The organism is Flavobacterium sp. ZB4P23 (assembly GCF_003970375.1).
GTDB lineage: Bacteria > Bacteroidota > Bacteroidia > Flavobacteriales > Flavobacteriaceae > Flavobacterium.
Map to the genome: position 1 here is coordinate 399,782 of NZ_RYDK01000002.1, position 57,671 is coordinate 457,452.

General features: G+C 35.6%; 57 protein-coding genes (2 of these 57 running past the window's edge). 28 read left to right on the plus strand and 29 right to left on the minus strand.

Features of this window, described 5'->3' with window-relative positions; genetic code table 11:
* Positions 1 to 98, minus strand: partial view of an ABC-F family ATP-binding cassette domain-containing protein gene (locus EKL99_RS04940; RefSeq protein ID WP_126461939.1) — the 5' portion only. 1,810 nt of this gene lie to the left of the window's left edge; the window shows 98 of its 1,908 coding nt (coding positions 1–98); it begins with the start codon at positions 96 to 98; its stop codon lies off the left edge, out of view.
* A 73-nt stretch (positions 99 to 171) separates the two neighbouring features.
* Here EKL99_RS04940 and EKL99_RS04945 point away from each other — a divergent pair, with 73 nt between their 5' ends.
* Positions 172 to 555 (plus strand): DUF983 domain-containing protein, encoded by a 384-nt coding sequence (locus tag EKL99_RS04945; protein WP_126576505.1) that lies wholly within the window; start codon positions 172 to 174, stop codon positions 553 to 555.
* 2 nt (positions 556 to 557) lie between these two features.
* On the opposite strand, the gene EKL99_RS04950 is transcribed toward EKL99_RS04945, so the two are convergent.
* From EKL99_RS04950 to EKL99_RS04985, 8 genes are all read right to left on the minus strand, one after another.
* Complete coding sequence (locus tag EKL99_RS04950; protein WP_126576506.1) at positions 558 to 1,610, minus strand: FAD-binding oxidoreductase; 1,053 nt, start codon at positions 1,608 to 1,610, stop codon at positions 558 to 560.
* Positions 1,611 to 1,712: 102 nt separating this feature from the next.
* Complete coding sequence (gene gldN / locus EKL99_RS04955; RefSeq protein WP_126462161.1) at positions 1,713 to 2,603, minus strand: gliding motility protein GldN; 891 nt, start codon at positions 2,601 to 2,603, stop codon at positions 1,713 to 1,715.
* Positions 2,604 to 2,653: 50 nt separating this feature from the next.
* Positions 2,654 to 4,198, minus strand: a complete 1,545-nt coding sequence (gene gldM, locus EKL99_RS04960; RefSeq protein WP_126568868.1) for a gliding motility protein GldM — start codon at positions 4,196 to 4,198, stop codon at positions 2,654 to 2,656.
* A gap of 46 nt (positions 4,199 to 4,244) precedes the next feature.
* Positions 4,245 to 4,892: a gliding motility protein GldL gene (gene gldL / locus EKL99_RS04965; protein ID WP_126461927.1), complete on the minus strand. Its 648-nt coding sequence runs from the start codon at positions 4,890 to 4,892 to the stop codon at positions 4,245 to 4,247.
* Positions 4,893 to 4,933: 41 nt separating this feature from the next.
* Positions 4,934 to 6,337 carry a gliding motility lipoprotein GldK gene (gene gldK / locus EKL99_RS04970; protein ID WP_126576507.1) on the minus strand — a complete coding sequence of 468 codons (1,404 nt, stop codon included), beginning with the start codon at positions 6,335 to 6,337 and terminating at the stop codon, positions 4,934 to 4,936.
* 127 nt (positions 6,338 to 6,464) lie between these two features.
* Positions 6,465 to 7,616, minus strand: a complete 1,152-nt coding sequence (locus EKL99_RS04975) for a formimidoylglutamase (RefSeq protein WP_126461921.1) — start codon at positions 7,614 to 7,616, stop codon at positions 6,465 to 6,467.
* 66 nt (positions 7,617 to 7,682) lie between these two features.
* The gene (gene topA / locus EKL99_RS04980; RefSeq protein ID WP_126554738.1) at positions 7,683 to 10,211 is read right to left on the minus strand and encodes a type I DNA topoisomerase; all 2,529 of its coding nucleotides are present in this window, start codon (positions 10,209 to 10,211) and stop codon (positions 7,683 to 7,685) included.
* Between the two features lie 341 nt (positions 10,212 to 10,552).
* Positions 10,553 to 11,317 (minus strand): DeoR/GlpR family DNA-binding transcription regulator, encoded by a 765-nt coding sequence (locus tag EKL99_RS04985; protein WP_126461915.1) that lies wholly within the window; start codon positions 11,315 to 11,317, stop codon positions 10,553 to 10,555.
* Between the two features lie 146 nt (positions 11,318 to 11,463).
* Between EKL99_RS04985 and EKL99_RS04990 the strand changes: the two genes are divergently transcribed.
* The 11 genes from EKL99_RS04990 (at position 11,464) to groL (ending at position 23,092) form a co-directional block, all read left to right on the plus strand.
* Positions 11,464 to 13,047 carry a glycerol-3-phosphate dehydrogenase/oxidase gene (locus EKL99_RS04990; protein WP_126563819.1) on the plus strand — a complete coding sequence of 528 codons (1,584 nt, stop codon included), beginning with the start codon at positions 11,464 to 11,466 and terminating at the stop codon, positions 13,045 to 13,047.
* 32 nt (positions 13,048 to 13,079) lie between these two features.
* Positions 13,080 to 14,576 carry a glycerol kinase GlpK gene (gene glpK, locus EKL99_RS04995; protein ID WP_126554734.1) on the plus strand — a complete coding sequence of 499 codons (1,497 nt, stop codon included), beginning with the start codon at positions 13,080 to 13,082 and terminating at the stop codon, positions 14,574 to 14,576.
* 18 nt (positions 14,577 to 14,594) lie between these two features.
* A complete protein-coding gene (locus tag EKL99_RS05000) occupies positions 14,595 to 15,326 on the plus strand; it encodes an MIP/aquaporin family protein (protein WP_126563818.1) in 732 nt (243 codons plus the stop codon).
* A gap of 23 nt (positions 15,327 to 15,349) precedes the next feature.
* Positions 15,350 to 16,135 carry a hypothetical protein gene (locus tag EKL99_RS05005; RefSeq protein ID WP_126576508.1) on the plus strand — a complete coding sequence of 262 codons (786 nt, stop codon included), beginning with the start codon at positions 15,350 to 15,352 and terminating at the stop codon, positions 16,133 to 16,135.
* 161 nt (positions 16,136 to 16,296) lie between these two features.
* A complete protein-coding gene (gene miaB / locus EKL99_RS05010; RefSeq protein WP_126576509.1) occupies positions 16,297 to 17,742 on the plus strand; it encodes a tRNA (N6-isopentenyl adenosine(37)-C2)-methylthiotransferase MiaB in 1,446 nt (481 codons plus the stop codon).
* Between the two features lie 88 nt (positions 17,743 to 17,830).
* A complete protein-coding gene (locus EKL99_RS05015) occupies positions 17,831 to 19,087 on the plus strand; it encodes a sigma-54-dependent Fis family transcriptional regulator (protein ID WP_126576510.1) in 1,257 nt (418 codons plus the stop codon).
* Between the two features lie 91 nt (positions 19,088 to 19,178).
* The gene (locus EKL99_RS05020; RefSeq protein WP_126461894.1) at positions 19,179 to 19,682 is read left to right on the plus strand and encodes an LptE family protein; all 504 of its coding nucleotides are present in this window, start codon (positions 19,179 to 19,181) and stop codon (positions 19,680 to 19,682) included.
* 103 nt (positions 19,683 to 19,785) lie between these two features.
* Positions 19,786 to 20,637 carry a tetratricopeptide repeat protein gene (locus EKL99_RS05025; protein WP_126563816.1) on the plus strand — a complete coding sequence of 284 codons (852 nt, stop codon included), beginning with the start codon at positions 19,786 to 19,788 and terminating at the stop codon, positions 20,635 to 20,637.
* A gap of 3 nt (positions 20,638 to 20,640) precedes the next feature.
* Positions 20,641 to 20,988, plus strand: coding sequence for a preprotein translocase subunit SecG (gene secG, locus EKL99_RS05030; protein ID WP_126554726.1), 348 nt, complete (start codon positions 20,641 to 20,643; stop codon positions 20,986 to 20,988).
* A 140-nt stretch (positions 20,989 to 21,128) separates the two neighbouring features.
* Entirely contained in the window at positions 21,129 to 21,404 is a 276-nt protein-coding gene (gene groES / locus EKL99_RS05035) for a co-chaperone GroES (protein WP_126452815.1), read from the plus strand.
* Positions 21,405 to 21,463: 59 nt separating this feature from the next.
* Positions 21,464 to 23,092, plus strand: coding sequence for a chaperonin GroEL (groL, locus tag EKL99_RS05040; protein WP_126452813.1), 1,629 nt, complete (start codon positions 21,464 to 21,466; stop codon positions 23,090 to 23,092).
* Positions 23,093 to 23,164: 72 nt separating this feature from the next.
* On the opposite strand, the gene EKL99_RS05045 is transcribed toward groL, so the two are convergent.
* The 7 genes from EKL99_RS05045 to xrtF form a co-directional block, all read right to left on the minus strand.
* Positions 23,165 to 23,845, minus strand: coding sequence for a DedA family protein (locus EKL99_RS05045; RefSeq protein ID WP_126461885.1), 681 nt, complete (start codon positions 23,843 to 23,845; stop codon positions 23,165 to 23,167).
* 272 nt (positions 23,846 to 24,117) lie between these two features.
* Complete coding sequence (locus tag EKL99_RS05050; protein ID WP_317125142.1) at positions 24,118 to 24,462, minus strand: metal transporter; 345 nt, start codon at positions 24,460 to 24,462, stop codon at positions 24,118 to 24,120.
* A gap of 15 nt (positions 24,463 to 24,477) precedes the next feature.
* Positions 24,478 to 26,490, minus strand: a complete 2,013-nt coding sequence (locus tag EKL99_RS05055) for a TonB-dependent siderophore receptor (protein WP_126554722.1) — start codon at positions 26,488 to 26,490, stop codon at positions 24,478 to 24,480.
* Between the two features lie 71 nt (positions 26,491 to 26,561).
* The gene (locus EKL99_RS05060) at positions 26,562 to 26,966 is read right to left on the minus strand and encodes a hypothetical protein (RefSeq protein WP_126461880.1); all 405 of its coding nucleotides are present in this window, start codon (positions 26,964 to 26,966) and stop codon (positions 26,562 to 26,564) included.
* Between the two features lie 321 nt (positions 26,967 to 27,287).
* Positions 27,288 to 27,449: a hypothetical protein gene (locus EKL99_RS14415; RefSeq protein ID WP_156063257.1), complete on the minus strand. Its 162-nt coding sequence runs from the start codon at positions 27,447 to 27,449 to the stop codon at positions 27,288 to 27,290.
* A 522-nt stretch (positions 27,450 to 27,971) separates the two neighbouring features.
* On the minus strand, positions 27,972 to 28,415 hold the full coding sequence (locus EKL99_RS05065; protein ID WP_126461877.1) for an exosortase F system-associated protein: 444 nt from the start codon (positions 28,413 to 28,415) through the stop codon (positions 27,972 to 27,974).
* Complete coding sequence (gene xrtF / locus EKL99_RS05070) at positions 28,396 to 28,941, minus strand: exosortase family protein XrtF (RefSeq protein WP_126461866.1); 546 nt, start codon at positions 28,939 to 28,941, stop codon at positions 28,396 to 28,398. The genes EKL99_RS05065 and xrtF overlap by 20 nt, the downstream gene beginning before the upstream one ends.
* 77 nt (positions 28,942 to 29,018) lie before the next feature.
* On the opposite strand from xrtF, the gene EKL99_RS05075 reads away from it, so the two are divergent.
* From EKL99_RS05075 to rpe, 5 genes are all read left to right on the plus strand, one after another.
* Positions 29,019 to 29,474 (plus strand): GAF domain-containing protein, encoded by a 456-nt coding sequence (locus EKL99_RS05075; protein ID WP_126461863.1) that lies wholly within the window; start codon positions 29,019 to 29,021, stop codon positions 29,472 to 29,474.
* 112 nt (positions 29,475 to 29,586) lie between these two features.
* Complete coding sequence (gene rpsO, locus EKL99_RS05080; protein WP_066079886.1) at positions 29,587 to 29,853, plus strand: 30S ribosomal protein S15; 267 nt, start codon at positions 29,587 to 29,589, stop codon at positions 29,851 to 29,853.
* Between the two features lie 233 nt (positions 29,854 to 30,086).
* Positions 30,087 to 32,228 (plus strand): polyribonucleotide nucleotidyltransferase, encoded by a 2,142-nt coding sequence (locus EKL99_RS05085; protein ID WP_126576511.1) that lies wholly within the window; start codon positions 30,087 to 30,089, stop codon positions 32,226 to 32,228.
* A gap of 162 nt (positions 32,229 to 32,390) precedes the next feature.
* Positions 32,391 to 33,254, plus strand: a complete 864-nt coding sequence (locus tag EKL99_RS05090) for an RNA polymerase sigma factor RpoD/SigA (RefSeq protein ID WP_007137700.1) — start codon at positions 32,391 to 32,393, stop codon at positions 33,252 to 33,254.
* 474 nt (positions 33,255 to 33,728) lie between these two features.
* Positions 33,729 to 34,391, plus strand: coding sequence for a ribulose-phosphate 3-epimerase (rpe, locus tag EKL99_RS05095; RefSeq protein ID WP_126568989.1), 663 nt, complete (start codon positions 33,729 to 33,731; stop codon positions 34,389 to 34,391).
* A 251-nt stretch (positions 34,392 to 34,642) separates the two neighbouring features.
* Here the strand turns inward: rpe and EKL99_RS05100 are convergent, their stop codons facing one another.
* Entirely contained in the window at positions 34,643 to 35,146 is a 504-nt protein-coding gene (locus tag EKL99_RS05100; protein WP_126554714.1) for a CvpA family protein, read from the minus strand.
* Positions 35,147 to 35,292: 146 nt separating this feature from the next.
* Between EKL99_RS05100 and EKL99_RS05105 the strand changes: the two genes are divergently transcribed.
* From EKL99_RS05105 to EKL99_RS05115, 3 genes are all read left to right on the plus strand, one after another.
* A complete protein-coding gene (locus EKL99_RS05105) occupies positions 35,293 to 35,649 on the plus strand; it encodes a hypothetical protein (protein WP_126576512.1) in 357 nt (118 codons plus the stop codon).
* Between the two features lie 83 nt (positions 35,650 to 35,732).
* Positions 35,733 to 36,752: a phenylalanine--tRNA ligase subunit alpha gene (gene pheS / locus EKL99_RS05110; RefSeq protein WP_126554712.1), complete on the plus strand. Its 1,020-nt coding sequence runs from the start codon at positions 35,733 to 35,735 to the stop codon at positions 36,750 to 36,752.
* A 78-nt stretch (positions 36,753 to 36,830) separates the two neighbouring features.
* Complete coding sequence (locus EKL99_RS05115) at positions 36,831 to 37,238, plus strand: hypothetical protein (protein WP_126461849.1); 408 nt, start codon at positions 36,831 to 36,833, stop codon at positions 37,236 to 37,238.
* Here EKL99_RS05115 and EKL99_RS05120 read toward each other — a convergent pair.
* The 5 genes from EKL99_RS05120 to EKL99_RS05140 all read right to left on the minus strand — a co-directional run bounded on the left by EKL99_RS05120 (position 37,209) and on the right by EKL99_RS05140 (position 40,959).
* The gene (locus EKL99_RS05120; RefSeq protein ID WP_126461846.1) at positions 37,209 to 37,457 is read right to left on the minus strand and encodes a hypothetical protein; all 249 of its coding nucleotides are present in this window, start codon (positions 37,455 to 37,457) and stop codon (positions 37,209 to 37,211) included. The genes EKL99_RS05115 and EKL99_RS05120 overlap by 30 nt on opposite strands.
* Before the next feature lie 9 nt (positions 37,458 to 37,466).
* Positions 37,467 to 37,682 (minus strand): hypothetical protein, encoded by a 216-nt coding sequence (locus tag EKL99_RS05125; RefSeq protein ID WP_126461843.1) that lies wholly within the window; start codon positions 37,680 to 37,682, stop codon positions 37,467 to 37,469.
* Positions 37,683 to 37,720: 38 nt separating this feature from the next.
* Positions 37,721 to 38,716: an NAD(P)H-dependent glycerol-3-phosphate dehydrogenase gene (locus EKL99_RS05130; protein WP_126461840.1), complete on the minus strand. Its 996-nt coding sequence runs from the start codon at positions 38,714 to 38,716 to the stop codon at positions 37,721 to 37,723.
* Positions 38,717 to 39,026: 310 nt separating this feature from the next.
* Entirely contained in the window at positions 39,027 to 40,190 is a 1,164-nt protein-coding gene (locus EKL99_RS05135; protein ID WP_126554709.1) for an iron-containing alcohol dehydrogenase, read from the minus strand.
* Between the two features lie 4 nt (positions 40,191 to 40,194).
* Positions 40,195 to 40,959, minus strand: a complete 765-nt coding sequence (locus tag EKL99_RS05140; protein WP_197037211.1) for a type 1 glutamine amidotransferase domain-containing protein — start codon at positions 40,957 to 40,959, stop codon at positions 40,195 to 40,197.
* Positions 40,960 to 41,045: 86 nt separating this feature from the next.
* Between EKL99_RS05140 and EKL99_RS05145 the strand changes: the two genes are divergently transcribed.
* Positions 41,046 to 41,942, plus strand: coding sequence for a LysR family transcriptional regulator (locus EKL99_RS05145; RefSeq protein WP_126568990.1), 897 nt, complete (start codon positions 41,046 to 41,048; stop codon positions 41,940 to 41,942).
* Here EKL99_RS05145 and nadD read toward each other — a convergent pair whose 3' ends face one another.
* The 5 genes from nadD to EKL99_RS05170 all read right to left on the minus strand — a co-directional run bounded on the left by nadD (position 41,943) and on the right by EKL99_RS05170 (position 45,529).
* Positions 41,943 to 42,554 carry a nicotinate (nicotinamide) nucleotide adenylyltransferase gene (gene nadD, locus EKL99_RS05150; protein WP_126576513.1) on the minus strand — a complete coding sequence of 204 codons (612 nt, stop codon included), beginning with the start codon at positions 42,552 to 42,554 and terminating at the stop codon, positions 41,943 to 41,945.
* A gap of 87 nt (positions 42,555 to 42,641) precedes the next feature.
* Entirely contained in the window at positions 42,642 to 43,217 is a 576-nt protein-coding gene (gene gmk, locus EKL99_RS05155) for a guanylate kinase (protein ID WP_126461828.1), read from the minus strand.
* Between the two features lie 29 nt (positions 43,218 to 43,246).
* Positions 43,247 to 44,107 carry a YicC/YloC family endoribonuclease gene (locus EKL99_RS05160; protein ID WP_126554698.1) on the minus strand — a complete coding sequence of 287 codons (861 nt, stop codon included), beginning with the start codon at positions 44,105 to 44,107 and terminating at the stop codon, positions 43,247 to 43,249.
* A gap of 184 nt (positions 44,108 to 44,291) precedes the next feature.
* Entirely contained in the window at positions 44,292 to 45,179 is an 888-nt protein-coding gene (locus EKL99_RS05165; protein WP_126554696.1) for a DMT family transporter, read from the minus strand.
* Positions 45,179 to 45,529 (minus strand): arsenate reductase family protein, encoded by a 351-nt coding sequence (locus EKL99_RS05170; protein ID WP_126452753.1) that lies wholly within the window; start codon positions 45,527 to 45,529, stop codon positions 45,179 to 45,181. Before EKL99_RS05170 ends, EKL99_RS05165 begins: the two co-directional genes overlap by 1 nt.
* 75 nt (positions 45,530 to 45,604) lie before the next feature.
* Here EKL99_RS05170 and EKL99_RS05175 point away from each other — a divergent pair, with 75 nt between their 5' ends.
* From EKL99_RS05175 to EKL99_RS05205, 7 genes are all read left to right on the plus strand, one after another.
* On the plus strand, positions 45,605 to 46,060 hold the full coding sequence (locus EKL99_RS05175; RefSeq protein ID WP_126554694.1) for a DinB family protein: 456 nt from the start codon (positions 45,605 to 45,607) through the stop codon (positions 46,058 to 46,060).
* Between the two features lie 173 nt (positions 46,061 to 46,233).
* Complete coding sequence (locus tag EKL99_RS05180; protein ID WP_126576514.1) at positions 46,234 to 49,824, plus strand: exodeoxyribonuclease V subunit beta; 3,591 nt, start codon at positions 46,234 to 46,236, stop codon at positions 49,822 to 49,824.
* 47 nt (positions 49,825 to 49,871) lie between these two features.
* Positions 49,872 to 51,065 (plus strand): glycine C-acetyltransferase, encoded by a 1,194-nt coding sequence (kbl, locus tag EKL99_RS05185; RefSeq protein WP_126562665.1) that lies wholly within the window; start codon positions 49,872 to 49,874, stop codon positions 51,063 to 51,065.
* Positions 51,066 to 51,177: 112 nt separating this feature from the next.
* Entirely contained in the window at positions 51,178 to 52,530 is a 1,353-nt protein-coding gene (locus EKL99_RS05190) for an OmpA family protein (protein ID WP_126576515.1), read from the plus strand.
* A gap of 63 nt (positions 52,531 to 52,593) precedes the next feature.
* Entirely contained in the window at positions 52,594 to 55,371 is a 2,778-nt protein-coding gene (locus EKL99_RS05195; protein ID WP_126576516.1) for a PD-(D/E)XK nuclease family protein, read from the plus strand.
* Between the two features lie 66 nt (positions 55,372 to 55,437).
* Positions 55,438 to 55,677 (plus strand): hypothetical protein, encoded by a 240-nt coding sequence (locus EKL99_RS05200; RefSeq protein WP_126576517.1) that lies wholly within the window; start codon positions 55,438 to 55,440, stop codon positions 55,675 to 55,677.
* Entirely contained in the window at positions 55,674 to 56,345 is a 672-nt protein-coding gene (locus tag EKL99_RS05205; RefSeq protein WP_126576518.1) for an ATP-binding cassette domain-containing protein, read from the plus strand. Before EKL99_RS05200 ends, EKL99_RS05205 begins: the two co-directional genes overlap by 4 nt.
* On the opposite strand, the gene EKL99_RS05210 is transcribed toward EKL99_RS05205, so the two are convergent.
* Entirely contained in the window at positions 56,342 to 57,124 is a 783-nt protein-coding gene (locus EKL99_RS05210; protein WP_126461802.1) for an alpha/beta fold hydrolase, read from the minus strand. The genes EKL99_RS05205 and EKL99_RS05210 overlap by 4 nt on opposite strands.
* A gap of 348 nt (positions 57,125 to 57,472) precedes the next feature.
* Positions 57,473 to 57,671 carry the 3' portion of a pyruvate kinase gene (pyk, locus tag EKL99_RS05215; RefSeq protein ID WP_126562657.1) on the minus strand. The gene runs 1,232 nt beyond the window's last position, so 199 of the gene's 1,431 nt are visible here — the last part of the coding sequence; the start codon falls outside the window, past its right edge; the stop codon is at positions 57,473 to 57,475.

The window sequence follows — 57,671 nt, forward strand, 5'->3', positions numbered from 1 at the left end:
ACAAGACCCACGCGGTCTCCGGCACCCAATCGAAAGGTAACTTCTTCAAACAAATAGGAACCACCAAATGAAACGGATAAATTGTGTATATTAAGCATGTATTGTGATTTTATTCCTTTTTGAATGCGTAAATTTGTAACTCCAAAAAAGGAAAAATTAAATTTTTTGCAAATGTTAAAAAAAGGATCCAAATTATATAGCATTTTAACAGGAACTTGTCCTAAATGTCAGAATGAGAGTATGTATTTAGATAAAAATCCGTTACATCTAAACAAAATATTGAAAATGCACGAAAATTGCAGTCATTGTGGTTTAAGATATCAAATTGAACCTTCTTTTTTTTATGGCGCTATGTACGTTAGTTACGGATTAAATGTAGCAATAGGAATTGCTGCTTTTGTTATCTCTTTTGTTCTCTTCGAATCCAGTCTAAAAGTTGCATTCCTTGCAATAATAGTATCACTGGTTATTTTATTCCCTTTTGTTTTGCGATGGGCAAGGAATATTTACATCAACATGTTTGTTTCGTATGATCACAAATTAAATGAAAAATAACACTATTTTTTTCCTTTAGATACAAATCGATTGATGTCAATTGCAGTGTCTAAAGGAATTTTATTTTCAATAGTGTCAAATAAAGCTTTTGCCATTGCAGGACCTAACATAACCCCTCGTGTGCCCAAACCATTCAAAATATGTACTGAATTATAATTTTGATGTGTTCCTACGAGTGGTCTTCTATCTTTTACCGTGGGGCGAACTCCAGCAAAATGAGCCACAATTTCAAAATCACAAGTAATAATCTCTTTTATTCTTTCCACTAATTCCGTTTTTCCTTCTGGAGTAGGTAAATCTGTTTTATCTTTCCAATTGTAAGTGGCTCCTACCTTGAACAAATCATTTCCAAGAGGCAAAATAAAGACACTTGTATTGACGATCACATCTAAACGCAAATTAGGTGCTCTAATGACAAAAAGCTCCCCTTTTGTACCGTCTAATGGCAAATGTTTAAAATAAGGATTTCCATGCATTCCAAAGCCTTCGGCAAAAACAATATGTTTCGCTTGAATGTCTTTGTACCGAATACCATTTGAGTCAACCTGAAGCACCTCATAATCAAAAGACTCCTCCTGAAACATCTTATTATGGATAAGATAGTCTCTGTATTTACGCAACAACAATGCGGTATCAACATAACCCGTCTGCAAAACTTCTCCGTATCCAAAGGGAGAATCAATTCCAGAAAATTTCTCAAAAATCAATTTTGTGGATAAAAATGGCGAAAGATTTATTTTATCCGAAGCTATAAACCAATTATTCTGTTCTTCTACGGAGAAAAATTTTCTCAAAATAGGTCTCTTAAAATCTACGGTACATTCTAATTTTTTTTCCAACAGCGCATAAAATTCATTCATCAAAACTAATTGCTCTTGTGCCTGCCAAACCTCACTGAATCGTTTTAAAATAACAGGGTTATACAACCCCCCGGCGATTCTTGAAGAATTTTGAGAATTATTATCCAGTACTAAAATACTTTTATCATTTCGCAGCGCAACCTCTGCAAATGAAATACCCGCTAAACCTGAACCAATTATTAAATAATCAATCATTTGAAGAAATATAATTTAAACTAAAGACAAAGTAAATACATTAAAACACAAAACTCTTACCATCACAGTAAGAGTTTTGTGTTTATAGTAAAAAAACTGAAATTAATAATTCCACATATCAGATTCGAAATTGCGAATTTTCTCTTTCACTCGATCGGATTCTAACAACTGATTCTGGGCATTATCTTTCATATACTCTTCAATGGATCTGTCTCCATAAACATTTTCTTCTTTGTAAATAAAACTATTAAAACGTCTTGAATTTAAGATTTGATCAAATGAAATCGGCATCGCTGAGTTTTTATCATTGAATGCTTTGGCATCATGCAACACATCTCTTGCTGCTGGAAAAAACACCCAAAACAACTCAATATAATCTTTTTGATCACTATTCATCGTATAAACATCCGGAGTCACTGGACAAATACCCAATAAACGATACTTTAATTCACTCTGCCTTTTATCAAAATACCAATACCCCTTAATTTTATACTGTGTTACGTCCTGAGCAGAAAGATCCTGTCTCAGAATATATTCTTCTGATATTTGATTCCCTGCATTTATTTGTTCTCTACCGGCGTCTGTAGTATCTATTCGAGTTAATGAAGCTTGGATGTCTTTAAATGATTTTTTAGTGTTAAAATAACTATCTGTATACACTTCTGTTAATTCACCACTTTTTATGGCTTTAGTCAGCACATCGTATAACGAACGCCTATCCGAACCAATATTTGCAGTATCTACAGGAAAATACAATGAAAAATTAATCTTTTCGTTTAAATCGATTATTTCCCAGGTTGTTTTTCCCATTAAAACATCTCTATCATGCACATATCCATAGGACAAAGGCCTATCGTTATCTGAAATTAATTGTGCATCAGATTTTAGACCTATTTCGTCAGGAGTTTTTGCATTAAGCAAATTAGATTGTGCAACCGAAGCAAGACTTCCTGTGGAACAGACTATAGCGATTAAAAAATTTCTTACATTCATCATAGTATCATTATAAGATATTGAAGTAGGTTTATATAAAAACGTACTAATTATTGTATTTCAAAAATTACTGGAGCTGTTCTTGGCAATAAGTAGCTTCCTGCACCAACAAGTTTGGTTTTAATCTCAGAAATGGTCACTTGATCACCTCTTCCTGCTTTTGATAATACGGCCTTACATTGTGCATTTAATCTGTTTCCTGATACAACTACTGTCGGCTGTCCGGTAACTTTTAAATTAAAACCAACTACATTTAAACCAACTTCAAAATCAAAATCAACTAATTTAGCTCCGATTGTAGCTATCTCTAAGTTTGATTTAGGACCTTTGACCACTCCCATTTCTCCCCTAATAGTTCCAGCTGGCCCCGGAATACCTTTGATTCTGAAAACTTTTTTATCAGTAGCCACTTTTCCGTCAGACATTTTTCCTGATACGCTGACAATAACTTCATTACCACCACCAGGATTCATAACGTATTTACCGTTGCCTACCTTTGATAAACCTGGAGCAGAAGCATTAACAGCATTATCCGGAATACCTGCAAAGGAAATAGTCATAGGATTGGATACGCCTCTATAAACGACATTCATCTTATCTGCTGAAATTGTTGCAGAATTAGGTCTTGGCACCACAACATATTTTCCAGCAAATTTCAATGGAATTGTTTTACCATCTTCAATAAACGTAAATTGACCCGCAATATTTTGTTCTCCAACACCTCCAGCGGTCATAGCTATTCTAGCCTGTCCTGTGGCTGGATCTAATCTTGCACCAGTAACACTTGTTGGTTTGGTATTCTCGTCATAACGTCCCAAAACTACTTTACCTGTAACCTGTTCGCCCTGGAAATAAGCATTTTTATCCAATACAACGATAGCTTGATAATTACTGTAAGATGCCGCTGCAACCGCCGCTTTACCTAATGCCGTACTGTACACATCTGATTCTGCTTTTTTAACATCATTCTGCCAAGCAGATAGCTTAGCTAAAGAAGCAACTGCTGGAAAGCCTTTAAAATGATAATCTAAATAGGCTACCGAAATACCGTCTTTATTCTTAACATCTGCCAAACTAAACTTAGCTTGAACTTCAGATAAAATTGGCGCTAATTTTTTATTATCACCCAAAGCCAACTTCATGTCCGATTTATACTTTTCAACTGTTGAAATAACTTCTTTTCCTTTAGCGGAGTAACCTGCGGGACTGAACCATAAATTATCAATATTATCTCCTTTGTCCATAGCCTCATACGGTAGTTTACCCGTCTCCGGATCCACTTCGGTTCCTACTAAAACTTCCGCTTTTATTTGTCCAATATAATCGTAAAAATTTTTTGTTATCACTTCTACTTTATGAGCTGTTATGGCCGCTGCAGCAAATTCGCCACCTGCTTCCGCTGCTTTCGCATCTAATCCAGCTAACATTTGAGCGTTTGATTGTTGAGCTGAAGCGTTTGACCCTTCAAATTTTTCATTCATTAATCCAAAAGCAGACAACACTTCTTTGGACATATTTAATGCTAACATTGCGATGAAAACCAAATACATTAGGTTAATCATCTTCTGTCTAGGGGTTAGTTTTCCTCCTGCCATATTTTCTAAATAATTAGTTTAATATTTTTTTATAGTTTGAAACTAATTATCCTTTATTATTCATTGCAGAAAGCATTCCACCATATACATTATTCAAAGAGGATAGGTTTGAAGTCAATGACTGCATTTGATCTTTTAATTTTAGGTTGTTTTCAGCAACTTCTTCATTAATTTGTACATTTCTGGAGGCGCTTTGTAATTGTATTTTATACAGACTGTTCAATGACTCCATTTGGGCTGCAGCCAAAGTCAACTCCTCGCTGTATTTTTTAGTAGATGTAATAGAATCTATTGTTGGGGCAATTCCCTTTGCTGCTGATTCGAAATTTTTGATGCTATTACCTAAACTAGCCATTAATTCCCCATCAATTTTGGCATCTTTTAACATCATATCTAATTTTTGAGACAACAATCCTTGTGCATCAGATGGTGTTTCTACTTTTTTAGTTGCTGGTTTAGCCTGACCGTTAGCTAATTCCGGATATACTAAAGTCCAATCCAAATCATTATCAACCGGTTCAAAGGCAGAAAGCGCAAAAATGGCTGCTTCTACAACAAGACCTATAGTTAGCATTAAATTTCCTGTAATAAAACCAAATTCAATATGGGTGATTTTGAATAGTGCGCCTATGATTACAACAGCAGCTCCCATGCCGTATGCGAAATTCATTGCTTTCTTACTTAATAATGCCATAATAGTGTTTTTAAAAAATGAATAGATTTGGTTTGTTTTAATTATCTCTTTTTTCCGATTCCGGTAGTTTGAACTCCCATGTAATCCTGAACGGTTCTAAAACCTATATAACTCCTGGCTGAATCAGCATATTCATAATCTCTTGTACCTACCTGTAGGAAATAAGCAACATCTTTCCATGAACCACCGCGCAGTACTTTGCGTTTATTTGAAGTATCCTGAACATTTGGATTCATTGACGATACATACTCATACGCATTTGGATCATATGAAGAATCGGTCCATTCCGAAACATTTCCTGCCATATTGTACAAATTATAACCATTTGGTTCATACGATTTTGCTTCAACAGTATACAAGGCTTCATCTGCTGCATAATCGCCCCTGTTGGGTTTGAAATTTGCCAAGAAACAACCTCTGTCGTTTTTAGTATATGGCCCTCCCCAAGGATAAGTAGCAGATTCTAAACCTCCTCTGGCTGAATATTCCCATTCTGCTTCGGTTGGCAATCGAAAAGAATTGATTAAGTCTTGTCCTTTCTTTTTTGATTTGATATGGCTGTTTTTATATAATGTTCTCCAGGCGCAAAATGCTTTCGCTTGAGTCCACTTGACCCCTACCACAGGATAATCTCCGTAGGCTTTGTGCCAAAAATAATCATTATGCATTGGCTCATTGTAGGAATAGGCAAAATCTTTAATCCAAACGCTAGTATCAGGATATACATTTATTTCTTCGGTTTTGATATAGTCTTTTCGTCTTCCGTCTTTTGCTTTGGCAGCAGCCTGAATATCCATCCAAGAATAACGGAATTTCAATTTATTAACATCAATAGTGCGAAGACCGTTGAATGATTCTTCTATTGGCAAATACATAGAATCCATTACTTCAGCATAATATTCATCCGGATATAGTTTCGTATCTTTTATTAATTTTACTTTTTTATTCAGCTTTCTACCGGCATAAGGATCGTCAGCGGTTCCTACACTATAATAATTATCATACATGTATTTGTCATAGGCTGTCATTTTCTCTGGATCCGAATCATTAAAAGCAAAGTCACCTATACTTCCTGAATTTTTACCCTTAGCAGCTGTTGGATCAGCTGTTTGTCCGCTCATGTCTGCCATAATTGCTAATCTCACCCTCATTGTAGAGTCTTTTACCCACTCTACAAACTTACGGTATTCACTATTGGTAATTTCCGTTTCATCCATATAAAAGGAGCGAACCGTAACTGTTTTTGTTGGAGCGTCCTCTACATTGGCTAAATCAGCATCTGACTTACCCATTATAAAAGCGCCACCTGGGATTAATGCCATTCCAAGAGGTTTTTCCGGATGCCATTTCCCTCCATTAATACCAACTAGTTCTCCTCTGTCGCTTGATTTACCACAGCCAATTAAAAGGGTCAAAATTGACGTAAATGCAATGAACTTCTTCATATAAATTTGGTTATATATTCATTATTTTTAAGGGTGTAAACCTATTTATTATTTTTTAAAAAAACAATTTTTTTAAACTAAACAAACTCTATTTTATAAAAAAAGAATAAATAAGCATAAAATTATCCTAAATGATGTTTTTCCTCTGCGCTTTCCACCATCTTTCGGGCAATTCCTGATTACAAGCCATTAAATATTCTTCATAAGAACATGGTAATAACGTGTTTCTTTTTAATTTATTATTAACATTTGAAATAAATGGAATTTCGATCCACCATCGGTCTGTTTTATCACTTTTATAAAAAACAAGATCCTCTTCTTCCATGGGAACTATATATTTCAAGTAGTTTTCTTTACTTCCAAAAGGATACTCATGCGAGCGATAATGAAAGCCTTCTATGAAATACCAAATTATTTGTGCTATGATCACTGATTCTTGTGCGGAATTATTGTGATTAAAGATCCCCAATGCGGAAACTTTATCACTTATCCCTGCATATCGTGACAGCGCGCATATTTCTTTCCCGTTAAAACCATTGGGTGCAAATGAACTAAAATTGCCGGAATCAGATGATTTTACAGCATTTAAATCAATACTGACCACATCTGCATCTCTGAAAACAGGTTCAGATATAGCTATATTATTCGAAACCTCCCCTAATCGATAGGCATCAAAAAACAATTTCTCTATCAAATCTATTTCTTCTTGCGAATTAAAATACGTTTGATAGCCTATGTTACAATAATTAAAGAGATTGTTCGGCTCGTCTATAATTATTTTTGTCAAATAAGAAGTGGCCGAGGCCTGTTCATTCTCTTTTCCAAAATCAAACTTATTATCGATAGCAACTAAATTCACCATCTGTTCTAAATCATCATACGCTCTGTACAAAGCATAGGTCAGATCCTGAGAACCCCCAATAACAATAGGAATAATCTTCTTTTTTATTAAACTTGCTGTTACTTTTTTTAAGGCAAAGTAGGTATCTTCCGTAGAGTTTCCAGCAAGAATGTCACCTAAATCAGCAATAGATGCATCCCAGTTTCCAGGAAATAATCCATATAATTCTTTCCTAACCGAGAGTAAATCAACAGTGGACACCGCATTGGCATTGCCTCGGTTTTCTAAAACACCTAGTACGGCAATTTTAATCTTGTTTAAATCAGGGAATTGTTCCTGGGTATGCAACACAATTTTACCGCCCAGTTGCTGTGAAGTCAATCCATTTATATATTCCAGGATTTCATCATCAACGGGCTTTAGAAAATCAAATTCCATTTTTATATTTTTTTCCCTTAATCACAACTCTTAACAAAGAGCGATGAAACCGGAATTAGTGACTAATTACTTTTTTGCGACAGGTTTCTTAACGGCTGTTTTTTTGACAGCTGCTTTCTTTGCTGGTGCTTTTTTGGCGGCTACTTTTTTAGCAGGCGTTTTTTTGGCAATCATTTCTTGGACTTCCGCCAATGTTAATTTGGCAGCATCTACGTCTTTACTCAATTCAATTTTGAGTTTTCCTTTGGTGATTACAGAGCGACCCCAGCGGGCTTTCTCGACCAGAATACCTTCATCCTCCCAATTATGCAATACTTTATCGATATTTTTTTGCAATTTATCTTCAATCAATGCTTCTATATCAACTTGAGACAAATCATCAAAATTATATTTCTTACTTACATTAATAAACAAGCCATCCCATTTGATAAAGGGACCAAAACGACCAACGCCTTTTTGAACACCTTCGCCTTTATAAACGGCAATTGGAGCATCGGCAATAGCCTTTTCATCGATTAATTCCTGAGCCCTTTCAAAATCAACATCCAGTGGATTTTCTCCTTTTGGCAAAGAAACAAAAGCCGCACCATGACGAATATAAGGGCCGTAACGACCATTACTTACCTCAACTTCTTCGCCTTTATATTCTCCAAGATTTTTTGGTAATAAAAATAGATTCAGCGTTTCCTCTAAAGTGATGTTCCCAATATTTTGATCATTCATCAAACTGGCGAACTTTTTTTCATCATCATCAGCGGCACCAATTTGAGCCATTGGTCCAAATTTTCCTAAACGAACCGAAACCGGCTTTCCTGTTTTTGGATCGGTTCCAAGAATTCTCTCCCCGCTTTCACGATCTGCATTGGCCTCTACATCTTTCACTATAGGGTGAAATTTATCGTAGAATTCCTGCATCATTTTAGTCCACTCAATATTTCCTTCCGCTATTTCATCAAAATCCTCTTCGACTTTTGCAGTGAAATTATAATCCAAAATATTTCCGAAATTCTTTACCAAGAAATCCGTAACAATTGTTCCAATATCTGTAGGAACTAATTTTCCTTTATCAGATCCGGTGTTTTCTTTCAGCACCTTCGCTGCTACTTTTCCGGATTGCAACATCAATTGCACGTAATTTCTTTCTTGCCCGTCCAGATTTCCTTTTTCTACATAATTCCTGTTGATAATCGTAGAAATTGTTGGCGCATAGGTAGACGGACGACCAATTCCTAACTCTTCTAATTTTTTTACCAATGAAGCTTCGGTATATCTTGCAGGCGCTCTAGAATATCTTTCGGTTGCTGAGATGTAATTGTTTTGTAATTTTTCATTGACTTTCATTGCCGGCAACATGCCTTCCTGCTCTTCTTCATCGTCATCATGCCCTTCAAGGTATACTTTCAAGAAACCTTCAAAAAGCAAAACCTCTCCGGAAGCCGTGAATATTTCACCATGATTATTCGCTTCAATTTTCACGTTAGTACGTTCTAATTGTGCATCACTCATTTGCGAAGCCAAGGTTCTTTTCCAGATCAAGTCATACAAACGCGCTTGATCTTTGTCTATATTTACCGTATGACGGGACATATCCGTAGGACGAATTGCCTCGTGTGCTTCCTGTGCTCCCTTACTTTTATTGACAAAAGTTCGAGGTTTAGAGAACTCTTTTCCGTAGGATTTAATAATTTCAGCCTGAGCCGCTTCCATCGCATCTTTAGATAAATTCACGCTATCCGTTCTCATATACGTGATCAGTCCGGCTTCATACAGGCGTTGCGCCAGTTGCATGGTAATTCCTACCGGCAAATACAATTTACGAGCGGCTTCTTGTTGCAATGTTGATGTGGTAAACGGACCTGTTGGTGTTTTTTTGGTAGGTTTAGTCTCCAAATCGGCTACCTTATATGTAGAACCTATATTTCTATTTAAAAAATCTTCGGCTTCTTTTTTAGTATTGAAATTTTTAGGCAGTTTGGCTTTGAATATTTTACCGGTTTCATTAGTAAATTCTGCCACAACAGAATACGTAGCTACAGCATTAAAGTTTTGAATTTCCCGTTCCCGTTCCACTATCAAACGAACTGATACTGATTGCACACGGCCTGCCGAAAGCCCTCCCTTTATTTTTCTCCAAAGTACAGGAGATAATTCATAACCTACCAATCGATCTAATACACGACGCGCTTGCTGCGCATTGACTAAGTTATAATCAATTTCTCGTGGATTATCAATGGCTTTTAGAATTGCAGTTTTAGTGATTTCATGAAAAACAATCCGCTTGGTTTTGGTCGCGTCTAATTTTAATTCTTCGGCTAAATGCCAAGAAATAGCTTCTCCCTCGCGATCCTCATCACTTGCTAACCATACCATTTCAGCTTTTTTAGCAAGTCCTTTTAATTTAGTAACCAATGCTTTTTTATCAGCAGAAACTTCGTATTTGGGTTTGAAGCCATTTTCTACATCAACACCAATTTCCTTAGACGGCAAGTCAGCAATGTGCCCATAACTTGACTCGACCTGAAAATCTGCTCCTAGAAATTTTTCGATTGTTTTTGCCTTTGCAGGTGATTCCACTATAACTAAATTCTTTGCCATATTCCGATTGTTTATGTCGGCAAAAGTAGAAGATTTTTTTAAATTTTAAGTTTTTTAAATTTTAAAAGTCAATTTAATCATTCAGTTGCAAGTTTTGAATGATTTGAATCCTATACTTTAAAAAAAATAAATCACTGCGGTTTTATTAAAAATACTGCCTTTTTATGATCTATTTCCTAAAATCCAACTGCAATTAAGTATGTGAAAAGTTTAAAAGTCGTCAAGTCAAAACAAAAAACATAGCCAATAGTATCTTAAAATCAACTTGTTCCATCATTTTCTCTAATTTTAAAACACCCCATTATACAATGATTGTTACTTAAAACTTAAAAGAAGCCCTTTTACACAACAACGACATTCAACCCCATTTCTTCCAGTTTCGTTTTAGTTTCGATATCGATACCTTCATCGGTAATTAAAACATCAATTTTTTCTACATTGCAGATTTTACCAAAACCCCTGACATTCATTTTAGTTGAATCGGCCAAAACAATTACTTTTTCGGCTACATCAATCATCGCTTGATTCAAATGAGCTTCCATAGCATTTGAAGTACTTAAACCAAACTCTAAATGAAGCCCATCAGTTCCAATAAATAATTTATTACAGGAAAACTGGCTCAAAATTCCTTCAGCAATAGCACCCACAACTGAAGTTGATGCTTTTCTAATATCACCACCCAGTTGAATGGTATCAATTTCCGAATGTTTGCAGAGCTCTAAAGAAACTTTAAGCGAAGGAGTCAGTACAGTTAATTTTTGAAAGCCCCCCATCACTTTAGATAAATTATGAATCGTAGTCCCGGAGCCCATAATGATGTAATCATTGTCATTAATGTAACTCAAAGCCGCTCTTGCGATAAGCTTCTTTTGCTCTACCTGAAGCAATTCTTTATCACTTACATTTCTTTCAAACGCATAAATGGGCTGTTTACTAGCGCCTCCATGGGTACGATGCAACAGATTCTTGCTTTCTAAAAAACTCAAATCCTTCCGTATGGTTACGGACGAAACCTTGTGTGTTTCGCACAGCTCCACCACATGAACATACCCTTTTTGATTTAATTCCTCTATTATTAGTTCCTGTCTGATATTAATTATAGTCATACTACTGTTTAAATATTGAAATAAAGATAGGTATTCTTTTAGAAATAAAAAATAAAACAGGTTATTTTGAATAATTTCATTTTGTTTCGATTTATTTCGTTATGTTTGTAAAACGAAATATTGTGTTACGGTATAAAAACAATAAAATGAAAAGATCAGAACAATTAATTCAACTTACACAAACCAAAAATTGGGATGTAATTATCATTGGCGGTGGTGCTAACGGATTAGGAATAGCGCTAGACGCAGCTAGCAGAGGTTTCAAAACCATACTGTTGGAATCAATTGATTTTGCCAAAGGAACCTCCAGTCGAAGCACAAAGTTAGTTCATGGTGGGGTTCGGTATTTAGAACAAGGAGACATTGCTTTGGTACGCGAAGCCCTAAAAGAAAGAGGCCTAATGGCACAAAACGCTGGTCACTTGGTGAAAAACCAATCCTTTGTGATTCCAAATTATAATTGGTGGGGCGGTTATTTCTATACCATAGGATTAACCATATACGATATGTTAGCCGGACGATTAAGCTTAGGCGCTTCTAAATATGTGTCCAGAAAAAAAACAATAGAATTGCTTCCGACCATTACACAAAAAGGATTGGTTAGCGGCGTTGTATATCAAGACGGACAGTTTGATGATTCGCGTTTGGCAATCAACATTGCGCAAACAGCCGTTGAAAAAGGAGCTACGCTTTTGAATTATTCGAAAGTGATTAATTTATTGAAAGACGATAAAAACCAAGTTACGGGAGTAGAATTTGAAGATAAAGAAACCGGCACCAAATATAAATTAAACGGAACTGCCGTTATTAACGCTACCGGGGTTTTTACCAACTCAATCATGAAAATGAATGATTTGGAATACAAGAAATATATTGTTCCAAGCCAAGGGATTCACTTGGTTTTTGACAAATCGTTCTTACCAAGCGAACATGCTTTAATGATTCCAAAAACAAGTGACGGACGCGTTTTATTCGCAGTGCCGTGGCATGATAAAATTGTGGTAGGAACCACCGATACTTTGGTTAAAAAATCGAGTCTGGAGCCAATTGCCTTGGAACAAGAAATTGATTTCGTTTTAGAAACTGCTCAAAGATTTCTAGAGAAAAAACCAACAAGAGGCGATGTTTTATCAGTGTTTGCAGGCTTAAGACCTTTGGCAGCGCCAGAAAAAAAAGGGCAAAGTACCAAAGAAGTTTCCAGAAGTCATAAAATAATTGTTTCGGATACCGGATTAATCACCATCACCGGAGGAAAATGGACTACGTACCGAAAAATCGCTGAAGACGTTATTGGCAAAGCCATCAAAGTCCATAATTTACCTAAAAAAGGATGTAAAACGGAACACATCGCTATCCACGGCAATAAAATAACTTCCGTAACAGACCGAGAGAATCATTTATACATTTATGGAACTGACATTCCTAAAATACTGAAATTACAGGAAGACGAGCCTTTATTAAAAGAGAAACTACATCCTGATTATGATTATACCATGGCAGAAGTGGCTTGGGCTATTCGTTTCGAAATGGCCAGAACCATTGAAGATGTATTGGCCAGACGCGTGCGACTTTTGTTTTTAGACGCCAGAGCAGCGATTGATTCTTCTGAAAAAGTTGCTCAATTATTAGCCAAAGAATTAGGCCGTGACACCCCTTGGGCCGAAGCTCAAACAGCTGAATTTAGAACTCTGGCCAACGGTTTCCTTTTAACAGAATTTCAAGTAAAATAATCTACAACTCTATTAACATAAAAACACCCAAAATGAAAAACAAACTAATTCTTGCCCTTGACCAAGGAACTACCTCCTCCAGGGCAATTGTCTTCAACCACGATGGAGAAATTGTCAACGTGTCTCAAAAATCTTTTGAACAAATTTTCCCAAAACCAGGATGGGTAGAACACGATCCAAACGAAATCTGGTCCTCACAAATGAGCGTAACCGCTGAAGTTATTGCAAAAGTAGGAATCTCAGGAAAAGAAATCGCCGCCATTGGCATCACCAATCAAAGAGAAACCACAATTGTTTGGGATAGAGAAACCAGTATTCCAATTTATAATGCCATTGTTTGGCAAGACCGGAGAACTGCAAAATATTGTGACGCATTGAAAGCTCAAGGGCACGGAGATATGATCAAAGAAAAAACAGGACTGGTTTTAGACGCTTATTTTTCTGCCACAAAATTAAAATGGATTTTAGATAATGTGGAAGGGGCTCGTGAAAAAGCAGAACAAGGAAAATTGTGTTTTGGAACTGTCGACACTTGGCTTATTTGGAAATTGACCCGAGGTAAAATGTTCATGACTGATGTTTCTAATGCTAGTCGTACGATGATGTTAAACATTCATACTTTAGAATGGGACCAGGAATTATTAAATTTATTCGATATCCCGCAATCGATATTGCCAGAAATAAAACAAAGTAGTGAGGTCTATGGAGTAACCTCAACCACGCTGTTTTCTACAAAAATCCCTATAGCAGGCGTTGCAGGAGACCAACAAGCAGCTCTTTTTGGACAGTTGTGTATCAATCCCGGAATGGTAAAAAACACGTACGGAACCGGTTGTTTTATGCTAATGAATACTGGCGAAAAGCCCGTTTATTCTAAAAATAATTTATTAACAACCATAGCCTGGAAAATTAACGGAAAAACAACTTATGCATTGGAAGGCAGTGTTTTTGTGGGTGGTGCGGCCGTACAATGGCTAAGAGATGGTGCTAAAATGATTGATGCTGCCCATGAAATTGAAGAACTAGCAGCCAGCGTTCCGGACAACGGAGGTGTGTATTTTGTTCCCGCATTAACAGGTCTAGGAGCTCCTTACTGGGACCAATACGCTCGAGGAGCCATAGTTGGGATAACCAGAGGAACCACAAACGCGCACATTGCGAGAGCAACTCTTGAAGGAATAGCGTATCAAGTCTATGATTTAGCAAAAGCCATGGAGGCCGATTTTGAAAAAAAAGGAACAGAACTACGAGTGGATGGCGGAGCAGTTGCAAATAATTTATTGATGCAATTTCAATCGGATCTTTTTAATTTCAAAGTGATTCGCTCAAAGACATTAGAAACAACAGCCCTAGGAGCAGCTTATTTAGCCGGTTTAGCTATTGGATATTGGGACAGCGTAGATGAATTACAAAAACAATGGACAATAGACCGTGAATTTTCACCCGAAATGCCCAGATACACTGTCACTGAATTGGTAAAAAACTGGGATAAAGCGGTAGGCCGAGCTGGAAACTGGATAGAAAATTAATCATTAAAACCATACATTATGACTCCATTTATTGCAGAAATTCTCGGTACCATGCTAATGATTTTATTAGGTAATGGCGTAGTTGCCAATGTAGTTCTTAAAGGAACCAAAGGAAATAATTCCGGATGGATTGTCATCAGTACAGCATGGGGTTTTGCCGTTTTTGTAGGCGTTGCTGTTGCCGGTCCGATTAGCGGTGCGCATTTAAATCCTATTGTCACCATAGGCTTGGCACTCATAGGAAAATTTGCCTGGTCACAGGTTGCTTCCTACATCTTGGCTCAATTCATTGGAGCTATGCTAGGAGCCTTTTTAGTTTGGCTTTCCCATAAAGATCATTTTGCAGCCACAGAAGATGAAGGCGGAAAACTTGCTTGTTTTTGCACAGGACCCGCGATTCGGAATTACTCCTCCAATTTAATGAGTGAAATCATCGCCACTTTTGTATTAATTTTCGTGATATTCTATATTGCCGGTCCAGAGCTGATCATGAGTTCTGATACTGGCGCTGCAATTGGACTTGGAACTGTTGGCGCTTTACCGGTCGCTATTTTAGTTTGGGCTATAGGATTATCCTTGGGAGGAACCACAGGGTATGCTATAAATCCTGCAAGAGATTTGGGACCTCGAATCATGCACGCTATTTTACCCATAAAAGGCAGCAGCGATTGGAGGTATGCCTGGGTTCCTATCGTTGGCCCTATAATAGGTTCCTGTTTGGCCGCAACCTTATATATGTTACTTCTCTAACCTTCTTTTTTAAAAGTAAAATCATGCGAAAATTATTTTTCACCACTATAATCTCTATTATAGGGCTAGCTGGATATGCCCAAGAAACTCCTGTTGCCGATACCACTCCAGCAGCTGTAGCAAACACAAAAACGAACCGACTAGATTTTGATGTAGAATTAAAAACGAGCCACCTCTGGAGAGGACTGGTTATCAACGGAAGCATGACTGCCATGGGAAACATTCATTATGCTTTGGACAAAAAACGAAATCTAACCGTGGGTCTTTGGGGCGGGAATGGGTTTGATGGCGAGTACAAAGAAATTGATTATTACATTCAATACAAAAAAAATGGTTTTTCAATCGCCTTATGGGACCTATTCAATACTACAAATATTGAAAACCCTGCCGTTTTTAATTACGATCGAAAAACAACCACGCACATTCTTGACTTAAGAACATCCTATCAATTTCCTGACCGATTTCCTTTGCGGATAGAAGCTGATTTTCTACTTTACGGCAATGATCGTGAATTAATGAGTAACCTCGATTATAAAAACAGATATTCCACCTATGTTGAATTAGGATATCCGTTATTGAAAAATCAAAAAATCACTTTAGAGGCCTATTTAGGAGCCGGATTTGCCTTAAACGGAGAATCCCATTTATATACAAATGATCCCAACAGTAATTTTGATATTGTAAATACCGGAATCAGGGCGTATAAAAACATTCACATTCTAAATTACAAACTTCCTGTTTCCGCAGTAGCCATGTGGAATCCAGCCCTTAAAATTGCCCGAATTCAATTGGGTGTGGTATTGTTCTAATTACAACAACAACACCTGGTTTGATAACGAAAACGTTCTTTTAGAAACAAAAGAACGTTTTCGTTATTCCAAAATTAAAACCCAAAATAGTGTTAATTCTTAATCTGACATCTTGTCATATTTATTTCAATTGCGTTATCTTTGCACTTTGAAAATATGCAATGGAAAAGATAATAGAAGAAAGCAAGCAGGGAGAAAGTCTTGTTTTAGAAAACAAACCCGAGAACACGAAGAAACTTTTTATTGAGAGTTACGGTTGCGCAATGAATTTTTCGGATAGTGAAATTGTAGCTTCTATATTATCCTCAAACGGATATAATACGACGCAAATTCTGGAAGAAGCCGATTTAGTTTTGGTGAATACCTGTTCTATTCGGGATAAAGCAGAGCAAACAATTCGCAAACGTCTGGAGAAATACAATGCCGTAAAACGCATTAATCCAAAGATGAAAGTGGGCGTTTTGGGCTGTATGGCAGAACGTTTGAAAAGTAAATTTCTGGAAGAAGAGAAAATTGTTGACCTCGTTGTAGGTCCTGATGCCTATAAAGATTTGCCGAACCTTTTGCAAGAAGTAGAAGAAGGACGTGATGCCATTAACGTGATCTTATCGAAGGATGAAACTTATGGCGATATTTCTCCTGTTCGATTGATGAGCAACGGAATTACGGCTTTGGTTTCAATTACTCGTGGTTGCGATAATATGTGTACGTTTTGTGTGGTACCTTTTACCCGAGGACGCGAACGCAGCCGTGAACCACAAAGTATAATGAAAGAAATTCAGGATTTGTGGGACAAAGGCTTCAAAGAAATTACACTTTTGGGACAAAATGTGGATAGTTTTCTTTGGTACGGCGGCGGATTAAAAAAAGATTTTGAGAACGCTACCAAAATGCAAAAAGCAACTGCTGTTGACTTTGACCAACTCCTTGAAATGGTAGCCGTAGGTTTTCCTAAAATGCGTATTCGATTTTCAACCTCTAATCCGCAGGATATGCATGAAAGTGTGTTGCACGTGATTGCAAAACATCCTAATATTTGCAAACACATTCACTTGCCTGTCCAATCTGGAAGCAATAGAATTCTGAAAGAAATGAACCGTTTGCACACGCGTGAAGAGTACATGACTTTGATTGACAAAATCAGGACTATTATTCCAAATGGTTCCATTTCACAGGATATGATTGCTGGTTTCCCTACAGAAACCGAACAAGACCATAAAGACACCTTGAGTTTAATGGAATATGTAAAATATAATTTTGGGTATATGTATTCGTATTCCGAACGTCCGGGAACTTTGGCTGGAAGAAAAATGGAAGATGATGTTACCGATGAAACAAAAGCAAGAAGACTGCAAGAAATTGTCGATTTACAACAAAAACATGCTTGGTTCCGCAGTGAAGAATTCATTGGACAAACCGTAGAAGTTTTAGTAGAAAAAGTTTCGAAAAAATCGACTGAGGAGTTTTCCGGCAGAAATTCACAAAGTATTACCGTAGTTTTTCCGAAAGAAGAATATAAAATAGGAGATTTTGTTTTGGTTAAAGTTGAAAGTTGTACAAGCGGCACTTTGAAAGGGAAAGCAGTTGGTTTGAGTGAAATGAATTAATAAAATTAGTGGCTAATTTTTAATTCATTAGAAATAAAAGAATTTAAGTAATTATTAATGAGATTGCTTCGTGCCTCGCAATAACAATATGGAATCAGTTCAAAATATTAAACAACGATTTGAGATTATCGGGAATGACCCGAAGCTTAATCGTGCGATAGAAAAAGCCATTCAAGTTGCTCCTACTGACATTACCGTTTTGGTAGCCGGAGAAAGCGGAGTTGGAAAAGAAAATATTCCCAGAATTATTCATTCGCTTTCGCACAGAAAGCACGGAAAATACATAGCTGTAAACTGTGGCGCCATTCCAGAAGGAACCATTGACAGTGAGCTTTTTGGGCATGAAAAAGGCGCTTTTACCGGAGCAACAGGAACTCGCGAAGGTTATTTTGAAGTGGCTGATGGAGGAACTATTTTTCTGGATGAAGTGGGCGAATTACCCTTGACCACCCAAGTGCGTTTGTTGCGTGTTCTTGAAAATGGTGAATTTATAAAAGTAGGTTCTTCACAAGTACAAAAAACAAATGTCAGAATTGTGGCGGCCACAAATGTCAATTTATTTGATGCTATCGAAAAAGGGAAATTCCGTGAAGACCTCTATTATCGTTTAAGTACAGTGGATATTACTTTGCCCCCTTTGCGCGATCGAAAAGAGGATATTCACTTATTGTTTAGGAAATTCGTCGCTGATTTTGCCCATAAATATAAAATGCCGCCTTTGAAACTGGATGAAAGTGCTGTGCAATTATTGCAAAAATTTCGTTGGAGCGGAAACATCCGTCAATTGCGAAATGTAGCGGAACAAATATCCGTTTTAGAAACCAACAGGGAGATATCTGCAGTGACATTACAATCCTATTTACCCGTACAAGGAAACAATTTACCTTCCGTTATTAAAGACCAAAAAAACGAAAGTGATTTTAGTACCGAAAGAGAAATTTTGTACAAAGTACTTTTTGATATGAAAAGCGATCTAAATGATTTAAAAAAACTGACCTTAGAACTCATCCAGAATGGCGTTTCTAAAGTCCAGGAAACAAATCAAAACTTGATCAAGAAAATATATGGATCTAAGGAAAATGATAGTGAAATTGATTTTGAAGAAGAACCAAGAGCAACTTTAATAGCTGCAAAAAACAATGACAACGATTATCAGGAAAGGGATGATACTTATCTTTTTGCCGAAACTGTCGAAGAAGAGGAAACCTTGCGTCTGGAACAAAAGGAAATAGAAATGATTAAGAAATCATTAGAAAAAAATAAAGGAAAACGAAAAGCCGCTGCAGATGAATTGGGAATTTCCGAAAGAACTTTATACCGGAAAATCAAACAATTTGATTTATAATGTAGTCCGAAAAATACAACGTGTTTAATTGAAAATGAATATATTTGACCCGAACATTGGTGAGCCGGCGAAGCAATTTTTAAAAAATAAAATGAAATATCTAAAACGTATACTTCTCTCCGTACTTATAATAAGCATCAACAGCTGCTCGGTTTACAACTTTACAGGGACGGGGAAAATTGATGCTGAAACATTTCAAGTGGGCTTTTTTCAGAATAATGCTGAATTAATTGAACCCGGAATTGACCGGACATTTACACTAGAACTTCAAGATTTGATTCAGAATCAAACCAATTTAAACTTGGTACAAAATGGTGCAGATTTAACCTATGAAGGAGAAATTGTTGATTACAGAATTAGCCCTATGACAGCAACGGCAGACCAGCAAGCTTCTCAAAACCGTTTGACAATTCGTGTGAATGTTCGTTTTACCAATAAGAAAAAAGAAACAGATGATTTTGAAAAACCATTTACTTTTTTCTTTGATTATCCTGCACAACAACAATTGACAGGCGCAACCTTGAATGCTGCTTTAAAAGATATTTTTGAAAGAATAACACAAGATATATTTAATGAATCTCTGGCTAAATGGTAAATAAAGAAATATCCAGTTGGCAGTTTTTAGTATTCAGTGCAATATACTAAAACTTGAAGCCTGATTGTTGAACATTGATTACTGAACATCGAACACTTGAAAAATGAATGTAACTGATTATACTTATTTGATTAACAAACCTGATGTTGTACATCAAAAGCAAACAGAAGCTTTGGAAAAAGTATTAAACGAATTTCCTTATTTTCAGAGCGCCAGAGCACTTCACCTAAAAGGCCTGTACAATGAGAACAGTTATAAATACAATGGTGCTTTAAAAATAACGGCTGCTTATACAACGGACAGATCCATTTTATTTGACTTTATTACCTCCGATGTTTTTACTTCAATTCACAAAAGTCTCTTTACTAAAAAAGCACTTGAAATCCTTGACATTCCGGTAGTTGAAAGTGAAATTATTTCGTTTCAAGAAAAAAAAGAACCCAAATTAAATCCTTTAGAACAATCCATTCTTACCTCAATAAAGGAAGCTTCACCAACCGCCCCAATCCAAACGAATTCTATACCAATAGCAGAAAAAATGGATCTTGGAAAACCGTTGGATTTTTCGGCAAAAGAACAACATTCCTTCCAAGAATGGCTACAGCTCTCTCGTACAGAACCTATAGAAAGAGAGAATGAGGATTCTAAAAAACCGGCTGCTCCAATGGACGAGGAGAAAAGAAAAAAATTAGACTTAATCAATAAATTTATAGAAACAAGTCCAAAGATTTCTCCTGTAAAACACGGCGCTGCTTCCTCAGTATCCTTAGACCTAAATGCACCAGATAACTCGTACTTGATGACCGAGACTTTAGCCCGAGTTTACTTGGAACAAAAAAAATATCAAAAAGCGATACAAGCTTATGAAATATTAATTTTGAAATATCCAGAAAAAAGTAGTTTCTTTGCAGACCGCATAACGGATATTAAGATTTTACAACATAATAATAATTAAACAATGAGCACATTTTCAATTTTTTTAGTTTTAATAACTATAGTTTGTTTTCTATTAATCGTAGTAATCATGGTTCAAAACCCTAAAGGTGGTGGATTATCCTCTACAATAGGTGGTTCTCAAATGTTAGGCGGGGTACAAAAAACAACTGACTTTTTAGACAAAAGCACTTGGACATTAGCAACTATATTAATCGCACTTATATTACTTTCAAGCTTGAGCTTTACAGGAACATTAAGTGATACTGATTCTAAAATCATTGACAATATGGGAACCGCTGCACCAAACACAACTACTCCTGTAGCAGTACCTGCTCAAAACACACCAGCAGCTACAAATCCAGTAAAATAAATCACTTCTACATATTCTAAATGCCAGCCTGTCAAAGCTGGCATTTTTTATAAGAAAATGTGTCAGTTTGATTAAGATGGCACAATTTCTGAAATCTTCATCTTTATTAATTAATATTGAATACTAAAAAATATAAAATCATGGATTTAAACATTAAACCTCTTTCAGACAGAGTCCTTATCGAGCCCGTTGCTGCTGAAACAAAAACGGCGTCAGGAATCTTCATCCCTGATACTGCCAAAGAAAAACCACAAAAAGGAACTGTTGTTGCTGTAGGAAACGGAACAAAAGACCACACTATGACAGTGAAAATTGGTGATTCTGTTTTGTACGGAAAATATGCTGGTACTGAATTGAAACTAGAAGGAAAAGATTATTTGATCATGCGTGAAGACGATATTCTTGCAATTATCTAAATTAAAGTACGGACAAGTCGTGACTTGTCCCTTCAAATAAACATTAAACAAAATTTAAAATGGCAAAAGATATAAAATTTGATATAGAAGCACGTGACGGATTAAAACGTGGTGTTGATGCATTGGCAAATGCAGTAAAAGTAACGCTAGGGCCAAAAGGTCGTAATGTTATTATTGGAAAAGCTTTTGGCGGACCAACCGTTACTAAAGATGGTGTAACTGTAGCAAAAGAGATTGAATTGAAAGACCCACTAGAAAATATGGGCGCACAAATGGTAAAAGAAGTAGCCTCTAAAACGAATGATTTAGCCGGAGACGGAACTACAACTGCAACCGTTTTGGCACAAGCGATCGTAAAAGAAGGATTGAAAAATGTTGCTGCCGGAGCCAATCCTATGGATTTGAAACGCGGGATAGACAAAGCAGTTGATGCTATTGTTGCTGATTTGGCTAAACAAGCCAAAGTAGTAGGTACGGATTCTGAAAAAATCAAACAAATCGCTTCAATTTCTGCTAACAATGACGAAGTAATTGGGGAGTTAATCGCTGCTGCTTTCGCAAAAGTGGGAAAAGAAGGGGTTATTACTGTTGAAGAAGCTAAAGGAACAGATACGTATGTTGATGTTGTTGAGGGCATGCAGTTTGACAGAGGATATCTTTCTCCTTATTTTGTTACCAATTCAGAAAAAATGGAGGTAGAACTAGAAAATCCATACATCCTTTTATATGACAAAAAAGTTTCTTCTTTAAAAGAATTATTACCGGTTCTTGAGCCTGTAGCACAATCTGGGAAACCATTATTGATTATTGCTGAAGACGTAGATGGGGAAGCATTGTCTACACTAGTGGTAAATAAATTACGTGGAGCCTTGAAAATCGCCGCTGTAAAAGCGCCTGGTTTTGGAGACCGAAGAAAAGCTATGTTAGAAGACATCGCTATTTTAACTGGTGGAACTGTAATTTCAGAAGAAAGAGGATACACTTTAGAAAACACAACTATCGAAATGTTAGGTACTGCTAAGAAAGTGACTATCGATAAAGATAATACTACAATTGTAAGTGGTGCAGGTGATGCGGATATGATCAAAAATCGTGTCAACCAAATCAAAGGTCAAATGGAAGCTACCACTTCTGATTATGACAAAGAAAAGTTGCAAGAACGTTTGGCTAAATTAGCTGGTGGAGTTGCTGTACTTTATGTAGGTGCTGCATCTGAAGTAGAAATGAAAGAGAAAAAAGACAGAGTAGATGACGCACTTCACGCTACTCGTGCTGCAGTTGAAGAAGGAATTGTTGCTGGTGGTGGAGTTGCTTTACTGAGAGCTAAAAATGCACTTAGTGCTATTAAAGCAGATAATGCTGACGAAGCAACCGGAATTCAAATTGTATCTCGTGCAGTGGAGTCTCCATTGAGAACTATTGTTGAAAACGCAGGTCTTGAAGGGTCTGTAGTTGTTGCAAAAGTCGCTGAAGGTAGTGGTGATTTTGGTTATAACGCAAAAACAGACGAATATGTCGACATGCTTAAAGCAGGAATTATTGATCCTAAAAAAGTAACTCGTGTAGCTTTAGAGAATGCAGCTTCAGTTGCCGGAATGATATTGACTACTGAGTGTGCTTTGATTGATATTAAAGAAGATAATGGTGGTGGAAACCCAATGGGTGGCGGCATGCCAGGGATGATGTAATCTCAATTCTTTTCAAATAAAAAACCGTCCCGATAAAAAATTGGGACGGTTTTTTTATGAGTTATAATTTGTTTATTCTTGAACTTTAGCTTTTTTGCTAAACTTATAAATTACCGGTAAAACAGTAATCCCTACTAAAATCAATACAATTAATTCGATATGCTCCTTTAGATCAATCTGATAATTCTCAAGTAAAAAACCATATAAATAATGTCCGGCAAAAATTAGGGTGAACGACCAAATAAAAGAACTTAAAATATTATAAAACATAAACTTCTTCTTATCCATTGAAACGATTCCGGCAACTATTGGTGCAAAAGTCCTCAATATTGGAAGAAATCGAGCAAAAATAATTGCCTTACCTCCGTATTTTTCAAAAAAATCTTTTGATTGAACCAAGTACTTTTTCTTAAACCAAAAACTATCTTCCTTGTTGTATAGATAATACCCGCTTTTAGAACCAAACCAGTAGCCTACTACGTTTCCTAAAATTCCTGACAATGCGACAAGTGTGGATAAGAGAACCACATTTAGAAAATCGTTATTGATAACTAAAATATTCTCTATCAATTCGCGACTGTAAATTCCTGCCAAAAACAATAAACTATCTCCTGGCAGAAAAAAACCTGCAAAAAGACCCGTCTCCGCAAAAACAATAAATAAAACTATATAAATACCCAATTTAATTCCATTAACATCAAAATGAATATAAAAAAGTGGGTCAATTAAATTCTTCCAATCAAAATCGTTCATTCTAAGGTGTTTTATGCTAAAATTATTCGTGCGTGAAAGTACGGATAATATATCTCAACCACAATTTATGATACTATTTTAAAGTTTTATTAACTATTTAAAGTAGCAGAATTATCTTTACATTATTTACAGCCAAAAGTTGTTTATAAAAATCCTGATTTTAGTTATGTGTATAACCGTTTTTCATAGTTAACAACTACAATTTTTACTCAAAAAAAATTAAAGTATGGCATTAAAAAAACCAAAGTTTTCACTTTGGCGTTTCTTTAAAATTATTTTCGTTTATATTGACAACAAGCATGAAGACTGTCATAATCTTCCTTTAAAGCCCTGGCTCCCTCTGTGTCGTGACCTACTTTCGCAATCGCTTTTTGAATTGTTGGAACATTCGTTTTTTGTTCGTTTATAATCAGATATAAAGTACCACAATCCATATGCCATTCGGCAGATTTCACACCAGAAACACTAAATGCCACTTTTTCAATTCTCTTTTTGCACATGTCACAATTCCCGCTCACATGAAATTCAACCTTAGCATTTTTGCTTTTCCCTTCTTGAGCCTGAACCGTAAACCCAACAAAAATCAGTAACATTACTAGTGTTATATTTTTCATCATTTAATTTTTTTTAACCTATTTAATTTTAAAACGTAAACCCGCATAATACATTTGTCCAAAAACTGGACCATAAACTATTGACGCGTCAAAAGTAGGTCCAAATGGATTTTCATTACCCAAGATAACATTGTCCTGCTTGTAATTACCAATGTTTTCTCCGCCAATATAGATTTCGAAAGTTGGAGAAAAAGATCGTGTAACCTGTATATTCATCACAGAAAATGAAGGTGAAAATTCAGGCAGCCTGTCAACTTCAGGATTGATTGACGTATTGGGTAATTGTTGTTTTCCGAGCCAGTTAAGCGTATAATCAAACTTCCATTGTTTTCCTTCTTCTAATATTTGCGTTTCAAATCCTAAATTTCCAAAGAAACGATGTTTTGCCTGTAGTGGTCTTTGATAGGTTCCTGATAAATAATCCGTTTGAACATCATAGTATTTGTAGGCTGTTCTCAAATTAAAACGCTTTATTGGTTCATAATTAAATTCTACTTGCAAACTATTCGCATACGATTTTCCGTTCAAGTTATAAAACAAAACCTGTTGCGGACTTTGCATTATATCAACAATTGCTTGGTTCTGAAAATCAGTTCTGTAGAAATCAAAACCAACATCAGCACTTTTGCCAAAAAACAAAAAACCCTGCATAAAACTCAATCCATAATTCCATGCAATTTCAGGATTTAAACCGTATATTTTTCCTTTGGTATCTAAAAATTCAAAAGTTCTTGAACTAGCTAAAAGCTGTTGGTTTTCAGCAAAAACATTAGCACTTCGTTTCCCTCTACCTGCTGAAAATCGCAAAACACCTTTCTCCCAAGGATTGTATCGCACATGTAATCTTGGCGTAGCAAAAGTCCCTAAACGATTGTGATTATCTATTCTGCCGCCTAGAACTACGCTAAAATTCTCCGTATTATCATACGTATATTCAAAAAAAGCACCTACTGAGTTATCAATTCTGCTGTAATCATTCACATTGACAAACTCACCGTATTTATCATAGGTAAAGTTTAGACCTGTAGAAAATTTATGCATTGTATTATTAATAATCGAATTGAAAATCAGGTTCGAATAATAACTTTTTTGTTCAATATTATATTGATTTAGTCCAAAATAAGAGTTTTGATCGTGACTGTTAAAGGCATTCTGAAAACCAATACTTTGATATGGCATGTCAGGAAAAACATAGCCTAATTTAGCGGAAACATCAAAACGTTCCGTATTGATTTCGGAACCCCAATAATTTGTCGTTCCCCTGTCTCTATCCGGATCAAAATTTAATTCTCCTGTTTGTTTTTGATCATTCATATATCGGAAATTGATGAAACTCACCCACCCTTTTTTGGCATTGGTATATTGCCAACGATTTAAAACATTGATTTGTTTTGCTAATGGATTATCAAGAAAGCCATCGTCATTCATATCGTTTTTTGCAACTCTGGTATTTCCGTGTACAAATAAACTACTGCTCCATTTATCAGAAATTTTAGTATTGAAATGTGTATTTAATTCAAATCGAGAATCTGTCGAACCATAGACATTTAGAAAAAATGGAATATCGCTGATTGGTTTTATTAATTCGGTATTAATTTGTCCCGAAATACTTTCGAAGCCATTGACAACACTTCCTGCACCTTTGGTAATTTGGATACTTTCTACCCAAGTTCCTGGTGTAAATGACAACCCGTAGGCTTGAGAAGCACCACGTACCGAAGGAATATTTTCCTCGGTAATCATCAAGTAAGGACTCGTCAATCCTAGCATTTTTATTTGTTTCGTTCCCGTCAAAGCATCCGAAAAATTAACATCAATTGAAGGATTTGTTTCGAAACTTTCTGCCAGATTGCAACAAGCGGCTTTCAGTAATTCTTTGCTTGTCAGTGTTGTAGTATTAGTTGTTAGTTTGTACGATTTTTTTAAACTTTTGCTGCTGCCTTGTATTTTTATCTCTTGCAAAGTATCTTGCGAATAAGAATTAAAAGCACATAAAAGAAACAATAAAAATATTGAAATTTGTTTTTGCATGATTGATTTTTAATGTTAGAATAATGTAAAACCACTAAAGTGTGATTCAAGTTCTACTAAAACATTAAAAGCTACGCGTAGAAAATATATTGGTGGTATAATTTAAAAAAAAGCGGCGCATTTGTATCGAAACAATACGACGTAAATTGGCTGTTTTGAAAATTTGAAATAAATGAAAAGACATAAGGATTCCATTCTTTTATCGAAAATGTAAAATCTGTATCGGCAGAAACTGTTTTTTGGACTAATTTATCAGTCTTCTTTTGAAAATTAACCTCTTTGTCTTCGCAACAATTTGATTTTTTTTCAACAACATTACAACATTTTTTTTCTAATTTTTGATCTTCAACAGGAGTTTTAAGAGTAATAGACGAAATTTCATTTCCGCAATAACGCAGATTAAATGCTACTCCTACATTGGAAACCAATAGAAAAAAAGCAAGAAGAACACTAACAAGTCCTTTGAATTTCATCATGCAAAAGTAGTGATTTAATCAAACTCCAAAAGCTAAATTCAAGTTAAAATCAACAATTCAAGTTCGTGTCCCATCAAAGGAACTTTACAGTCAAAACCATATTTTTCCTGGACTTTGATACAGAGTTCATCCAGTGGCTGATTTTCTCCATGCGCTGACAACCCTTTTATTTCCTGAATTTTTGCTTTTACCGGATAATATTACCCGCGAATATTAATTCCTTTTGCCCCTTGTATCAATTTTCTTTCTCGTGTTCCTTCGGCGTGATACCCCACTGTAATTATTACAAATCCCCTCCATGGCTTCCTCATAATCCGAAACTCATGAAAACATTTTACTCATTTCAGCACATTCTCCTAGCGGTAACTTGTGCCATTTTTTATTAGTAGAAAAAATATTCAGTGCATTGATTCCCATTGAAGTATCAATAATATATGGGATCTTGGAGATTCTGTCTTCTTCCTGAATTTTAGCGCTATCCAAAAGGATTTAAAACGAGACCGAATATACCTCGGAACTTTCACATCCGTAGCAACCTCTCGACCCGTATGATACTTACATTCGACCATAGCGATCGTTTCATTTTTTTGACCAGCACATCTATTTCATGCGAGACACATTTACCTTGTAAGGTCAAATTATTTATTTGATTTATAATGCTACGCGAAATAATTCGTCCTATATATTTTTCAAAAAAAACTGCAGTACCTGAGAGTCCAATTGTTTCTCTTAAATTATAACGTGTGGCATGAAAATCAGCTTTTTCTTCAATAATGAAAAAGCCATTTTGTAGATTTATTTTGTAGAAATACCCTCATACATCTGCTTTTTTATAGCCTGTAAAATTGCGTCAACCGCCATAATGCTAGCACCAGATTTGATCAGTGATTTTTAAGTTTATCCAAATTAAATTAGGCTATATAGTCAGAATGTTTCACTGTTTTAATAGCAATAGAAATTTGATTTACAGACACTTAAATCGACATTGAAGACAAACAAAAAAGACTACTTATTTTGTTTCTGATAATAAAATCCAGGAACAAACAATAATAAAAAAATAGGCTGAATTAGAAACCGACGGATATAAAACAATATCCAATTGTGGTTTCCCCAAATAAAATAGATGATGTAGAAAAAAGCAACCATTAAAATCATAAAAAGAAAATAATACAGCACAAAGGCGAATTTCACCATCATTATTTCTTTAAAAAGCACATAAATAATCCCCAATGAAATAGCGGTATTTAATGTATAACGAAACAATAGCCCATAAAATAATTGGACTGCATTGAAACTTGGCAACGGTAACTTCGCAAAATCTTTCTTGAAGAAATCCAGAAAAGGATCATAAAACAACTGATTTTCAAAAGCACGAACAAGCACCAGCAATACAACAAAAAAAAGAAATTGCAGTACGCGAACTTTGTTATTAAGAATCTTTTGAAGCATATCTTGAAAATTTACGAACCCAAATTAACCACAATACAAAAACTAAACTATAAATGTACAAAGGAAAAAGAACTCCGTGCAAGAAGGGTTCCTGTTTTGGAAAATAAAAAATAAGTGCGCTTAAAACAGCTATTCTCAAAACATTCAATACATAAATAAACAGACTTCCTCCAAAGATAAAAAGCAGCGTCGTTAGTAGTTTTCCAGAAAAAGCCACGACAAATGAAATAAACAAAATAATTACGCTAATTGCATTACATCCTTCTACAATTCGGGCTACATATTTCTGGTTATAAAACAACTTCATATAAGGAGATGCAGTGCTCTCTTCAATTGAAGATTCATCATTAAATAACTGCAGCACTTGCTCTGTATTTTCACTTACCATTCTGGTAACAGAATCTATTTGATTTTCTTCAAAACCATTAAGAAAACGCTGATACAAAAAAGTCAGCACTATATAAGTTAAAAAAAAAGTACCTAGAAAAATCAAAAAAGGCTTGTAGAGAATAAAATATTTTTTCAAAATCTATTTTTTTAACAAATTTATGTAATTTTTAAAACTGGCTTTAAATACTTTTGTACAAATAAAAATAAAAAAACATGACATTTCAAGAACTACAACCAAAAGTAACCGAAATCACATTAAATACAACGTTGTCAAGAGACGAAAAACTATTGTCTATTTGTGAGCTGCTTAGTAACTCTGTTGCCTATTATAATTGGGTAGGATTTTATTTTGCAAATCACGAGTCTAAAACATTACACTTAGGACCCTATGTGGGAGCAGCAACAGACCATACGGTAATCCCTTTTGGAAAAGGAATTTGCGGACAAGTGGCTGTTTCAAACGAAAACTTTGTAGTTCCTGACGTTGCAGCGCAAGATAATTATATTGCTTGTAGTTTTACCGTGAAATCAGAAATCGTTGTACCCCTTTTTGTAAACGGAGAAAACATAGGACAAATTGATATTGACAGCCATGTCATAGATCCATTTACAAAAGAAGACGAAAAGTTCTTAGCCTTTGTGAATGAGGAAATTGCAAAATTGTATTAAGATTTAAAATAATTCATAATTCATAATTCATAATTCATAATTATTTTTTACTTTTGCACCCGTCTTACAATAGCTGTAAGGCATACATAAAAATCATTAAACAAATATTGGAATGTATTTAACTAAAGAGATTAAAGAAGAAATCTTCGCTAAACACGGAGAAAAAACAAACACTGGAAAATCAGAAGCTCAAATTGCTTTGTTCACTTTCAGAATTAGCCACTTAACGGAGCACTTGAAAAAAAATCGTCACGATTATAATACAGAGCGTTCATTAGTCTTGCTAGTAGGTAAAAGACGATCTTTGTTGGATTATTTGAAGAAAACAGAAATCAACAGATACCGTGAAATTATCAAAGTATTGAATATCAGAAAATAATCAATATGTAAAGAGGCGCGAGAGTGCCTCTTTTTGTTTTTATATTTCCGCGTCCAAAGTTCATTTTATAATCCTGACACAAAAGGGATTAGAATTAAGACCGCATTATAAGGTAAATACCAATTTGTATTTACAAATAAAAAAGTTTCGTTTTTCATTGGGTTTTAAGCATTAACTACGCAAAATAACTACAACACAACTAAAATCCATTGTTTAATCAAGAAAATACAATTATGATTCCAAAAGTTTCAAGAGAAATTATCGATTTAGGAGATGGGAGAAGCATCTCAATCGAGACCGGAAAATTAGCCAAACAAGCTGACGGTGCCGTAGAAGTACGAATGGGAAATGCAGTGTTGCTGGCAACAGTTGTATCTGCCAGAAAAGCAAGCCCAGGAATTGACTTCTTGCCCTTAACATTAGATTATCGTGAAAAATTTGCTGCCGCCGGGCGTTTTCCAGGTGGTTTCTTTAAAAGAGAAGCAAGACCAAGCGATAATGAAATATTAACTATGCGTTTAGTGGATCGTGTATTGCGTCCTCTTTTCCCAAAAGATTATCATGCAGAAACGCAAGTGATGATTCAATTGATGTCGCATGATGAAAACGTAATGCCAGATGCATTAGCCGGTTTAGCCGCTTCGGCAGCTTTATCTTTATCTGACATTCCTTTTTCAACTTTAATTTCTGAAGTTCGTGTAGCCAGAGTTGACGGTCATTTCATCATCAACCCAAGTCGTACTCAATTAGAATTGTCTGATATTGACATGATGATTGGCGCTTCAAAAGAATCTATCGCAATGGTAGAAGGAGAAATGAAAGAAATTTCAGAAGCCGAAATGGTTGAAGCGATTAAATTTGCGCACGAGGTAATCAAAATTCAAATTGCTGCTCAAGAACGATTAGTTGCTGCTTTTGGTAAAAAAGAAGTACGAACTTACGATCAAGAAAGAGAAGATGTGGCTATTTATGAAAAAGTAAATGCTGCAGCTTATGACAAATGTTATGCAATTGCAAAACAAGGAACAGCAAAACACGAAAGAACAGCTCAATTTGCGGAAGCAAAAGAAGCTGTAAAAGCATTGTTTACTGAGGAAGAATTAGCTGAAAACGGTGATTTAGTTTCAAAATATTTTGCTAAATCCAGTAAAGAAGCCGTTCGTAATGTAACCCTTGATTTAGGCACACGTCTGGACGGTAGAAAAACAAATCAAATTCGTCCAATTTGGGCTGAAGTTGATTATTTACCTTCAGTTCACGGATCTGCTTTATTTACAAGAGGAGAAACTCAAGCATTGGCAACAGCTACTTTAGGAACTTCCAGAGAAGCAAACCAAATTGACTCTCCATCACAACAAGGCGAAGAAAAATTCTACTTGCATTATAACTTCCCTCCTTTTTCTACTGGTGAAGCAAAACCATTAAGAGGAACTTCAAGAAGAGAAGTGGGTCACGGAAACTTAGCACAACGTGCTTTGAAAAACATGATTCCTGCTGATTGTCCTTATACCATTCGTATTGTATCTGAAGTATTAGAATCAAATGGTTCATCTTCAATGGCAACCGTTTGTGCCGGAACATTAGCTCTTATGGATGCCGGGATTCAAATGACCAAACCCGTTTCCGGGATTGCAATGGGATTAATTTCTGATGAAAAAACAGGCCGATTCGCTGTATTGTCTGATATTCTTGGTGATGAAGATCACTTAGGAGACATGGATTTTAAAGTAACCGGAACCGCAGATGGAATTACCGCTTGTCAAATGGACATCAAAATCGAAGGATTGGCGTACAACATCATGGAAGAAGCTTTAGCTCAAGCTCGTGAAGGTCGTTTGCATATTCTTGGAAAAATTATAGAAGTTTTAGCTGCTCCAAAAGCAGATGTAAAAGCGTATGCTCCAAAAATCATCACAAGAACAATTCCTGGCAACTTTATTGGTGCATTGATTGGACCTGGTGGAAAAGTGATTCAAGAATTACAAAAATCTACAGGAACTACTATCGTTATCAATGAAGTAAATGAGCAAGGAGTTATTGAAATTCTAGGAACAGATCCTGCCGGAATTGAAGCGGTATTGGCTAAAATTGAGTCCATCACTTTCAAACCACAAATGAACGAAGCTTACGAAGTGAAAGTAATCAAAATGCTAGATTTTGGTGCCGTTGTAGAATACACAGCTGTTCCAGGAAACGAAGTTTTATTACACGTATCCGAGTTAGCTTGGGAACGCACTGAAAACGTTTCGGATGTGGTCAACATGGGCGATGTCTTTATGGTGAAATACCTTGGACTGGATCCAAAAACCAGAAAAGAAAAAGTGTCCAGAAAAGCACTTTTACCAAGACCTCCTCGTGAGGAAAGAAAAGAGTAATCAGATCTTAGTTTACTAAAGGTTTATTTATAGGGAATCCCGTTTCATGAATTTGAAACGGGATTTTTGTTTTATATAAATTTATTTTAAAACAATTGTAACTTTTAGGCAACTTCATACGTATAATCATTTGTACACTTAAAATTTAGGAGACAAAAAAACATGAGACAACTAAAAATCACCAAGCAGGTAACCAATCGTGAAACCGCTTCATTAGACAAGTATTTACAAGAAATTGGTAAAGTTGACCTTATTACCGCAGACGAAGAGGTAGAATTAGCACAAAAAATTAAAGCCGGCGACCAGAAAGCATTAGAAAAATTGACGAAAGCCAATTTACGTTTCGTAGTATCTGTAGCCAAACAATACCAAAATCAAGGATTAACCCTTCCCGATTTGATCAACGAAGGAAACCTTGGACTTATAAAAGCAGCACAACGTTTTGATGAAACACGTGGTTTTAAATTCATCTCGTATGCCGTTTGGTGGATTCGTCAATCGATTCTACAAGCTCTGGCAGAACAATCTCGTATCGTTCGTTTGCCTTTGAACAAAATTGGTTCTATCAATAAAATCAACAAAATGTACGCTTTATTAGAGCAATCTAACGAGCGTCCACCTTCTGCTGAGGAAATTGCAAAAGAACTTGATATGACCGTAAATGACGTAAAAGAGAGTATGAAAAACTCTGGCCGTCACTTATCCATGGATGCGCCTCTTGTAGAAGGAGAAGATTCTAACCTTTATGACGTTTTACGTTCCGGCGAATCACCAAATCCAGACAGAGAATTAATCCACGAATCATTGCGTACCGAAATCGAGCGTTCCCTAGAAACATTGACTCCAAGAGAGGCTGATGTAGTTCGTTTGTACTTTGGTCTTGGTGATCAACACCCAATGACCTTAGAGGAAATTGGCGAAACTTTCGACCTGACTCGAGAACGTGTTCGTCAAATCAAGGAAAAAGCAATCCGAAGATTAAAACACACTTCAAGAAGCAAAATACTAAAAACCTATTTAGGATAAAACAGTCAATTTTTTAAAAATCAAAAGTCATAACGTTCTACAACATTATGACTTTTGATTTTAAACTTGTGACTAATAGCTAACGACGGTCTGATTAACTGTTCGTTTTTTGATTGATGATTGAAACTCCGGCTGATTACCGGAGTTTTATTTTTTTAAGCAAAACTCCATTCAGTTCGCTTGGCTTGGCTCGGATATCAGGAGTTATATTTTTAAAATCTAATTTCTTCTCACCATTCATTTCTCACTACTATGGCATAACCCTCCGTAAAAACTTCGGGTCGGGCTATCGGCTGTATCTCTCCGCTACGCTACGAGGATGCCGCCTCTATCCCTTACGCGCAATGTACGGACAACTCGCGAGTTGTCCCTTCTAAAAAAACTTTCACCAATTGCTGCAAAAAAACTACTTTTGCACAAACAACACAAACTGTAAAGATGCACTACAGTGCATCTCTATAAAACAACTACACAATGAAAAATACTCTTATTGCACCATCAGTGCTTGCTGCCGATTTTGGAAACCTGCAACGCGATATCGAAATGATCAATGACAGTGAAGCCGATTGGTTTCATATTGACATCATGGATGGTGTTTTTGTACCTAACATTTCGTACGGAATGCCCGTTTTGGAAGCCATAAACCGCCATGCAAAAAAAATAATCGACGTTCACTTGATGATTGTAGATCCAGATCGCTACATCAAAACTTTTGCTGAATTGGGCGCCAATATTCTAAGCGTACACTACGAAGCTTGTACCCATCTTCACAGAACCCTGCAAGCCATCAAAGCCGAAGGAATGAAAGCTGGAGTCGCCATTAATCCACACACAAATATCGACCTATTAGAAGATGTAATCAACGACATTGATTTGGTTTGCATCATGAGTGTAAATCCAGGTTTTGGCGGACAATCATTTATCGAAAATACGTACGTAAAAGTTAAAAAATTAAAAGATTTAATCCATAAAAAAGGGGCGACTACACTTATAGAAGTTGATGGTGGTGTTACCAACAAAAACGCAAAACAACTTGTAGAAGCCGGAGCTGATGTACTGGTAGCCGGAAGTTATGTTTTTAAAGCAGAAAATCCAACAGCTACAATTGCTGATCTGAAGAAATTGACAAACCTATAATACTAAAAGTCCCGATTCAATAGTTATAAGATCGGGACGGGTTTAAAATGAAAATAGCAATTACAAAAACCAACTAGAGGCTGTCACGGTCAATGCAACTTTTATAAAGGAACGCTCTGAAAAACTCATTGAGCGCTTTAAAGACAAAATAGAAAAAGCTTAAAAAAACAATTACGGATTTAAAAGACCAATCATCTAAATTTTGTCCCTGTGGTTTAAGGTTGAAACTGCGACTAAAAACGCATTACTACTTACTTTTTCTTCAAACTACCATACCATTCCTGTAGCGAAGGATAAATGAATCCAGCTGTTTTTTGGATTGGATTATAAAAAAGAGAATTATCCAGCGTCTCTTTTTTGGCCAACAGATGGTTGTAGTTAATCTTCTCGAAAATCGCGAAAACAATACCCAGAATCAAAACAGTTTTCAGCACCCTGAAAAAACCACCTCCCAAAGCATTCAACCAGCCCAAAAAAGCAAAATCAGCTACTCCTGTCAGGAATTTACCTAAACCTGAAACCACAACAACTACAATAATGAACGTAAGAACAAAAGCTACTACTTGAATGGTATTAGGATTCCATTTGACAAATCCCACTAAAATATCCCGCATATAGGAGGAAAATTGTACTGCAATATAAATACCGGCCAGTAGTGAAATTAGTGATGCTAACTCCACAAAAAGACCGTTTTGAAGGCCTTTGTAAAAAGCAAAAGCAAGCAATACACCCAAAATGATATCAAAAAATCCCATACTTAATTAATTTGCAACGATCAAACAGCAAATATAAAAGAATTATTCTTTACCATAGTCAATTTTCAAGTTCTTATCTTTGCGAAAAATAATTTTATGACAAATGAATTAATAACTCATGACTCATAATTCATAATTCAACAAAAATGTCAAGAGACACACAACTTAAAGAACGCTGGGAACAGCTTGTAAATATACTTTCCAATCAATTTTCTCAAGGGGAAGATTTAGATTTAGACGCTATTATTTATCTAATTGGCGTACAAGAACTCGGGAAAGTACATAACGAATACAAGAAAGACGAAAAACTAAACCTAATGCATATCGCGATTTGCAGGTTATTAGAGCCTTATGGATTATATGAATTTGAATTTTTTGACGAGGAAGGTTGGCCACATTACAAAGTAAAAGAGGAATTACCACCGCTAAAAGCTGGAGAACAATCCGTTTTAATGAAAGAAGCCATTGTGAATTATTTCCTGGAGAAGGAACTTATTGATTGATATTATTTATTGTACGGGCCAGTCGTGACTTGTCCCTATCAACAAAAATCACTAAATTTGCATAATTAATTATTGGAATGAAAATGATAGATAAGATAAAAGAATATATTGGCGAAGCAAATGCTTTTTCAACGCAAAACCCAGCAGAACTAGAAACGTTCCGAATCAAATTCTTAGGAAGCAAAGGACTTTTAAAAGACCTTTTTGCGGAATTCAAAAATGTGCCTAACGATCAAAAAAAGGAATTCGGACAAGTAATCAACCTGCTCAAAACATCTGCCGAAGACAAAGTAAAAACCCTTCAGGAAGCTTTAGAAAACAAAGAAGAAACCAAAGGCTTTTACGGGGATCTCACGCGTTCGGCTGAACCAATAACTATCGGTTCCCGCCATCCTATTTCATTGGTGAAGAACCAAATTATTGATATCTTTTCAAATATTGGTTTCAATGTTTCCGAAGGTCCTGAAATCGAAGACGACTGGCATAATTTTACCGCATTGAACCTCCCGGAATACCATCCGGCTCGCGACATGCAAGACACATTTTTTATACAAACCAACCCTGATATTTTGTTGCGCACACACACCTCTTCGGTACAGGTACGTTACATGGAAGAAAATAAACCGCCAATTCGGACCATTTCTCCGGGAAGAGTTTTTCGTAATGAAGCCGTGTCCTCTCGTTCTCACTGCATTTTTCACCAAGTGGAAGGGCTGTATATAGACAAAGATGTTTCTTTTGCCGACTTAAAACAAACCCTTTTGTATTTTACCAAAGAGATGTTCGGAAAATCAAAAATCCGTCTGCGTCCCTCCTACTTTCCTTTTACGGAGCCAAGCGCTGAGGTTGATATTTATTGGGGACTTAAAACAGAAACTGATTATAGAATAACCAAAGGAACCGGATGGTTAGAGATCATGGGCTGTGGAATGGTGGATCCAAACGTTTTAAAAAATTGCGGCATCAATCCTGAGGAATACAACGGATTTGCCTTTGGAATGGGAATCGAAAGAATTGCCATGTTGTTGTATCAAATAGGCGACATCCGTATGTTCTACGAAAATGACGTACGTTTCTTAGAACAATTCAAATCAAGTATATAAAAATTTAAGAGCACTGATTTTTGATTTTAGAAGTTTAAATCTGAAATCAAAAATCGGTAATCATCACTCAACTATCAAATGAAATCCGACATCATCACCCCCGAAGTAGAAAACGTATTCCTAGCTGCAGTCCAAGAATGGAGCGACGATTTCATGGAAAAAGTATGGTACGCCTATTTAATAAATGACAGTGACTTTTTAATCGAAAGCGTCATGGTTGTTTCTAAGGCATTTGGAACCATCAACGGTGAAATGAAAAAAACATCCCTCTTGCGCCACGCTTTTGTAGCAGTTCCGCCAGTTTCAGTAATGAAAATCGAAATGATTGAAAAAAGCGTTTTAGCACTCAACAATGAATTCATGCTGACTTTCTTTATCGGAGACAAACTATACGATAAAAAATACATTTTCAAAGCACAATCCATCTGCGAATCAGCAGTCGAAGAAGTGCCTATTTTATTTATTGATGGTATTATCGTGAGATAAATCAGCACTATTGTCGCGTTTATTTTTTTTCTTCCAATTTAAATATCCTATTACAAATATTCCGAATAAGACGAAATAAAGCGTTCGGAACAGGTTTCTTTTGGAGAAAAAAGCATCTTCAAAAGAGCGTTCGAATAAGTCAAAAACGAGCAAGCTTAGGGAAAGAATAATTCCCCAACGCATCCCGTTTTTAATCTGAAATCGCCACCTTTTACTCATAAAAATGATTTAGCGATTTTGTTGTTTAACTTTGGATTTCCATGTAAAATAACCTAAAACAAAAATCCCTACACCGATATAAGCAGCTGCTCGAATATAAAAATTAGGCGTAGCGACTTGTACTGAAAAAGGGATTTCTTTTATGTCGAATAACACATTGAAAACTGTCATAAATACACCCCAAATTCCGCCAGTTTTAATTTGATATTTCCATCTTTCGCTCATGACATGATTGTATTTTGATTATTAAATATATAGCAGAATTAATCCAGTTTGTCGGTCAGTTTCTTAAATATGGTTTTCGCATCTTTTCCTTCGTATAAAACCTCATAAACGGCATCAATAATAGGTGTTTTGGCACCATAAGCCTGATTTAGCTTATAAGCACTTTTAGTAGCGTAATATCCTTCAGCAACCATGCTCATTTCCATCATTGCTGATTTCACCGTGTAGCCTTTACCTATCATATTACCAAACATTCTGTTTCTCGAAAAAACGGAATAGCCTGTAACCAGTAAATCGCCTAAATAAGCAGAATCATTGATGTTGCGCTTCATTTTATGAACTTTCTTGATAAATTTTTTCATTTCCCTGATCCCATTACTCATCAATACGGATTGGAAATTATCTCCATAACCCAGTCCATGGGCCATTCCTGCAGCAATGGCATAAATATTCTTTAGCATCGCAGCATATTCAGTTCCTATAATATCATCTGTAATTTTAGTCTTAATGTAATTTCCAGCAAGAGTATCGGCAACAATTTTTGCTTTATCAGAATCGCCACATGCGATTGTCAGATATGATAACCGCTCCATAGCCACTTCTTCTGCGTGACAAGGACCAGAGATTACACCAATGTTATAATAAGGAATATCATATTTTACATGGAAATGTTCCCCTACAATCAAACTGGTCTCAGGAACAATCCCTTTTATAGCCGAAAAAATAATTTTATCTTTCAACGAAACAGTCAATTTTTCTAATTCACCCTCTAAAAAAGCGGAAGGAATAGCAAAGATAATGTAGTCCGCATAGGCTACTGCTTCATTGATATCATTGGTTAGCTTCAATTTTTGGGTATCAAATTCAACAGAGCTTAGGTAATTTGGATTGTGTTTGTAGGTCTTGATGTGTTCTATAGCAGCATCATTGCGCATGTACCATGAAATTTCGGTAAGATTTACGCATAACATTTTAGCTATGGCTGTTGCCCAGCTCCCACCACCAATTACTGCAAATTTTATGTTTTCAGTCATTTTTTATTGAATTTAATCAAAAGTACTTAAAAACTATGAATCAAGCCAAAAAAGCACCGCCTTAAATCTGGGACTCACAGGGGTTTTCAATAATAATATCACAATATATTAAATTAAATTTAAAACATTTGATTTTCAAACACAATATAAACACATTAATACCGTTATTCTTTTATTATAGTTACTGTTTTAACAAAAAAAACAGAATTGAATTAGTTAGTTATAATTTGAATTTTAAAAGGCGTTCCCATACAAAATGAGAACGCCTTTTTATTTAAAAATACTTCAATCGGTAATCTGATTATTTGAATTAATAACTCATTTCTACAATTGATTTCACTTTTTCTAAAGTGATATTTTCTTTTTCTCCTAATCCCAGCCAACCTCTTTCTTTGAAGCGGTTTACTATAAAATCAGCCGTTTTATCATAGTCTTTGGTGTAATCCGATAATTTAGTCTCCATTCCCATTGTATGGAAAAACTCAACTGTTTTATTGATCGCTTCGTTTGCTATTTCATCTTCGGTTCCAGTCAAATTGAAAATACGCTTTCCGTATTGTGCCAGTTTTCCTTTTTTGGTTTCAAACATCACTCGGTATAAATTTGGACCTACAACCGCCAATGTTCTAGCATGATCAATTCCGTACAAAGCGGTTAATTCATGGCCAATCATGTGTGTAGCCCAATCCGAAGGAACTCCTTTCTGGATTAATCCATTTAGAGCCATCGTACAACTCCACATAAAGTTAGAAGCCAAAGCATAATCTTTAGGATTCTCAACAACATCAGGACCAACTTGAATCAAGGTCTGTAAAATACTTTCGGCAATTCTATCTTGAAGATATCCTTCATGTGGATAGGTTAGATATTGTTCCAAAACATGGGTATAGGCATCAACAACTCCGTTTTCCAATTGTCTTTTGGGTAAAGATTCAATGACGGTTGGATCGCAAATAGAAAATTTTGGAAACAAGGCGCTACCACCAAATGATAATTTTTCCTGTGTGGATTCAATAGTAACAACTCCGCCAGAATTCATTTCACTTCCCGTTGCCGGTAAAGTTAAAACGGTTCCAAAAGGAATAATTTTAGATACATCTTTAGTCAACACTCGTTTTTGAAGAATATCAATTGGGTTTCCGTCAAAATTTACAGCAGCCGAAATGAATTTTACCCCGTCAATTACAGAACCTCCACCCACAGCAAGGATAAAATCGATATTTTGTTCTTTGATAACTGCTACTGCTTTCATCAAAGTTTCAAAATGTGGATTTGGCTCAATTCCCGAAAATTCGACGATTTCAAAACCTTTTAAAGCATTAATTACCTGTTCATGGATTCCATTTTTGAAAATACTTCCGCCTCCATAAGCCAAAAGAATTTTTGCGCCCTGCGGAACTAAAGTAGAAAGTTTTTCAATTTGTCCTTTTCCAAAAATTAAATTAGTAGGATTGTATAATTCGAAGTTTAACATGTTTTTATTTTTTTAAATTCAATTGATTTAATAATTTTTCTGCAACGAGTTTAGATGAAGCCGGGTTCTGACCTGTAATCAATAAGCCATCTTCTACTGCATACGGTTGCCAATCCCCTATTTTTGAATATTTGGCCCCGTTAGCTTGCAACGCATCCTCTAATAAAAATGGTACGACATCAGTTAAGCCTACAGCTTCCTCTTCCGTATTAGAAAATCCGGTTACTTTTTTTCCTTTTACCAAAAAATCCCCATTTACTTTTACGTTTTTCAACACTGCTGGTGAATGACATACAAAAGCGACAGGTTTATTATTCGTATAAAAAGCTTCAATCAAAGCGCTTGAATTTTCATCCGTGGCTAAATCCCATAACGGTCCATGACCTCCTGGATAAAAAACGGCATCATAATCCGATTCTTTTACATCGGCTAATTTGTGCGTATTTTTCAGTTTTGCCAATAATTCAGTATCAGCATCAAATCGTTTAGTATCTTCAGTTGCTGCAGATGGATCTTCACTTTTTGGATCTATAGGTGGTTGTCCTCCTAACGGGGTAGCAATATCAATAACAACTCCTTTATCTACTAATTCATAATATGGCGCGGCAAGTTCTTCTGTCCAAAATCCTGTTTTTTCTCCCGTGTTACCTAGTTTATCGTGACTCGTAACAACAAATAATACTTTTTTCATACTTTTTTTATTTTGTGCAGTTGCTGTAATGCAACTTACTGTTAATGCTATAATGGCAAAGAATGCAATTTTCTTCATTTCTTATTTTGTTTCTACAAATTTAGTGCGAATATGCTATTAGTAAAAATAATTTAAATTATGTTTGTGATAAATATATTTATATCATGGTTAATCTCGAATGGTACAGAACGTTTAAATCCGTTTATAAAAACGGTAATTTTTCGTTGGCTGCCAAGGAATTATTTATCAGTCAACCCGCTGTAAGTCAACAAATATCAATGTTGGAAGCACATGTCGGATATAAACTTTTTAATCGAAAGTCAAAAGGTGTGGAGCCAACAGAATATGCTAAGTTACTCAATAATCTAATCATCGAGGCGTTGGACCGATTGGAAAATGTGGAGAATGGTTTTCGTGCCAAAGCGTTTGATGCGAATCGATTAATATCCATTGGCATCTCGAAACACTTGATGATCAGTTTGGGAAATGCCTTAATTTCAAAATTTGATTTTATAGATTTTAGTTTCCATGAGAACGACACACTTTTTGAATTGGTCGATTCTAAAAAACTCGATTTTGCTATTGTTACCAAACAATATGACACGTTTGACACCATTCAGAAAAAGGTTGGCGAAATCAAACAAGTGATTGTTGGTTCCAATAACATTGATGCTTCTGAGTTAAAATCTAATATCAAAATAAAGAATTTCGCTGCAACTGAACAGTGGTTAAACGACCAAAAGTGGTTCAGCCACAATGCACAGATTCCGCATATAAAGTTGTTTTGGCTGCATGTTTTTAGTAAAAAAAGGCCCTCGATGATTCCCAATTATATCATTCCGTCCGAGTATGAAATGCTTGAAATAATTTCGAAAAATACCGGAATAGCCGTTGTTTGGGATATAAACGTAAAAAGTTTAATAGCAGAAAATAAAATCCAATTGATGTGGAACAGCAAGCAAATGCCAAGTACAGAAGTATATGTGTTATCCGGTAAAAACGATAATTTGAGTCCTGTTTTTGAGAATATTCAATTGGAATTAAAAAGAATTCTGGCGTAATTACTTCTTATAAAAGTTATTGTGATCAATACATTCCCAAACTTTAGCGGGCAATAAAGGCTGTACATTTTTCCCTTTTTTGATATTATCCCGAATAAATGTAGATGATATTTCAACAACCGGAGCGTCAATCATGTGGATTTTTGGGTGATTCTTGAAAGTTCGATTTTCTATTTCCAAAGAAATTGCTTCACCGGTTTGGCCCTTGGTTTCGAGTCTAGGATACACATAAATCTCGTGATGCGCCAGAATAGCTTCGTAGTTTTTCCATTTGTACAACGACCTTAGATTGTCTTCGCCCATGATTAACGAGAATTCGTAATTGGGGTATTTTTCCTGCAAGTAAACTAGAGTATTCACTGTGTAATTGGGCTGTGATAATTTAAACTCAATATCCGAAGGTTTGATTTTTAGATAATCCTCGGTGGCAAGATGCACCATTTGCAACCGATGATAATCTTCGAGCAAAGTATTTTTTTTCTTCAAAGGATTGTGTGGCGTAACCACCATCCATACTTGGTCTATATTAGCATGCTCGGCCATGTGATTGGCAATGATAAGATGTCCAATATGAATGGGGTTAAACGTTCCGAAATAAAGTCCTATTTTCATAATATTTTGTTTCACGAAGATTCACAAAGTGTTTATAAAATTTTCGTATGAGCCTATTATTTCCTTTGTGCCTCTTTGTGTTATATTTTAATCCTTTACAAAATTCTTTACCAATTGATATGCTTCTTCCAAAGCAATATTTAAATCGTAGTTTTTTATAATCACATCAAATTGTGGCGCTGTAGCCAATTCAACAGAAGCTTTAGCGATGCGCATATTGATTTTGTCATCACTTTCGGTAGAACGTTCCTTTAATCTTCTTTTTAGTTCATCTACGCTTGGTGGTTTCACGAAAACGGCTAACGTTTCTTCCGGGAATTTATGCTTGATGCGCAATCCACCAGAGACATCAATATCAAAAATTACATTTTTTCCTTTTGCCCAGATGCGCTCCACTTCACTTTTTAAAGTTCCGTAGAAATTATCGCGGTACACTTCTTCCCATTCCAAGAAGTCTTCGTTCTTAATGTGTTTTTTAAAGTCTTCGGTAGACATGAAATAATAGTCTTTTCCGTTTACTTCTTCGCCTCTTGGTTCGCGGGAAGCTGCCGAAATAGAAAACTCCAGATTCAAATCTTCTTTGCTTAATAAATGCCTAACTATGGTGGTTTTCCCAGATCCTGATGGTGCCGAAAAAACGATTAATTTTCCTCCTGTGCTCATTTTATGCTGAATTTATTTCAGTATCTATATTATAGAACGTTCAATACCTGCTCCTTTATTTTTTCCAATTCGTCTTTCATCTGAACGACTAATTTCTGCATTTGTGCGTGATTGGATTTAGAACCCATCGTGTTGATTTCACGTCCCATTTCTTGGGTAATGAAACCTAATTTTCTACCGTTAGCCTCCGTTCCGTTGATGGTTTCCAAGAAATAATCCAGGTGATTCGTCAAACGTACTTTTTCTTCGGTGATGTCTAATTTCTCCAAATAATAAATCAATTCCTGCTCAAAACGGTTTTCGTCTACATTCACTTTAAGTTCAGCAATTGCAGTTTGCAAACGGTCTTTTATTGCCTGAACACGTTCTGGATCAAGCGCCAAAGCTTCCGTCATATACTGCCTAATGTTACCAATTCGCAATTGAAATTCTTTTTCAAGAGACATTCCTTCATCTCTTCTAAAGGTCAAGATGTTTTGTAAGGCTTCTTCGATAACGGTTTGGATTTGTACCCAGTCGTTTTCATCGATTTCATCACGTTCTATTTTCATAGTGTCCGGCATACGGATCGCCATTTTCATCAGTTCCGTTTCATCTGCATCAGCATACACTTCTCTTAACTGATTGATGTACCCTTTTACAATGGGCACATTTACTTTCGTAGAAGTTTGTTCGGCGGTAGTTTCGATAAAAATAGAAAAATCTACTTTGCCTCTTTCCAGCTTAAGTGCGATTTGGTTGCGTAAACCCAATTCCATTTCGCGGTACAGCGAAGGCATTCTCACATTCAAATCCAAACCTTTACTGTTTAAAGATTTCACTTCTACCGTGATTTTTTTGGTTGGTAATTGCAAAGTAGCTTTACCAAAACCCGTCATTGATTGTATCATATAATTTTCTAAAAGAGGTCAAAGATACTAAAAAAGTGGTCAGTGGTCCGTTTTTAGTAAACAGTGACTCGGCATAAGTACATATTTAGTAATCAGATTTTAATTTTTGAGTTGATATAAATAGCCCAACGAACGTTATAAAAGACAATAACCTGCAATTTAGGCGCTGAACACTAACAGCTGATTACTGCACACTCTTTTTCTGTGTCACTAAATAAACGCCGATAAATATCAAAACTGCCGAACCAATTTTTACCAAACTCAATTCGTCTTTGCCCAAGCTTATCGCAAAAATAGTGGCAAATAGCGGTTGCAAATAAATAAAAACGGCAACCGTCGTTGGTTTTAATTCTTTCATCGAAAGCAAATTAAGCAAATAGGTCAGAAATGTAGAAATGACGACAACAAATCCAATTTTCCAGCAAATATCCATGGGAACCAAAGCCCAGTCCACCGTTTGAAATTGACTCCAGCCAAAAGGCAAAACCATAATAAATCCAAATAAATAAATCCATTTTACAAACGTAAACGCATTGTATTTATCCATTAATTTCTTGACGATAATCAGGTAAAATCCATAGGAAATAGCATTGACCAATACCAGAAAATTTCCCAACCCGGCGTTTGTGGCGCTGCCAATGGATTTTCCGTACAGAATAAGAAAAGCAGTCCCTATCAGACCAAGTATAATTCCAAAAACCATTCGTTTTTGCATGCGTTCCTTCATGATAATAGCCGAAAGCGTCAACACAATCATTGGTGTCGAAACCATGATAACTGCAGCACTAATAGGCGAAGTAAGGCTTAATCCTTTGAAAAATGTAAGCATATTAAATGCTACGCCAAAGAAAGCTGCGGCAATAATTCGGGGAAAGTCATTGGAGGCAATTTTTTCCTTCGGCATAAAAAGCCAAAAGATCCAAAACAAAATCATTGAACCACCTACGCGCAACAGTATAAAACCATAGGCATCAATATACAACGGCATGACATCTTTGGCAATAGTAAACGTGACTCCGTAAATTATGGAAACAATTGTGGCACCAATTAGTGCAAGATTTCTTTTGGACATTATGCCAAGGCTTTCATTACCTGCAACATATTTTGTTGGGTATTCCCGATATAAATCTTGTCTTTGATGATAAATACAGGGCGACTCAAAAACGTGTAATGTTCCAGAATGTATTTTTTATAATCGTCTTCGGTCAAGGATTTATTTTTTAAATCCATCGATTTGTACAGTTGTGCTTTTTTGCTAAAAAGCGCTTCATAACTTCCGGAAAGTTCGCGCATTCGTTCTAATTCAGCAACAGTAATTGGATCTTGTTTGATGTCGTGAAACTTAAAATCATGCTCTTTAGGAAGTGATTTTATGATTTTTCTGCAGGTGTCGCAAGAAGCGAGATAATATATTATGTCCATATAAATAGCAATTTCTTTGTGCAAAGAAAATTCATTTGACACGGAAAATGATTATTTTTATCAAAAAATAAAAAAATGAATCAAATATTAGACATTACTTTAACCAGCCGAAAAATAGTTTCACAGTTTTTAAAAGGATATACTTTAGCGCAACTCAACACGATTCCGGAAGGATTCAACAATAACCTGATTTGGAACATCGGTCATATAATAGTGACACAGCAAGTATTAGTGTATAAATTATCGGGTTTACCGATGATGGTTTCTGAGGAAATGGTAGAAAAATATAAAAAAGGAACTAAGCCAGAACATATTGCAACACAAGAAGAATTAGCCGAAATGAAGGATTTGTTATTTGAAACTATCAATCAAACTAAACTTGATTTTGAAAATAAAAACTTCAAAAACTTCACTGAATATCCTACATCAACAGGGTATACGCTAAAAAGTGCTCAGGATGCAATGGCTTTCAATGATTTTCATGAAGGGCTTCACATTGGGATTATGATGAGCATTAGAAAATTTATTTAATCACTTTTGGCAAAAGAAAAATCCCCTGTTACTTGCTTTGTTTTTCATTAAAACGCAACCCTGAAAAGGAAGCACAAGCAGTTTGGTTTTTTGTACTTGAAGACCATAAAAAAGGATTCTTTTTATAAAAAAAGTATTAATTTGTATAACTCACAGCGTATAATAATAGCAACATGCAAAGACCTTCATTTTCCATATACGATGCATCAGCTGGATCCGGAAAAACCTATGCGCTTGTCAAAGAGTACCTCAAGATTATTCTTGTTGCAAAAAAAAATGATGCCTATCGCACTATACTGGCCATTACGTTTACCAACAAAGCGGTGCACGAAATGAAAAGCCGAATTGTGGGTAGTCTTTCTGAATTTGCAAAAGACGAGCCCAGCCACAAAGCCCAGGACTTGATGCAGGATTTAGCAATAGATACAGAACTTTCGATCCTCGAAATCAAAACTAAATCACAGCAAATTATCAAGCATATTATTCATAACTACGCTGCATTTGATATTTCTACGATTGATAAATTCACCCACAAGGTAATTCGGGCCTTTGCGCATGATTTGAATTTGCCCATGACTTTTGAAGTCACCCTGGACACTGAAAATTTATTAATTGAGGCTGTAGATGCTATAATTGCTCAGGCCGGTGAAGATGAAACGTTGACAAAACTGCTCATCGATTTCACGATGGAAAAAACTGACGATGATAAATCTTGGGATATTTCCCGTGAAATTCTAGAGACAGGCCGTTTGATCCTCAATGAAAATAACAGAAACGAAATCACGCAGTTTCAGGATAAATCCATCGCTGAGTTCGTTGCAATAAAAAAGAAATTAGTAGAAGCCAGTAAAGATTTAGAAAAACAGACTGTTGTTTTTGCAACAGCGGCCTTGTTATTAATTGACACCAATGGAATTGATGTAAAATCGTTCTCGGCAGGACATTTTCCCAAACATATATTGAGCATTCAAGAAGGAAAATTCAATCCAAAAAACAAAACCTTTCATGAATTTGAGGATGTCAAAATCAATAAAACAGCAAAAGATCGTGCAATTATTGAAAATATCATTCCTGATTTATTGCGATTTTTGGATCAGGTGTATAAGACCTTCGAAAAGATCCATTTCTATAAAGCCTTCCTGAAAAACATTACACCACTTTCCTTATTAAATACGGTAAGTAATGAATTAGCCAAAATACAAAGTGAACAAAATGTACTTTCCATTTCAGAATTTAATGCCATAATCCATAGGGAAATTCAAAACCAGCCGGCGCCTTTTATATACGAACGATTGGGGGAACGCTACCGCCATTTTTTTATCGATGAATTTCAGGATACTTCGGAGATGCAATGGCAAAACCTGATTCCGCTTATTGATAATGCCCTTTCCGGACAGGATGATTATGGAGAAAAAGGAACCTTGATGATTGTGGGCGATCCCAAACAGTCTATTTACAGGTGGCGCGGCGGAAAAGCCGAACAGTTTATTGAATTGAGTAAAGATCAAAACCCGTTCAATAATCCTGATAAAAAACTTGAACATCTTGATAAAAATTACCGAAGTTATTCGCAGGTAATCGAATTTAATAATGAATTTTTTAAATTGTTGTCCGGTGAATTTGCTCATTTAGATTACAAAGAGTTGTATGAAAATCACAGCCACCAAAAAACCAATGACAAAACAGGAGGTTATGTGAATATTTCTTTTATCCCAAAAGTAGAGAAAACAAATGATAATCCGGAAGCTTCTGGAGACGAAGAAGCTTTAGATAAAACTGATTTATATGTTTTGGCCACGCTGAATACGATTCAAAAAGTAATTCAAAAAGGATTTGAATACAAAGATATTGTCATTCTTACCCGGAAACGAAGTCAGGGAATTGCGATTGCGAACTATTTGACAGAGCAAAGAATACCGCTTTTATCCTCGGAAACGTTAATGATTCAAAATGCTACTGAAGTACGATTGATTATTCATTTATTAAAATACCTGAAAAACAACGCTGATTTAGAAGCTAAGGCGAATTTCCTTTACTATATAGGAACGCATATTCAGGACAGATTACCTGTTGCTGATTTCATTGCCAAAGGAATGGCATTGTTTCAGGAAACGGATTTCGAAAATTGGCTGGTGAGTTTTAATATTTCATTGTCGTTTCAAGACATTAGAAAAAAATCATTGTATGAAGCGGTGGAGGTTATTATTGCAAAGTTCCTCTCCCCGGCCCTCTCCAAAGAAAAGGATGACGAAGTGGTTAATCGTAAGGATAAATTCCATCTTATTGAATCAATACATGCTGAGAAAATTCTTTGGATGGAGTTTAAATCTAGATCATTTGAAGATTATAAATTCAGGCAACACCATTTGATAGCTGATTTTATTGTTCATTTTGTTTGTTTATCGAAAAAACTGGTTGTTGAAGTGGATGAGGATTATCATTTTACCGAAGAGCAGGTTCAGTTAGATAATAATAGAACAATTACCCTGAATAAATTAGGGTATAAAGTCATTCGATTTACCAATGAACAGGTTATAAAGAATATTTCGGAAGTTTTAAAACGAATAAAAGAAGAATTAATTCAACGAGAAGAAATTCAAGACTCCAACTTATCGGTGTCGGCTCCTGCCCCTTCGGGGAAGGTTAGGGAGGGGAATGCCTACGTCCAATATTTTTTAGACATAGTTCTGGAACGTGACATTCGCAACCAAGCAGGAATTTCTGACTTTTTAAATTTCTGGGATAAAAACGCACAAAAATTTAGTATTCCCTCACCAGAAGGAAATAATGCCGTTCGGATTATGACAATTCATAAATCAAAAGGATTGGAGTTCCCGGTAGTCATTATGCCATTTGCAGAGGAAGATTACAACAGGAAACCAAAAGATAAATTGTGGCTCAATGCTGAAGGAGGAATTTTTGGCCTGTCAAAAGTATTAATTGATAACAATAGCGCCGTAGAAGGATTTGGAGAGGAAGCGGCTGAGATTTACAATCAAAAGAAACAGGAAGAATTATTAGACAATATCAATGTTCTTTATGTGGCTTTGACCAGAGCGGAGGAACAGTTGTATGTGATTTCAAATATGAATTTATCCAGTAAAGGGGAAGTTCCAAAAAATAATATGTGTGCTTTTTTTATTAATTATTTAGAGAGCAAAGGGGAATTCGATACCGATAAATTGGAATATGATTTTGGGGATATCGCTAAATTATCAAAAGAAAAAAAACACATTGATACCTCCAAAACAATTCCGTTAGTTTTGGAAATTTTGAATCCAAAAAACATCAAAATTGCACAAAGAGAAGCATTGATGTGGGGAACACAACAACAGGAAGCCATTGCCTATGGAAACGTCATTCATGAGATTTTATCTTTTGTGAAAACGAAAAACGATATAGATTTAGCTATAACAAAAGCGATTGAAAACGGACTCATCGTTTTTAAACAAAAGGAAGCCGTTTACAGTACCATACAGGAAATTGTCACTCATACAGAACTAACCGATTATTTTTCGGAAGGGAATGAGGTACTGAATGAACAAACAATTATTCAAAAGGAAGGAAAGACTATAAAACCGGACCGAATGGTTTTGACAAAAAATAAAGAAGTGTTGCTGTTGGATTATAAAACAGGAACACATAATCCTAAATACCACTTACAATTAGAAAAATATCAAAATGCAATTGAATTAATGGGGTATAAAGTGGTAAAAAAAGCACTAATTTATATAGGAAAAGAAATCGATGTAGTAAATTTGTAGCCTAAAAAATGAATTATTCGCAAAATTGAATTTTAAAAACATAAAAAATGTACGGAAAAATTAAAGACTATTTACAGTCAGAATTACAAACAATAGAAGACAATGGAATCTTCAAATCAGAGCGCATTATCACCTCACCACAAGATGCAGAAATAACCATTTCGACAGGAGAAACGGTTTTAAATTTTTGTGCCAATAATTATCTTGGCTTGTCATCCCATCCAGAAGTTGTTCAGGCTGCAAAAGACGCTCTTGATACGCATGGTTTTGGAATGTCATCGGTGCGTTTTATTTGTGGGACACAAGACATTCATAAAACTTTGGAAAAAAAGATTTCTGAGTTTTATGGCACAGAAGATACCATTCTTTATGCGGCCGCTTTTGATGCAAACGGAGGTGTTTTTGAACCCTTATTAGGAGATCAGGATTGTATTATTTCGGATAGTTTAAATCATGCCTCTATTATAGATGGTGTTCGTTTGTGTAAAGCGACGCGATATCGCTATGAAAATAGCAATATGGGAGACCTGGAAAAGCAGCTGATTAAGGCTACAGAAGCCGGTACCCGTTTCAAATTAATTGTTACGGATGGTGTTTTCTCCATGGATGGCGTTGTAGCTCCGTTGGATAAAATTTGTGATTTGGCCGATAAACATGACGCAATGGTTATGGTTGATGAATGCCATGCTGCTGGATTTATTGGTGCTACCGGAAAAGGGACACTTGAGTTAAAAGGAGTCATGGGAAGAGTAGATATTATTACAGGAACCTTAGGAAAAGCACTTGGTGGCGCCATGGGCGGGTATACGACCGCTAAAAAAGAAATTATCGAAATATTACGTCAACGTTCCAGACCGTATTTATTTTCAAATTCCTTAGCACCAGCAATCGTTGGAGCTTCCATTAAGGTTTTTGAACTCTTAGAAAAAGATACAACACTTAGAGACAAACTAGAATGGAATACTAATTATTTTAGAGATGGGATTAAAAAAGCAGGTTTTGATATCATTGATGGGGATTCTGCAATAGTACCGGTGATGTTATATGATGCAAAATTGTCTCAAACTATGGCAAATGAATTATTAAAAAGAGGAATTTATGTAATAGGCTTCTTTTTTCCAGTAGTTCCTAAAGATAAAGCAAGAATTAGAGTACAACTTTCTGCGGCACATACAAAAGCGCATTTAGATCAGGCAATAAATGCCTTTGTAGCGGTAGGAAAAGAGTTAAATGTTATATAATTCGCACTTTTAGCCTTGTTTGTAGGTTTTTTTTAACATAATATTTTGTAGTTTAAAAATTACGTCCTATTTTTGCTTGTAATTAACTAAATTGTAATTAAAAAAATTAAGTATGAAACATCTTAACAAAATTTTAGTTGCTGCGATGATGGTGATGGGTTTAAGTTCTCACGCACAAGACAGTAACAACCCATGGGCAATCTCTTTTGGAGCAAATGCCGTAGACACTAGAACTAGTGCTGGTGGAGGAAATAATTGGCTAGACCGTCATTTTTCGCAACCTTTTGACGCGAAAACAAACTGGAACGTCCTACCTTCTGTATCGTATTTAAGTGTCTCAAAATACGTAGGAGATAATTTCTCTTTTGGTCTTACTGGATCTGTAAACAAAATAGATAAGTTTGTAACTTTTGCTCCAGGTGCTGTAGGTCATGACTCCAGAGGATATCTTGTCACTAATCCTGGTGATTTAATGTATTATGGTGTTGATGCTACGATAAGATACAGCTTCATGAATTTAATTAAATCTAAAGTTATAGACCCATCTCTTTCTATTGGTGGTGGATATACATTCTTTGGAGACAGTAGTTTTGGAACTTTAAACCCAGGTGCTGGTTTAACTTTATGGTTTTCCGAAAATGTTGGTTTCGAACTTGCAACTAGATACAAAAAATCTTTTGGTGATAGAGTAGATGCTTCTAGAACTCCTGATGCTCCATCTCATTTTCAACACTCTGCTGGTATTATCTTCAAATTTGGTGGAAAAGATACAGATGGTGATGGAATATATGACAAAGATGATGCTTGTCCAGAAGTTGCTGGTTTAAAAGAATTCAACGGATGTCCTGATACAGATGGAGACGGAATTCAAGACAGTGAAGATGAGTGTCCAAATGAAGCTGGTCCTAAAGAATTAAAAGGATGTCCTGATACAGATGGAGACGGTGTTGCTGATAAAGATGACAAATGTCCTACAGTTGCAGGTCCTAAAGAAAACGGTGGATGCCCATGGCCAGATACTGATGGAGATGGTGTTCTAGACAAAGATGATGAGTGCCCTACTATTGCTGGCCCAGCTAGCAACAAAGGATGTCCTGAAGTAACTACTGAAGCTTTAGACAATCTTAAAATTCAAGCTAGAGCAGTTTACTTTAATTCTGGTAAAGCAACTTTCAAAACTGGAGATGTTCCAGCTAGATTAGATGCAATGGCAGAAATCCTAAAAAATTATCCAAATGCTAAATTTAGCATTGAAGGACATACAGATAGCGATGGTTCAGATGAATACAACCAAAAACTTTCTGAAGATAGAGCTAGTATCGTTAAAGAAGCTATGATCGAAAGAGGAATAAAAGCTGAAAACTTAAATACTGTTGGTTTTGGCGAAAGCACTCCAGTTGAAACAAATAAAACTGCTGCAGGTAAAGCTAAAAACAGAAGAACTGAATTGTTATTGCAAAAATAATATTGTTCAAAAATTTTTAGAAAACGCCTCGATTTATCGAGGCGTTTTTTTTATTTTTATAAAATGACAAATACTTCTTTTCTAGATAAAATAGCTTCGGTTTTAATCGCAAAATACGCTGACACTCTTTCCAATACGATTGTTGTTTTACCAAACAAACGAGCTAAAATATTCCTGATTGAAGCCTTAAAGAAACAAGTCGCAACCAACATAATTTCACCCGAAATTATAAGTGTTGAGGATTTTGTTCAAAACATAGCTGGTATCCGCACTATAGATCCTATCGAATTATTATTCGAATTCTATGAAGTGTATTTATCTATTACCGCTACAGCAAATCAACAATCCTTTGAATTATTTGCCAATTGGGCCAAAACACTCCTGCAGGACTTCAATGAAATTGACCGCTATTTACTAGATCCATCCCATGTTCTTTCCTATCTGAAAGACATTGAAGACATCAAAAAATGGGGAATTGAAGTAGAAAACAAAACGGCATTATTAGAAAAATATATTGATTTTTGGAAACTACTGCCCAACTATTATCAATCATTGTACACTCATTTACTGAACAAGGGAATCGGCTATCAAGGATTAATCTATCGTGAAGCAGTGCATAACATAAATCATTTTTCGAATTCCCTACATGACAAAAAATTCGTCTTTGCGGGTTTTAATGCATTGAATGCAGCCGAAGAAAAAATAATCCAACACCTCATCGCTTCTGATCAAGCCAAAATATATTGGGACGCAGACCAAACCTTTCTCAATGATCCCTATCATGATGCTGGTTTATTTGTAAGGCGTTTTAAAGAAAATTGGAAACATTATAAATTACATCCGTTTGAATGGATTGTAAATGATTTTTCTCAAACTAAAAACATTCAGGTCATTGGCACACCCAAAACAATTGGTCAAGCCAAAATAGCCGGGAGTATTATCGAGAATATCATCAATGAATCACAAAGCCTAGGGACTGATGGAACGCTAGATAAAGTTGCTGTGGTTCTGGGCGAAGAAAATCTTTTGGTACCGCTTTTATATTCATTACCCTCAAGTGTTGGCGCTTTGAATATTACGATGGGATATTCCAGCAAGAACAATCCAGCGCAGATTTTGACTGCTAAATTATTCAAAATGCACACAAATGCATTGTCCAGAAATGCTAAAAGCTATGTCTTATACTACAAAGATATCTTAGATATTTTAACCCACCCTTTGGTGGAACCATACGCAAAAACCAGCGCGCTAGTCCAAACCATTAACCAAAATAATTATACTTTTATTACGCATCATAAATTGATGGAATTGAATGGAATTCCAAGTGAAATATTTCTTTTATTATTCCAAAAATGGGAAAAGGGTTCGATTCCAGTTTTAGAGACCATTTCAAAATTATTGCAAACCATCAAAGGAAATTTAAGCAACGACAACGAAGAAGAAAAAATCACCAAAGCTTTTGTTTTTGCTATTTTTAAAGTCATTAACAAACTAATTAATTATTATTCAAAGCACGAACATATCGATAAAATCGAAACTCTTTATGCCATTTACAAACAAGTTATTGATTTGGCCGAGGTTTCATTTGAAGGAGAACCGCTCAATGGTTTGCAAATTATGGGCGTTTTAGAAAGCCGTGTATTAGATTTTGAAACCGTTATTGTCACTTCGATGAATGAAGGGAAATTCCCGGCCGGAAAATCGCAAAATTCGTTTATCCCCTATGATGTAAAACGCGAATTGGGCTTGCCCACATTCAAAGAAAAAGATGCAATTTACACCTATCATTTCTATCATCTATTACAAAGAGCAAAGAACATTTATTTAATTTATAATACCGAGAGTGAAGGATTGGATGCCGGAGAAAAAAGCAGATTCATCACGCAACTGGAAGTCGAAAAACAAAAAAATCATACGCTGACTCACGAAATTTATAATGCCGTGCTACCCGAAACAGCGTATCAGCCTATGGTGATTCCAAAATCAGAACGTGTTATGCTGCGATTGAAAGAAATAGCCGAAAAAGGGTTTTCTCCATCGGCGATGACGAGTTATATCCGGAATCCAATTCAGTTTTATTTCCAGAAGATTTTACGCATCAGCGAAGTAGAAGAAGTAGAGGAAAATATTGCCTTGAATACCTTGGGAACTATTATCCACGAAACTTTGAAAGTTTTATACGAACCTTTCATTGATAAATTTATATCAGAAAGTGATATTCTAAATTGTTTCAAACAAATAGATACAGAGGTTTTGAAACAATTCAAATTGGTGTACAAAGAAGGTGAAATCAAAAAGGGTAGAAATTTGCTGGCATTTGAAGTCGCCAAGCGCAATGTTTCCAATTTCCTGAAAGTGGAACTGGAAAGTATCAAGAATGGTGATGCAATAAAAATTATAGCTTTGGAACAAACATTCGAGCGAATTATAAATCATCCTAATTTGCCTTTTCCGGTATTGATAAAAGGAAATGTAGACCGGATTGAAGAGCGCAACGGAATCATTCGAATTATCGATTATAAAACCGGAAAAGTAGAAAAAGCAAGCGTTACACTGAAATCATGGAAAGGACTTACTGAAGATATTAAAAGCGACAAAATCATTCAGGTGCTGGCGTATGCTTATATGTATGAGCATGACGCTAAAGGAAAACCAATTGAAGCAGGAATAATTTCTTTTAAGAATTTAAAAGCAGGTTTTCTTGCGTTTAATTTTAAAGAAATCAACGAAATAAATGCAATTATAAATGAAGAAATATTAGGTAATTATTTAGAGCAAATGGTTCTTTTATTAAGCGAAATTTTAGATGAAAACATTCCTTTTGAAGAAAAACTAATTTAAACAAAATTCCCAATCAGAAAACTAGCCAATATCTTCGAATTTCACAAAAGCACCTTGACAATTAACATGTCAATAAGCACTTTAGCATGGGTTTTTGGCGTATTTGAAGGTTTCAAATCCGCCCTTATTATTTTTGGTTTCTTCATTAGCCTTTTGATAAAAGAAGTGAATGCTAAAAACGAATATCTGTTTTATTACAACAACGGAATCTCTAAATTGCATCTATTCATTTATGGTTTTCTGATGAATTTTGTTTTTTCGCTAATGCTGATTTTAGTCATTAATGTAGTATTGAAATTCGTATGACTAAAAATATTTTAGAAATAGATAGTATCCAAAAACAATATGAGGGGAAAAGTATAGTTTCTGATGTGTATTTGAGATGTGAAACTGCTGATATTATTGGTGTTTTAGGAAGAAATGGTTCCGGGAAATCGACCTTGTTAAAAATCATTTTCGGAATTGTAACTGCTGATTTTAAATTTGTTCGGGTAGATGGCGTCGTGAAATCAAAAACTAGTGATTTGCTAAACGAAATCAGTTATTTGTCTCAAGATAATTTTATTCCAAATTCATTTTCGATAAAAAAGACTATTCAATTGGCTATTGCCAAAGATAAATTACAGGATTTTTATGCTGACGATATGATTCAATCGATGATAGAGAAAAAAATAAAACATTTATCTGGCGGAGAATTACGGTATTTAGAAATTAAATTAATCCTGAATAATGCATCGAAATTTGCTTTACTAGACGAACCATACAATGGCTTATCACCCATAATGATTGAAAAAATTAATGAATTAATCACTGCAATGTCCAGCACAAAAGGCATTATTATCACGGATCATAATTATGAAAATGTGATAAAAGTCTCCACAAAACTGGCGTTGATGAAAGAAGGAAAAATGCACCATTTAAAAGACAAAAGCGAATTGGTGGAAAAAGGGTATTTGAAACCTGGAATGATTTAGATGCTTTTGAAAAAAGCTAATAATACGTTCAACAATTCGTCTTGGTTTTCAATGTGACTCATGTGTCCGTCCGGAAAAGTCACCAGTTTCATGGCTGTGCCTTCTATCTGTTCTTTGGTTTCTTCGTAATTTAGAACCGGGTCTTTTTCGCCCAGAATCAAAAGTTTAGGAAAAGGTGCCAAATGCAACAACACTTCTCTGTCTTGTCGTATTTTCATACCTTCCAGTGAAGCAACGATTCCCTGAAGGGGTGTTTTTAAAGCTTCCTTCTTTACGCTTTCAATTACTGATAAAAGGCGCTCTCTGTTGTTTTCATTGAATAAATTTGCAATGGAAAGTGAGATAAAATTGACAAAAGATTGTTTTACTGCTTTTATAGCCCGATCTCTATTTGTTTTTCGTTCCTCGCTGTCGGCTCTTGCGGTCGAGTTTAATAAAACCAATCCTTTTATCGTGTCCGGATACAATTCGGCGAAAGCCAAAGCTACATAACCGCCCATAGAATGCCCTACAAAAATGGCTTTACGGATGCGTAGTTCCGATAAAACAGCGTGCACAGCATCAGCATTATCCTCCATCGTTTGCACGTAACTCAAACATTCCGTTTCGCCATGTCCCAATAAATCAATGGTGATGATGCGGTTTTTTTTAGCAAACTCCGGAATATAAAAATCCCACATGCCTTTATTTTCCAAGAAACCGTGAAGTAAGACAATAGCGGTTCCCTTCCCGGTATCGGAATAGGAGATGTTGGTATTTTTAAAGAGAATTTGTTTCAAGGTTTTTTGTTTAAAGTACTAGATTCAGCTAATTAATGTAACTTTATAAAAAAGACATTTCCGCCCTTTCGTTCAAATGCAACAAATGTTGTTTATTTGCGCCTGACAAAACTTAAAAATAAGGAGCCCCGTAATCCGCGAACAAAGATACACAATCAGTGTACTATTTAGAACTAACTATAAAAAGCAAAATAGCAATTTTAGATCGAGACAAATCTGTCATAACCCAATAAGCAAAGTGCAATTGTAATTTACGTATTGAAAATCAATTCTTTACCGTGTTTTCAACAAAAAATCCGTCTGTTGATTGAACCAGACGGATTTTTAATACATAATGAGAATGTTTTATTATTCTATTTCAGAAACTCTCAGGGTGTTTACCATCCCCTTTTCCTTAATAGGCATTGCTGCTAAATTGATAAGGAAATCTCCTTTTTGTACAAAGCCTTTTTGTTTTACAATTTCATTTATGTCCGTTACGGTATCATCTGTGCTTACATCTTTAGTGTACATGAAAGATTTTACACCCCATAATAAATTAAGCTGA

Bases quoted from the DNA above. Each gene is read 5' to 3' on its own strand.
- nadD (WP_126576513.1), bottom strand. From the start codon at position 42,554: ATGAAAATAGGACTTTATTTCGGAACGTTTAACCCCATTCATATTGGA.
- EKL99_RS05090 (WP_007137700.1), top strand. From the start codon at position 32,391: ATGAGACAACTAAAAATCACCAAGCAGGTAACCAATCGTGAAACCGCT.
- miaB (WP_126576509.1), top strand. From the start codon at position 16,297: ATGGAAAAGATAATAGAAGAAAGCAAGCAGGGAGAAAGTCTTGTTTTA.
- EKL99_RS05180 (WP_126576514.1), top strand. From the start codon at position 46,234: ATGCAAAGACCTTCATTTTCCATATACGATGCATCAGCTGGATCCGGA.
- EKL99_RS04950 (WP_126576506.1), bottom strand. From the start codon at position 1,610: ATGATTGATTATTTAATAATTGGTTCAGGTTTAGCGGGTATTTCATTT.
- secG (WP_126554726.1), top strand. From the start codon at position 20,641: ATGAGCACATTTTCAATTTTTTTAGTTTTAATAACTATAGTTTGTTTT.
- groES (WP_126452815.1), top strand. From the start codon at position 21,129: ATGGATTTAAACATTAAACCTCTTTCAGACAGAGTCCTTATCGAGCCC.
- rpe (WP_126568989.1), top strand. From the start codon at position 33,729: ATGAAAAATACTCTTATTGCACCATCAGTGCTTGCTGCCGATTTTGGA.
- EKL99_RS05140 (WP_197037211.1), bottom strand. From the start codon at position 40,959: ATGAAGAAAATTGCATTCTTTGCCATTATAGCATTAACAGTAAGTTGC.
- rpsO (WP_066079886.1), top strand. From the start codon at position 29,587: ATGTATTTAACTAAAGAGATTAAAGAAGAAATCTTCGCTAAACACGGA.
- EKL99_RS05205 (WP_126576518.1), top strand. From the start codon at position 55,674: ATGACTAAAAATATTTTAGAAATAGATAGTATCCAAAAACAATATGAG.
- EKL99_RS05045 (WP_126461885.1), bottom strand. From the start codon at position 23,845: ATGAACGATTTTGATTGGAAGAATTTAATTGACCCACTTTTTTATATT.
- gmk (WP_126461828.1), bottom strand. From the start codon at position 43,217: ATGAGCACAGGAGGAAAATTAATCGTTTTTTCGGCACCATCAGGATCT.
- EKL99_RS04975 (WP_126461921.1), bottom strand. From the start codon at position 7,616: ATGGAATTTGATTTTCTAAAGCCCGTTGATGATGAAATCCTGGAATAT.
- EKL99_RS04945 (WP_126576505.1), top strand. From the start codon at position 172: ATGTTAAAAAAAGGATCCAAATTATATAGCATTTTAACAGGAACTTGT.
- EKL99_RS05075 (WP_126461863.1), top strand. From the start codon at position 29,019: ATGACATTTCAAGAACTACAACCAAAAGTAACCGAAATCACATTAAAT.
- gldN (WP_126462161.1), bottom strand. From the start codon at position 2,603: ATGAATGTAAGAAATTTTTTAATCGCTATAGTCTGTTCCACAGGAAGT.
- EKL99_RS05120 (WP_126461846.1), bottom strand. From the start codon at position 37,457: ATGAGTAAAAGGTGGCGATTTCAGATTAAAAACGGGATGCGTTGGGGA.
- EKL99_RS05200 (WP_126576517.1), top strand. From the start codon at position 55,438: ATGTCAATAAGCACTTTAGCATGGGTTTTTGGCGTATTTGAAGGTTTC.
- glpK (WP_126554734.1), top strand. From the start codon at position 13,080: ATGAAAAACAAACTAATTCTTGCCCTTGACCAAGGAACTACCTCCTCC.
- EKL99_RS05100 (WP_126554714.1), bottom strand. From the start codon at position 35,146: ATGGGATTTTTTGATATCATTTTGGGTGTATTGCTTGCTTTTGCTTTT.
- EKL99_RS05175 (WP_126554694.1), top strand. From the start codon at position 45,605: ATGAATCAAATATTAGACATTACTTTAACCAGCCGAAAAATAGTTTCA.
- EKL99_RS05050 (WP_317125142.1), bottom strand. From the start codon at position 24,462: ATGATGAAAAATATAACACTAGTAATGTTACTGATTTTTGTTGGGTTT.
- EKL99_RS05135 (WP_126554709.1), bottom strand. From the start codon at position 40,190: ATGTTAAACTTCGAATTATACAATCCTACTAATTTAATTTTTGGAAAA.
- EKL99_RS05005 (WP_126576508.1), top strand. From the start codon at position 15,350: ATGCGAAAATTATTTTTCACCACTATAATCTCTATTATAGGGCTAGCT.
- EKL99_RS05125 (WP_126461843.1), bottom strand. From the start codon at position 37,682: ATGAGCGAAAGATGGAAATATCAAATTAAAACTGGCGGAATTTGGGGT.
- EKL99_RS05195 (WP_126576516.1), top strand. From the start codon at position 52,594: ATGACAAATACTTCTTTTCTAGATAAAATAGCTTCGGTTTTAATCGCA.
- EKL99_RS05105 (WP_126576512.1), top strand. From the start codon at position 35,293: ATGTCAAGAGACACACAACTTAAAGAACGCTGGGAACAGCTTGTAAAT.
- EKL99_RS05000 (WP_126563818.1), top strand. From the start codon at position 14,595: ATGACTCCATTTATTGCAGAAATTCTCGGTACCATGCTAATGATTTTA.
- EKL99_RS05065 (WP_126461877.1), bottom strand. From the start codon at position 28,415: ATGCTTCAAAAGATTCTTAATAACAAAGTTCGCGTACTGCAATTTCTT.
- EKL99_RS05055 (WP_126554722.1), bottom strand. From the start codon at position 26,490: ATGCAAAAACAAATTTCAATATTTTTATTGTTTCTTTTATGTGCTTTT.
- EKL99_RS05115 (WP_126461849.1), top strand. From the start codon at position 36,831: ATGAAATCCGACATCATCACCCCCGAAGTAGAAAACGTATTCCTAGCT.
- EKL99_RS05190 (WP_126576515.1), top strand. From the start codon at position 51,178: ATGAAACATCTTAACAAAATTTTAGTTGCTGCGATGATGGTGATGGGT.
- EKL99_RS05165 (WP_126554696.1), bottom strand. From the start codon at position 45,179: ATGTCCAAAAGAAATCTTGCACTAATTGGTGCCACAATTGTTTCCATA.
- EKL99_RS05170 (WP_126452753.1), bottom strand. From the start codon at position 45,529: ATGGACATAATATATTATCTCGCTTCTTGCGACACCTGCAGAAAAATC.
- groL (WP_126452813.1), top strand. From the start codon at position 21,464: ATGGCAAAAGATATAAAATTTGATATAGAAGCACGTGACGGATTAAAA.
- gldL (WP_126461927.1), bottom strand. From the start codon at position 4,892: ATGGCATTATTAAGTAAGAAAGCAATGAATTTCGCATACGGCATGGGA.
- EKL99_RS05130 (WP_126461840.1), bottom strand. From the start codon at position 38,716: ATGACTGAAAACATAAAATTTGCAGTAATTGGTGGTGGGAGCTGGGCA.
- EKL99_RS05060 (WP_126461880.1), bottom strand. From the start codon at position 26,966: ATGATGAAATTCAAAGGACTTGTTAGTGTTCTTCTTGCTTTTTTTCTA.
- EKL99_RS05020 (WP_126461894.1), top strand. From the start codon at position 19,179: ATGAAATATCTAAAACGTATACTTCTCTCCGTACTTATAATAAGCATC.
- kbl (WP_126562665.1), top strand. From the start codon at position 49,872: ATGTACGGAAAAATTAAAGACTATTTACAGTCAGAATTACAAACAATA.
- EKL99_RS05015 (WP_126576510.1), top strand. From the start codon at position 17,831: ATGGAATCAGTTCAAAATATTAAACAACGATTTGAGATTATCGGGAAT.
- EKL99_RS05145 (WP_126568990.1), top strand. From the start codon at position 41,046: ATGGTTAATCTCGAATGGTACAGAACGTTTAAATCCGTTTATAAAAAC.
- EKL99_RS05085 (WP_126576511.1), top strand. From the start codon at position 30,087: ATGATTCCAAAAGTTTCAAGAGAAATTATCGATTTAGGAGATGGGAGA.
- EKL99_RS04985 (WP_126461915.1), bottom strand. From the start codon at position 11,317: ATGACTATAATTAATATCAGACAGGAACTAATAATAGAGGAATTAAAT.
- pheS (WP_126554712.1), top strand. From the start codon at position 35,733: ATGATAGATAAGATAAAAGAATATATTGGCGAAGCAAATGCTTTTTCA.
- EKL99_RS04990 (WP_126563819.1), top strand. From the start codon at position 11,464: ATGAAAAGATCAGAACAATTAATTCAACTTACACAAACCAAAAATTGG.
- EKL99_RS05025 (WP_126563816.1), top strand. From the start codon at position 19,786: ATGAATGTAACTGATTATACTTATTTGATTAACAAACCTGATGTTGTA.
- gldK (WP_126576507.1), bottom strand. From the start codon at position 6,337: ATGAAGAAGTTCATTGCATTTACGTCAATTTTGACCCTTTTAATTGGC.
- topA (WP_126554738.1), bottom strand. From the start codon at position 10,211: ATGGCAAAGAATTTAGTTATAGTGGAATCACCTGCAAAGGCAAAAACA.
- gldM (WP_126568868.1), bottom strand. From the start codon at position 4,198: ATGGCAGGAGGAAAACTAACCCCTAGACAGAAGATGATTAACCTAATG.
- EKL99_RS05160 (WP_126554698.1), bottom strand. From the start codon at position 44,107: ATGATACAATCAATGACGGGTTTTGGTAAAGCTACTTTGCAATTACCA.